This window comes from Microbacterium ureisolvens, assembly GCF_015278315.1.
GTDB lineage: Bacteria > Actinomycetota > Actinomycetes > Actinomycetales > Microbacteriaceae > Microbacterium > Microbacterium ureisolvens.
On record NZ_JADIJE010000009.1, the window covers coordinates 1 to 56,093 of the forward strand.

Sequence of the window (56,093 nt, forward strand, 5' to 3'; positions counted from 1 at the left end):
GTGGGCCGCCCAGACCACCGCGTCGGCGCAGCCCACGACGTCGCAGCCCGCGTCGCACGTGCCGTCGGCCGCGCCGGCGCACCCCGCGCCCCCCGTTCCCCCCGCCGGCTACCCGGTCGGCGCCCAGTACGCCCGGCCCCAGGGCTACGCCGGCCAGCCGGCCCCGTACCCGCACTCGTACGCCGGTCAGGCTCCGGGAGCGCCCGCCGCGGGAGCGGCGTTCGGCGTGAACCCCGACACGCAGCCCACCCTGCCGCTCGGCGGCGGCGCTCCGGCCGGTTCGACCGCGACGGCCACCAAGACGCCCAAGAAGCCCACCGGCGCCGGGAAGGTGGTCGGCCTCATCGTGGCCGCAGCCATCGTCGGCGGCGCAGCGGGCCTCGGCGGGGCGTATGCGGGCGTCAGCTGGTTCACGCCCGTCGCCTCGTCGCCGGCCGCCGGCCCTTCCACGGTCACGGTGAACGACACCGACGAGGTGAACCAGACCACCGCCATCGCGGCGAAGGTCGTACCGAGCGTCGTGACGATCGAGGCGGCGAGCTCGAGCGGAGCAGGCACCGGCTCGGGCGTGGTCCTCACCGAGGACGGCTACGTCGTCACCAACACCCACGTCGTCACCCTCGACGGCGCCACCGGCGACGCCGCGGTCCGTGTCACCACGTCGGACGGCCGTGTCTACGACGCCGAGGTGGTCGGCACGGACCCGACGTACGACCTGGCCGTCATCAAGCTCCAGGACGCCGAGGGCCTGACCCCGATCGACTTCGCCGACTCGAGCAAGCTCAACGTCGGCGACACCACCGTCGCGGTGGGCGCGCCGCTGGGCCTGGCCAACTCCGTCACCGAGGGCATCGTCAGCGCACTGAACCGCTCGATCCAGATCGCCTCGTCGGCCGCCCCCGAGGGCGGCGACGAGGACCAGGACCCGCAGGACGAGAACGGTCAGCAGGGACCCTTCCGCTTCGACTTCGGCCAGGGCCAGCAGCAGGGCACGGCGACCGAGAGCATCTCGATCGCGGTCATCCAGACCGACGCCGCCATCAACCCCGGCAACTCGGGCGGCGCGCTCGTCGATTCCGAGGGCAAGCTCATCGGCATCAACGTGGCGATCGCTACGGCGGGCGGCTCGTCCTCCGACGGCTCCGGCTCCATCGGCGTCGGCTTCTCCATCCCGTCGACCATCGTCCAGCGCATCACCGACGAGATCATCGAGAACGGCGAGGCGACCCACGGCCTGCTCGGCGCGAACGTCCAGCCGGCGGCATCCGTGGAAGGATCCACGATCACCGGCGCGTACATCGCGACGGCCGTCGAGGGCGGTGCGGCGGCCGCGGCAGGCCTCCAGGAGGGCGACGTCGTGACGGAGTTCAACGGCGTCCCGATCACCGATGCGACCGATCTCACGGCGCAGGTCCGCGCCGCGGCGGCCGGCAGCGAGGCGGAGGTCACGTACGTCCGCGACGGGAAGAGCCAGACGGTGACGGTCACGCTCGGCACGCTCGAGCCGTAGTCCACACCCCTCGAGGGCGCCATCGCGCGAGCAGGTAGGCTCGCGGGATGGCGTCCTTCTCGTTCGGCGCGGGGAATGCGAAGAAGCTCGCGACGATCCCGCTGTATGCCGCAGGACGCATCTTCACGCTCGTTGTTCCGCGCACCCGCGACGAGTGGGTGTTCGGCTGCGCGGTCGGCATCGGCGACGGCGCCCTCGCGCTCTGGGATGTCGCGGCCGCCGACGGTCGCCGGGCGGTGTGGCTGGTCGCCTCGAAGCGGGAGGCGACGGATGCCGCGGCCCGCGGCATCCCCACCGTCCCGAAGAACTCCCTCCGCGGGCTCTGGCGCACCGCGCGCGCACGCGTCGTCGTCGTGACGCACGGGTTCGGAGACGTGAACCGCTACGCCGTCTCAGGAGCGTTCGTCGTGCAGCTGTGGCACGGGATCCCCCTCAAGCGCATCGGGCTCGACTCCCCGGAGACCCTGCGGCTGCCGGGCGCGGTGGCGCGCACCTCGGCCGCAGCGCCGGTCAGAGGGCTCCTGCGCTCCATGTTCCGCAGCGCGGCGCGACGCATCCGCGTGCTCCCCGCCGCGTCCCACCTGGTGCGCGGGCGGCTGGAGTCCGCGTTCGCGCTGCCAGACGCGAGTGTGCCGGTCACGGGCGAGCCACGCGTCGACGTGCTCTCACGCGGGGAGGCGGACGACAGGCGGGTCGCCGCGCGCGCGGGGATCGGGCGTGCCGTGCCCCGGGCCGATCCGTCGACGCGCTTCGTGCTCTACGCGCCCACCTGGCGCGACGGCGCGGTCGACCCCGCCGTGCCGACGGAAGCCGAGTGGCGGCGCATCGTCGAGGTCCTGACGCGGTACGACGCGACCCTGCTGGTGCGCTCGCACCCGCTGGGGGCGGGGGACTACGCGCCGCCCTTCCCGACGGATCGCGTGCACTCGCTCGGCAGCGACCTCGTCGCCGATGTCACTCCGCTTCTGCCCGGCCTCGACGCGCTGGTCACCGACTACTCGTCGCTCGCCTTCGACGCGGCGCTCGTGCCCCTGCCGACGCTCTTCCTGGCGCCCGACGTCGACGACTACGGGCGTCGGCGCGGCTTCTACGGCACGTACGCCGAGGTGGCCGGAGACGCGTGGGCGCAGGACTGGACAGAGGCGGCCGCGCAGCTGGAGGCCCTCCTCGCAGACGAAGGGGAGCGCGACCGTCGCATCGAGCGGGCCCGCGCGCTCAGCGCGCGGGTGCATGCGTTCCGCGACGGCCGCAATGCCGAGAGGGTGTACCGTGCGATTCTGGCCGGCACGGACGACGCCCGCCCGAGGGAAGGAACCGGATGACCGAGGCGCGCTTCACGACGGAGGGCGGTCCCGCGCTCGTGGTGTCGGGAGATGGGGAGCGGCCCGCATCCGTCGAGATCGTGGGCGCCCGCGCGCGGGTCGCCGCCCGCGTGACCGGCCGAGGCAAGACCTGGAAGGCGACGCTGCCGCTGCGAGCCGCGCGCTGGGGTGGCGCCGAGCTGCCCCTCCCGTCGGGCACGTATCAGGTGCGGATCGCGGATGCCGAGGGCCGAGGCATCCGTCCCCCGCACGACATCCCGCTCGCGCAGCTGGGCACGTTGCGCGCGTCGCTGGACGGCTGGACGCTGCTGATCGGGCCGCCGATCGACCCCGCCTACGACTCGGGGGAGGGGCAGGACGCGCTGGAGCGCCGGTACGCGACGCGGCCGTCTGCCGGCTTCGAGAACGCGGTGTTCTTCGAGAGCTTCTACGGTCGCAACGCCAGCTGCAATCCGCTCGCGATCGATCGCGAGATCGCGCGCCGCGCCCCGGGCGTCACGCGCTACTGGAGCGTGGTCGACCTCTCGGTGGCGGTACCCGAGGGTGCCATCCCCGTCGTCGAGGGGAGCCCCGACTGGTGGCGTGCTCGAGGGGCCGCCCGGCTGCTCGTCGTCAACGACTGGCTGCGCCGCCGCTTCTCACGCCGCAAGGGGCAGGTGGTGCTGCAGACGTGGCACGGCACGCCGCTCAAGCGCCTCGCGCTGCACCGGCCCGGCTTCGATCCGCGACGCACGGCGGCGGTGATCCGCGAGTCGCGCCGGTGGAACATCCTGCTCGCGCAGAACCCGTACGCCGCCCGCATCCTCGGCAAGGCGTACGCGTTCCTCACCCGCCCGGTCTGGGTCGAGGGGTATCCGCGCAACGACGTGCTCAGCACCGGCGACGGCGCGGCCACCCGCGAGGCGCTCGGCATCCGCCCCGAAGAGCGCGTGATCCTCTATGCGCCGACGTGGCGCGACGACCGCGACCAGATCGTGGACTTCGTCGACCCGGTCGCGCTCGCCTCCGCCACGGATGCCGTGGTGCTCGTCCGCGGCCACTCCCGCACGCTGCTCCCCGGACGCGACGCCGAGGGACCCCGCGTGATCGACGTGACCGGCTTCCCCGACACGTCGCTGCTGCTGCTCGTCGCCGACGCGCTGGTGACGGACTACTCGTCGGTGATGTTCGACTACTCGGTCACCGGCAAGCCGATGTACTTCCTCGTGCCCGACATGGAGCACTACCGGGGCGAGCTGCGCGGGTTCTACTTCGATCTCGCCGCCCACGCCCCGGGGCCGATGGTGCGCTCGCAGGAGGAGCTGGTGGCCGCCCTCGCCGATCCCGACCCGTCGGCGCACGCCGCCCGCTATGCGCAGTGGCGGCAGAAGTTCAACGCCCGAGACGACGGCCGTGCCGCCGAGCGGGTCGTCTCCCGCATCCTCGACCAGGGCTTCATCGACGCCTGATCCCGTCGCGGCCCGCTCAGGGCAGCGGCGTGTTGCGGCTGCCCAGGCGGGACGTGTCGACCGTGTCGTGGGCGCCGCCGATCACTCCGAGGAGGAATCCCCAGCCCCACGACAGATGCATGGTCGGCAGCACGGCGGCCGTCCACAGCTTGTCACGCCACCCGCGCCCGCCGCCCGGGCCGATCGCGTAGCCGACGACGAGGACGGCGTACGCGAGCACGGGAAGGTAGACGACGGATGCCGCCACCGCCCACCAGCCCTGCAGCACGCCCGCGAGCTGGAGCACGCCGACGACGACGGCCAGTGCGATCGTCACGACGAGCGCCGGGGGAGCGAAGAACCGCAGCGAGTTGCCTCTGCCGAATCGACGGACGAGCTCACCGCGCCAGCGTCCGGTCGCGGCGAACTGACGTGCCAGGCGGGTCCAGCTCTCGCGCGGCCAGTAGGTGACGGCGAGTGCCGGGTCGAACCAGACCCGGTAGCCGGCGCGGCGGATGCGCAGGTTCAGCTCCCAGTCCTCGCCGCGGCGGATGCTCTCGTCGAAGCCGCCGACCTCGTCGAGCACCGCGCGTCGCATCACGCCGAGGTACGCCGACTCCGCCTCGCCCTCCTGCGTGCCGCCGTGGTAGGCGCCGCCTCCGAGGCCGATGGGGGAGTTGTAGGCGCGCGCCACGGCGCGCTGGAACGGCGTGCGGCCGTCGGCGCGCATCACGCCGCCGACGTTGGCGGCCCGCACCCGGTCGAGGGTCGCGAGGGCTCGGCGGGCGTAGGTGGGGTCGAGCTCGGAGTGCGCGTCGACCCGGACGACGGTGGGGTACCGGCCCGCGTCGATCGCGAGGTTCAGTCCGATCGGGATGTCGGCGGCGGGGTTGTCGATGAGCACGATGCGCTCGTCGTCGCGGGCGAGCTCGCGGGCGAGCTCGGTCGTGCCGTCGGTGGACGGACCGAGCGCGAGGATGATCTCGGTGGGACCCGCGATGTCCTGGCCGAGCACGGTCTCGACCGCCCGGCGGAGGTAGTCGTGCTCGTTGAGCACAGGCATGACGAAGCTCACGCCGGCACCGGGGGGAGGGACCGGAGCGTCCCTGCGCCCGTGTTGCTCGACATGCACGCGTCGATCATGCCATGGGTGCCGCTGGGTAGGCTGGATGCGTGGGTCTGGTCTCGGATGGCAAGAAGGCGGTCAAGCTCGTCAGGAAGGCGGTGCGCAACCGCTCCGCTGTGATCGACGTCCGGCGCACCCTCGCAGCCCGGCCGCAGCATCCGCCCTTCCACTACCGCGTGGCCGTGTATTTCGCCGACGGCGCGGTCAACATGTACCAGATGCGGCAGTGGTACAAGCCTCTGGCGGGCCTTGCCAAGACGTGGCCCGTCGTCGTGCTGAGCCGCGCCGCCACGGGTGCGGAGGCGCTTCTGGCCGACGGCGCACTGCCCGTCGCGTTCGTGCCGACCGTGCGCGACCTCGAGCGCTTCATCGCCAAGCAGGACATCCGCGTGGTGCTCTACGTGAACCAGAACACGCGCAACTTCCAGATGTTCCGCTACGGCCGCCGGTGGCACGTGTTCATCAACCACGGCGAGTCCGACAAGATGTACATGACCACGAACCAGTACAAGGCGTACGACTACGCGATGATCGCGGGCGCCGCCGCGCGCGAGCGCCTGTCGCGCGTGCTGTGGGACTACGACATCGACCGCCGCACGCTCGAGATCGGCCGTCCCCAAGCCGACCACTACTCGGGCACGCTTCCCTACACGCCCGACGACCGCACTGTCGTGCTCTACGCGCCGACGTGGGAGGGCGACCGGCCCTCGGCCCATTACGGCTCGATCGCCACGCACGGCGAAGCCCTCGTGACGGCACTCCTCGCGAGCGGTCGGCACAGGGTGATCTACCGGCCGCACCCCCGTTCCGGCGTCGTGGACCCCGAGTACGGTGCGGCGAACAAGCGGATCATCGCGGCGCTGGCCGCGGCGAACGCAGCCGACCGGTCCGCGCAGCACGTGTACGACCACGGACCGGACCTGGGCTGGCAGCTCGCCGCGGCAGATGTGGCCGTCGTCGACATCTCGGCGATGGTCTACGACCGCCTGGCCGCCGACAAGCCCCTCTTCATCACCCGGCCGGTGGATCCCGCGGCGGCGATCGACACCCACGGCTACCTGTCGGCGTGCGAATGGCTGGATGCCGCGGCCGCGCCCGACATCGTGGCGCAGACCGAGCGGGTGCTGGGCGATCCGGAGGCCGTCGCTCGGCTTGAGCGGTGGGTGACGCACTACTTCGGCGACACGGCCCCCGGCGCCGCGACGGCTCGATTCCACGGGGCCGTCCAGCGCCTCATGGAGGACTGGGATCGCTGGTATGCGCGCTCCGTCGACGAGGGCGAAGACGACGAGCCCGAGGACGAGGCCGAACTCGACGACGAGAGCTGACCCGAGGGCCGGATCGCGAAGCCGGAGGGCGGTGCGGTCAGGCGACGGGCGTGGGCCGCTCGACCAGACGGGCGATCGCCCGCAGCGGGATCGCCACCCACGTGGGCCGGTTTCGGGCTTCGTAGATCGCCTCGTACACCGCCTTGTCGAGCTCGAGGGCTGCCAGGAGCGGATGCCGGGGGTCCAGCCCGCCCCCCGAAGCGGCGGCGTACCCCTCGACGAACGCGCTGCGCGCGCCGCGCGCCCACGCGCGGACGGCGTCGGCGCGATCCGGGTCGCCCAGGCGCAGCGATCCTGCCACGTAGTCGAACGACCGGAGCATGCCCGCCACGTCGCGCAGCGCGAAGTCCGGCTGGGTGCGCTCGGCCATCGGGCGCAGCGGCTCGCCCTCGAAGTCCACGACGATCCAGCCGCGATCGGGCGAGTGCAGCACCTGGCCGAGGTGATAGTCGCCGTGGATGCGCTGGAGCGGCGGCCACGGCACCTCCAGCGCCCGGCGGTAGACCGCGGTGGCCGCTTCGTGCTGACCGGCGATCTCGGGAACCTCGGCGCTCGCGATGGCGAAGCGTCGCTCCCACGTCGCGGCGGTCGCGTCGCGGTCGGCCGCAGTGGGCTTGCGGGTGGGGAAGCAGCCCGCCAGCGACACGTGCACGTGGGCGGTGGCTGCCCCCAGCGCCCGCGCGGGTTCGCGGAAGTCCTCACCGCGTGCGGCGGCGCGCAGCGCGACGCGCCAGGCGTCTTCCACCCCCGGGAGGAACTCCTGCGCCGACGCGAGGGAGCCGCGCACCGTGCCGTGGGCGGTCGAGAGGTCGGGCCAGGTTCCCTCGATCGATCCGACTGGTCGCGGCACATGCGGCGAGCCGGCCGCCGCGAGCGCTTCCTGCAGCTCGATGTCGGGATTCAACCCCGCGTGGAGTTGCCGGTACACCTTGCAGATAACGGGCGTCCCGGCGCCCTCGAAGATCAGCGACGTGTTGGACTGCTCGCCGCTGACCACCCGCGCGACCGGATGCTCGGCGGTGACAGCACCGGGGGACGGTCGCCCGACGGCCGCCGCCTGCGGGCCCTGAGCGGTGCCGCCGCGCGAGATGAGCTCGAGGAGAGCCATCGCGTAGGCGGGATCGAACGGGCCGTCGATGAAGGTGGTCCCCGGGACCGGGCTGCCGATGATGTGGTCGGGGTCGGCGGTGACGGTCTCGGTCGCGCGCTCGACGACGGGGATCTGGTAGAGCACGGCGGGCAGTGCACCCTCGTCGGCGACGAGGAAGGTGCGAACCCGTGCGCGCTCGCCGGGGACGCCACTGCCTTCCAGACCGTGGTGGTCCGGGGCCGCCTCGAGGTCCCACCAGGCGAGCAGCCTCAGGCTCGGAGGCCGCCCTTTCGCGGCGTACCACCGCTGCCGCGGCATCCATGCCGCCAGGCACGCCAGGGTGCTGTCCATACCGTCGAGGGTATGCCCGCCGCTGCGGCGATGTCGAGATGGCGTGAAAGCGTTTGCACGGATCGGGCTACTCGCCCTCGCCGGACTCCTGGTGCTCGGCGATCTCCACCACGGGAGCGACCGGGATCACGATGGACTCGACGGCGCCGCCGCCCAGCCCGCTCTCGCCGAACCCGAGCCCGCCGAGATCGGAGGTGGCGGCATCCGTCAATCGCTCCGCCGCCGTCTCGCCGCGCGCGGGTTCCGACGGGAGTCCGGCCCACTCGACGGGTTCCTCGGGAAGCTTGCTGAACATGCCCATACCGCCATTCTGACCCCGCCGGCGGCGGTCGGCACCCCTCGTCGGCAAGCACTTCTCGCCGTCTTCGGCGCGGAACCGAGCGCGCGGGAAGGAGCCTCAGTCGGCGGGCGGGGCCTCGAGCTGCGGATCCGGCTTCTTCCGCCGCACCGCCTTGCCGACCGCACTCGTCCCGCGCGTGACACCGCCGACGACGATCTCGCCGGCGCGCCGGATCCCTCGCCCCGCGACGCGCTCGATGCGGTCCGAACCCGGCCGCGGCTCGAGCTCCTCGGGCAGAACCACCGGCGGCGCGCCGAAGGCGCGCCGCGAACCGACGAGCACCCTTCTGCCGAGGATGTTGTTGCCCGCGCCGCCGATCGCCGCACCGATGCCGAAGGGCAGCGCCTTGCCGATCCACGAGGCGCCGCCGCGCGCGGCGAACTGCCGGATGAATGTCGACTTCAGTCGATCCACGAGCGGGCCGACGGCCGCGCGGGGCAGCGACTTCGTGACGAGCTCACCCCAATACGATGACCGCGACGGCCCGCGGCCCGCGGCCTGCCCGGCGAGCTGGGCGACCAGGTCGACGCCCTCTTTGCCCAGCATCAGGGTGAGCACCAGAGCGCGGGCTCGGTCAGGGTCCGACACCGGGATGCCGTGCACCTCCGTCACCGACTGGGCGAAGAGCGTCGTGGCCTCGAGGAAGGCGACGGTCTCCACGCCGCTGAGCGCAAGGGTGACGCCGGTCCCGATCCCCGGCACGACGGCCGTCGCACCCACCGCGGCGCCGCCGGTGGTGACGGCTGCGAGGTAGCGGCGCTCGAGGATGCGAACGATGTCGGCGGGGGAGGCGTCCGGGTGCCTCAGCCTGATGCTGCGAAGATGCGCGAGCACGACGGGGCGCTGGATGGCGAGCACGCGGTCGAGCGCCCGGATCGTGAACGGATGCTCCTCCGAGCCCGTGGGCGGCAGCCCGCCCTGCCACGGGGAGTCCCCGGGGAGCGAGTGGATGCGGTGCACCTTGTCGGTCATCGGGGTGATCCTATGTCGCCGGAAGACGAAGACGGCCGGGGTTGACACCCCGGCCGCCATTCGCGCAGTGATCAGACGAAGAGGTTCGCCCGCTCGAGGTCTTCGGCGAAGTCCACCTCGACGGCGTACAGGTCCGAGATGTCGAGGGGCTCGAGCAGCACGCCGTCTTCGGCGATCGCGAGCTCGAGTCCGCGCTCGAAGTAGTCCTGGTCGTCGACGCGGGTCAGGTGGCGCATGAACGCCTTCTTGTCGCGGCTCGAGACGTAGTTGATGCCGACGGCCTCGCCGATGCCGCCCTTGACGGTCTTCGAGAGCTCCTTGATGTAGCCCTCGGTCGTGACGGTGTACTTGACCTCTTCGTCGCTCACCTTGGAGGTGTTGACGGTGACGAACGACTGATCGCGCTCGATGAGCTCGATCGCGCGCCCGAGAACCCGCGGGTCGAACACGACGTCGCCGTTCATCCACAGAACGCCGCCCTTGCCGGTCTTGGCGAGGGCCCGCAGCAGGCTCTTGGAGGTGTTGGTCTGGTCGTAGCGGTCGTTGTAGACGTAGTCGACGTCGGGGAACGCCTCGACGATGGTCTCGGCGCGGTAGCCCACGACGGTGGTGATCTTGGCGTCGCGACCGAAGGCGGCACGGATGTTGTCGTGCTGCTGCTGCATGATGCTGCGGCCGTCGCTGAGCTCGGTGAGGGGCTTCGGAAGGCTGCGTCCGAGACGCGAGCCCATTCCGGCTGCGAGGATGACGGTCTGAAGGGTCAAAGTCTGCTCCTGAAGTGCGTGATTCACTGCCGGTTCACCGGCGCGACACCCCTTCGTGCCTCGACCATGGTAGCGATGAGGGCTGAGAAGGTGCAGAATGATGGCCCCCCGTTGCCGATTCGTGACATAACGCGAATGCCGCGACGCGGCGACACGAACTGCCACGCCATCAGGCCCACTTGATACGTTGGATCGGTGACAGCCTCCCTCCCGGTGCCGAACGACATCGATCCGGAAGAGCCGGACCGTCACTCCAGTGCGCGTGTCGTGCGACTCGCAGACACGGTGTCACCGGCTCCCGACAAACCTCGCCGCGCCCCGCGCAAACCGCGGTCCGACAGCGGGGGCAAGAACCCGCCGCGAAAGAAACGCCCCGCCGCGGCGTCCGCTCCGAAGGCGGAAGCCGAGGCGGAGGCCCGAGGCGTGGGGACGCCGGAGGACGCTGCGACGCCCGAGGCGCCCGCGACGTCCGAGGCGCCCGCGACGTCCGACCCGCAGAAGACGGACTCCGGTTCGCCCGTGCCGGCCGAGGCCCGGACCGCGTCCCGCCCGGACGAGGAGTCCGCCCCGCAGACCTCCACGGAGCCTGCCGCGCCGGTCGACCCGCCGGTGGCGGTGCCTCCGGCACCCGGACCGCCGCCGCCCCTTCCCAGCGATCTGCAGCGAGCCGCCAGCGCCGCCGCAGACATCGTCGTCCCCCCGCGACCGCCGCTCCCGCCCGTCGCCGCGCCGGCCCCTGAACAGGAAGCCGCGTCGACGCCGGAGAACGAGCCTCTTGCCGAAAACGCGCCGGTAGTCGATGCTGAGCCCGTGATCGAGCCCGCGCCCGCGGTCGAACCCGCGCCCGTGGCCGAGCCCGTGGCAGCGTCGGTGGCCGTCGCGCCGACGACGACCGATCCCACGGTCGCGCCCGAACCGACCGCCGAGACGGATGCCGCCGAGCCGCAGGAGCTCGTCGCTCCGGTCGTCGCGCCGGAGGCATCCCGCGACACGACCACCGCGATCCTGGCACCGGCTCCCGCGGTCGCGGCCGTCATCGACGAAGCTCCTGGCGAGGCATCCGTCGCGCTCGCGCCCGCGCCCGCCCCGGCGACCGCCGGCGACGCGCTCGTGCTGCGCGGCGTGACCAAGCGGTTCGGCAGCACGCCGGCCGTCGACGGCATCGACCTCACGATCCCCGCCGGCACGTTCTACGGCCTCGTCGGACCCAACGGCGCAGGCAAGACGACGACCCTCTCGATGATCGCGGGACTGCTCGAGCCCGATCGCGGCACGATCCACGTCGGAGGAGTGGATGCCGCGGCCAAGCCGCTCGCGGCCAAGAAGCTCATGGGCGTCCTCCCCGATCGGCTGCGCACCTTCGACCGGCTCACCGGCCGCCAGCTGCTCTACTACTACGGCGTCCTGCGCGGCCTGCCGCCCGCGGTCGTCGAGAGCCGCACCGTCGATCTCGCACGCGCCTTCGACCTCGAGGATGCGCTGGGTCGCAGCGTGTCGGACTACTCGGCCGGCATGCTCAAGAAGGTGATGCTCGCGGGCGCGCTGATCCACTCGCCGCGCCTGCTGGTGCTCGACGAGCCATTCGAGGCCGTGGACCCCGTCTCCAGCGCGATCATCCTCGACATCCTCTCCACCTACGTCGCGCACGGCGGCACGGTGATCCTCTCGAGCCACGGCATGGAGCTCGTCGAGCGCGTCTGCACGCGCGTCGCCGTCATCGTCGCCGGTCAGGTGCTCGCCGAGGGCACGGTCGACGAGGTACGCGGCGAGCTGACGCTCGAGCAGCGCTTCGTCGAACTGGCCGGGGGCCTCAGCGACGTGGAGGGCCTCGAGTGGCTGCACACGTTCTCCGACTGAGGATCGCCCTGCTCCTGGGCACGTTCCGCGGCGAGGCCCGACATGTCGTGCGGGTGGTGGCGGTCCTGTTGATCGTCGTGGCAGGAACGGCGGCCGCCTGCTGGGCGTTGCTGACGCTGGGGGAGGCGCGGACCGACGAGACGCTCGCGGTCACCGTGCTGGGAGGCTCTGCGATCACTCTCGGCTTCGCCCTCGCACCCCTGTTCGGCGCGGCGGAGGATCCGCTCGACCCGCGGCGATTCGCCCTGTTCGGGCTGTCGCGCGGGAGTCTCGCCGTCGTGCTGGCCTTCGCCGGGCTCCTCAGCGTGCCGATCCTCGTGCTCCTGGCGATCGCGATCTGCTCCGCGGTCGTGTGGTCCGATCACGGCGTCCCGGTCGCCGCCGGCGTCCTGAGCGTCGTTCTCGGCGTGCTCACGTGCTCGCTGCTGGCCCGCGTCTGCATGGCGCTCGCATCGCTGTTCCTCCGCGAGAGGCGCTCCCGTGAGCTCTCCGGTGTGTTCGTGCTCGTGGTGCTGGTCGTGGTGGTTCCCGTCGGCGTCTTCCTCGCGTCGCTCGAATGGGAGGGCAGCGTCCCTCCGCAGCTCCTGGAGGCGGTGGACTGGCTGGCCATCACGCCGATCGGTGCGGCCTGGGCCATCCCGGGCATGGTCGCCGAGGGCGGCGACGTCTGGCTCTCGATCGGCGTGGCGTCGGCGACGGTCGTCGTGCTGGCTCTGCTCTGGGCCTGGGCGGTCAAGCGCCTCCTCACGACGACCGAGCGTCCGAGCACCGGTCGCGAACGCGGCGGTCTCGGCTGGTTCGGAGTCGCGCCCGGAACGCCGGGCGGCGCGATCGCGGCCCGCAGCCTCCTGTACTGGTTCGGCGACCGACGGTACGTCGTGAACGGGCTCGTCATCCCCTTCGCCGCGGTGATCACCGCGGTGCCCCTTCTGATCGCCGGTGTGCCACCCGAACTGGTCGCGCTCGTGCCGGTGCCGTTCGCGGCGCTCTTCCTCGGCTGGCTCCCGCACGACGACCTCGCGTACGACTCGACAGCCGTCTGGATGCACATCGCCAGCGGCGTGCGCGGGATCTCCGACCGCGTCGGCCGGCTCGTCCCCGTGCTGCTCGTCGGCGTCCCGCTCCTCGCCGTGGCCATTCCGGTCGCGACGGTGCTGCACGGCCGCTGGGCGATGCTGCCGGCTCTCACAGGCGTCTGCGCTTCGCTGTTCTTCGCGGGACTGGGGCTGTCCAGTATCTCCTCGGTGGTGGCGCCGTACGCGGTCTCTCGTCCGGGCGAGAGCCCGTTCCAGCAGCCGCAGCGCACGAGCTCGAGCGGCGCCGTCGCCCAGGGGCTGGTGATGCTCGGCGCGATCGTCGTCTCGGCCCCGGTGCTGTGGTGCGGCTGGCTCGCGCTGCGCGGAGACACGGATGCCGCCACCACCGCCCTGTGGGGCGGCCTGGCCATCGGACTGGGCGTGCTGGTCGTCGGCATCGGCATCGGGTCGATCGTCTTCGAGCGGCGCGGCGGTCGCCTCATGGAGTTCGCCGAGGCCACCTGAGCGTCCGTCACCGGCCCGGCGAGCGCTCGCCACGGCTACACTGGCAGACCATGAGCACCCCGCTGGACAGCCCCGACCAGGGCGGCATCGCGACCCTTGATCGCGAGCTCGAAGAGCTCCTCAAAGAAGAGAACATCGAGCCGGGTGACCACGAGCGCTTCTCGCATTACGTCAAGAAGGACAAGATCCTCGAGTCCGCTCTGACGGGCAAGCCGGTGCGCGCGCTATGCGGCAAGAAGTGGACTCCCGGTCGCGATCCCGAGAAGTTCCCGGTCTGCCCGACCTGCAAAGAGATCTACGAGTCGCTCCAGGGCTGATCGCTCGGGCAGGCGCAGCGACCGAGGCTGATCGCCTCGTCGGGCTCGGCGACCGAGGCCGGTCGCTTCGACAGGTTTTGCGCCTGAGGCTGATCGAGTAGGGCTCAGCGACCCGGCTCGGCGTCGGTGTACACCGTGGGGATCGCCGGGTCCGAGCGGCTGAGGGCGAGAGCGCGCACCGGGAGCTCCTCGCGCACGCGCGAGTGATGGACGCGAGCCGCCTCGACGCCCGCGGCGCCCTCGTACGCGGCATCCGGTTCGCCGTCGACGACGAGCGGCACCTGGAGCGGCCGGGCATCCGGGTGCGACGTGCCGGTCTCGAGGTCCTCGAAGCCGTCCGACACCACGATCAGCTCGCTGGTCGCCGTCCCCGCGTCGAGGGTGCGGAAGGCCGCCTTCCGGCCGCCCTTGGACCCCTTGTCGGTCGACGCCTTCGCGACGGCGACCCAGCCGCCATCGGCATCCTGACGGGCCACGAGCTTGTAGACCATGCCGGCGGTGGGGGTGCCCGACCCTGTCACGACCGAGGTGCCGACGCCGTAGGCGTCGACGGGCGACGCGGCGAGAGCCGCGATGGCGTACTCGTCGAGATCGCTGGTCACCGTGATGCGGGTGCCGGTCGCTCCGAGCTCGTCGAGCTGGGCGCGCACCTCGGCGGCGACCGTCGGCAGGTCGCCCGAGTCGATCCGCACCCCGCCGAGCCCGGTGCCGGCCACCCTGACGGCGGTCTCGACCCCGGTGCGGATGTCGTACGTGTCCACGAGGAGCGTCGTCTCGACCCCCAGCGCCTCGATCTGCGCGCGGAAGGCGTCCTCCTCGGTGTCGTGCAGCAGGGTCCATGAGTGTGCGGCCGTGCCCATGGTGGGGATGCCCCAGCACCGGCCGGCCTCGAGGTTCGACGTCGCGCCGAACCCGGCGATGTACGCGGCGCGGGCAGCGGCGACGGCGGAGGCCTCGGCCGCCCGCCTCGAGCCCATCTCGGCCAGCGGCCGGTCGCCCGCCGCGATGCTCATGCGTGCCGCGGCGGTCGCCACGGCGGAATCGTGGTTGAGCACGCTCAGCGCCAAGGTCTCCAGCACGACCGCCTCCGCGAACGTGCCCTCGATGGTGAGGATGGGCGAGCCGGGGAAGTACAGCTCGCCCTCGCGGTAGCCGGTGACCGAGCCCGTGAACCGGTAGCCCTCGAGGAAGTCGAGGGTCGCGGCATCCACCACGTTCTCATCGCGCAGGTAGCGCAGCTCGTCGTCGCCGAAGCGGAAGTCGCGGATCAGCGCCAGCAGACGGCCGGTGCCGCCGACGACGCCGAACCGCCGCGCGCCCGGGAGACGGCGGCCGAACAGCTCGAAGACGCATCTGCGATGTGCCGTGCCGTCGCGCAGCGCGGCGTCGACCATCGTGAGCTCGTAGCGGTCCGTCAGCAGGGCGGTCGAGGCGGTCCCGCGCGAAGCGTGCCCATGGGTCATGCGGGCCAGCCTAGTGAGCGCCTGGCGTAGGCTGGGGCATCGTGACCCTTGGACCGGCTGAGAACGGCGCCGACGCGCCGATCGGGATCTTCGACTCCGGTGTCGGCGGGCTCACCGTCGCGCGGGCGGTCTCGGCGCTCCTGCCGCAGGAGTCCATCCTGTACATCGGCGACACGGCCCGCTCCCCGTACGGCCCGAAGCCGATCGCGGACGTCCGCCGGTACGCGCTCGAGGTGCTCGACGACCTCGTGGCACAGGGCGTCAAGATGCTCGTGATCGCGTGCAACACAGCGTCTTCGGCGATGCTGCGCGACGCGCGCGAACGCTACGACGTCCCCGTGGTCGAGGTGATCAACCCCGCAGTGCGCACGGCGATGTCGACGACCCGCAACGGGCGTGTGGGCGTGATCGGCACGGCCGGCACCATCAGCTCGGGCGCCTACCAGGACATGCTCGGCGTGAACGAGCGCCTCACCGTGTTCGCGCAGGCGTGCCCCCGGTTCGTGGAGTTCGTCGAGGCCGGCGTCACCGGCTCGCCGGAAGTGCTCGCGGTCGCCGAGGAGTACCTCGCGCCGCTGCGCCACGCGGGCGTCGACACCCTCGTCCTCGGCTGCACGCACTACCCGTTCCTGGAGGGGGCGATCAGCTACGTCATGGGGCCGGACGTGAGTCTCGTCTCCAGCGACACCGAGACCGCGAAGGACGTCTACCGTCAGCTGGTCTCGCGCAACCTGCTCGCGGGGACGGATGCCGCGCCCCGCCACGTCTACGAGGCCACCGGCGCGTCCGCCGACGAGTTCCTCAACCTCGCCCACCGGCTGATGGGCCGCGAGGTGAGCTCCGTCCGGCTCGTGCAGACCGGCGCCATCGACCTGCCGACCCGCCTCGGCTGAGGCATCCGTGTCCCACTTTTCACGAAGCGTGTCCCGATTTCGCTCAGTCCGGCGGTCCCGGAGCGACCGGAATCGGGACACGCTCACCGTAGGAGGAGAGAAATGACCGACATCACCCGCGCCGACGGCCGTTCCGTCGACCAGCTGCGTCCGATCACGATCGAGCGGGGCTGGTCGAAGCAGGCCGAGGGCTCCGCGCTCATCTCGTTCGGGAACACGAAGGTGCTGTGCACGGCGTCGTTCACCAACGGCGTGCCGCGGTGGCTCACCGGCAAAGGCAAGGGCTGGGTCACCGCCGAGTACGCGATGCTGCCTCGCGCCACGAACGACCGCAACGACCGCGAGAGCGTGAAGGGCAAGATCGGCGGCCGCACCCACGAGATCTCGCGCCTCATCGGGCGCGCGCTCCGCGCCGTCGTCGACACCAAGGCCCTCGGTGAGAACACGATCGTGATCGACTGCGACGTACTCCAGGCCGACGGCGGCACCCGGACGGCGGCGATCACGGGCGCGTACGTCGCGCTCGCGGACGCAATCGAGTGGGGTCGCGGCAAGAAGTTCATCGGGCAGAAGGCGCAGGTTCTCTTCGACTCCGTCTCGGCGGTGTCGGTGGGCATCATCGACGGCGAGCCGATGCTCGACCTCGCATACGTCGAGGACGTCCGCGCCGAGACCGACATGAACGTCGTCGTGACCGGGCGCGGCCTGTTCGTCGAGGTGCAGGGCACCGCCGAGGGCGCCCCGTTCGACAAGCGCGAGCTCGACGCGCTCCTCGAGCTCGGCGTGAACGGCTGCGCCGATCTGCGCGACATCCAGCTCGCCGCGCTCTCCGCGGACGGCGCCGCGTGACCGCGCACCCCGAGGAGATGGCCGACGTCGTCGCGGCGATCGAGGCGGAGTCCGCGGCGACGGGCGGCGATCTGCCGCAGATCGTCCTCGCCACCCACAACCGGCACAAGGTCGAGGAGTTCCAGGCGATCGTCGCCGCGACCCGCCCCGACCTGATCGTCGTGGCCTATGACGGCCCCGAGCCGGTGGAGGACGGCATCACGTTCGCCGAGAACGCGCTCATCAAGGCGCGCGCGGCGGCCGAGCACACCGGGCTCCCGGCGCTCGCGGACGACTCCGGCATCTGCGTCGACGTGCTCGGGGGAGCCCCCGGCGTGTTCTCGGCGTACTGGGCGGGGCACGCGAAGGACGCCGCGGCCAACCTGAACCTGCTGCTCGACCAGCTCTCCGACATCCGCGACCCGCACCGCACCGCGCAGTTCGTCTCCACCATCGCGCTCGTCGTGCCTGGCGACGCCTCGCGGGAGAGCGTCGTGGAGGGCGTGTGGCCGGGACGTCTCGCGACCGCACCGGCGGGCGAGGGCGGCTTCGGATACGACCCGATCTTCGTGCCGGACGGGCAGCCTGAGGGTGAGCAGCGCACGGTCGGCGAGTGGACTTCGCTGCAGAAGAACGCGGAGTCCCATCGGGCCCGTGCGTTCGAGGCGCTGGGGCCGCTGCTGGCCGATCTCTGAGCACCGGTGGGAGTGAGAATCACGATCATTCCCGACTAGGCGAAGTGCGCCTTCCCCAGGCGGCGACGGGCTTAGCCTGAGGTCATGCACGACCACGCGCCGACAGGGATCCGAGCGGCGGGCAACCGCCGCCTGCTCGCGATCTCGCTGGCGATCACCGCCACCGTCATGGTGGTGCAGATCGTCGGGGCGGCGCTGTCGGGATCCCTCGCGCTCCTCGCCGACGCCGCGCACATGTTCACGGATGCCGCGGCCCTGGTCATCGCCCTCATCGCGAGCACCGTCGCAGCCAGACCCGCGAACGACCGTCGCACGTTCGGCTACCAGCGCGCCGAGGTGTTCGGTGCCCTGGTCAACGGCGTCATCCTCATCGTGCTGGCGGTGTGGGTCGCCGTCGAGGGCGTCTCGCGACTGATGAAGCCCGGCGAGACCGAGATCGCCGGCGGTCTCATGCTCGTCGTCGCGATCGTCGGACTCCTCGCCAACGCGGTCGCCCTGTGGCTGCTGAGTGCGGCGCAGCGGCGGAGCCTCAACGTGCGAGGCGCGTATCTCGAGGTCCTGGGTGATCTCATCGGTTCGGCCGCCGTGATCGTCGCGGCGGTCGTCGTCATCACCACGGGATGGGATCAGGCCGATGCCGTCGCGTCGCTGCTCATCGCGGCCATGATCGTGCCGCGCGCGTTGCGGCTGCTCGGTGAGGTGATGTCGGTGCTCGCAGAATCGGCGCCGAAGGGCACGCACGTGCGCGAGATCCGCGATCACATCCTCTCGACCCCCGGTGTCGTCGACGTGCACGACGTGCACGTCTGGCAGCTCACCCGCGGTGCTCCGGTGTTCACCGCCCACGTCGTCGTCGACGACGCCGCGCTGGCCGACGGACGGGCCGCCGGCATCCTGAGCGGTCTGCAGGACTGCCTGTCGCAGCACTTCGACGTGGAGCACTCGACGTTCCAGCTCGAGCCCGCCGGCCACGTCGAGCACGGCGCCCACACCTGAGCCGCCCTCGCCCGCGGTGCGAGCCCGGCAGTCAGTCCTCCCGTCGCACCTCGGCGGGCGATTTATCGGGACGCAGCCCGCGCCAGCGCGGGTGGCGGAGGATGCCACCGGGCGTGAACTCGCCGTACTCCACCTCGCCGACGAGCTCCGGGCGCACCCACAGCGCGTCGCGGGCGTCGAGCGGCGGCACCCCGACGAGCGGATTCCGGTCGATCCGGAGCGGGGTCAGCTTCTTCATGAGGGTGCGCAGCGTCGAGTCGCTGAACCCCGAGCCGACGCGGCCGGCGTACTGCAGGCCGTCGGTGCCGGGGATGCCCAGCAGCAGCGAGCCGAACGTGCTGCTGCGTCCGCCCTTGCCGGGGCGGATGCCGGCGATCACGACCTCCTGCGTGCGGGTGAGCTTGACCTTGAGCCACGATTCCGACCGCCCGCCGCGCACGTAGCGCGAGGAGGGATCCTTCACGACGATCCCCTCCAGCCGCAGCTGCTCGCTCGTGTCGAGGGCGGCGTCGACGTCGTCGAACGCCGGCGGGACGGCGATCGGATCGACGGATGCCTCGGCCACCGCCTCCAGCACATCCCGGCGTTCGCGGAGGGCAAGGTCGGCGAGGTCGTCGCCGTCGTGCGAGAGCACGTCGAACAGGTAGTAGCGCACCGGGGTGCGGCGCGCTTCGCGCGCGATGTCTCCGGCGCGCTCGAGGTTCATGCGCGTCTGGAGCAGCGGGAAGCTGGGTCGGCCGTCGGGCTCCAGCGCGACCAGCTCGCCGTCGACCACGCACGGCTCGGCACCCAGTCCGGCGTCGACCGCGGTGAGCTCCGGGTAGCGGTGCGTGACCTCGTTGCCGCTGCGGGCGAACAGGCGCAGCCGGGCACCGTTCCACACGCCCACCGCCCGGATGCCGTCCCACTTCATCTCGACCCACGCGTGCTCGTCCCACTGCTCCGCGTCCTGCCGCGCCCGATCCGGCGTCGCCGAGGTGGCGAGCATCGGGCGCAGCGACTCCAGGTGGAGCGGGGCATCCGTCCGGCGCTCGGCCGTGTCAACGACCTCAGGTGATTTCGCGGACGCAGGACGATCGGCCGTGGAATCTCCTGCGCCGGTGAGATCACCTGATCTCGTACCCGTCCGCGGCTGCGCGTCCCCCGCCACCGCACGTCGGCCGCGACCGGCCCGGGCGGCCGCTGCGCGCGGCTCGTCGGCCTGCGGGCTGGGCTCGACGACGACACCGTCCGGCTGCGGCCGGCCCTCGGCATCCGTCTTCATCCGATGCAGCAGCCAGCTCGACTTCTCACCCTCGCCCCCGGTGCGGATGAGGGCCAGCCGCACGCGGCCGAGCGGGCCGCCCGGCCGCCCTTCGAGCGTTGCGATGACCTCGTCGTCGCGCCACTTCTCGAGGTCGTAGCGGCCGTCGTCCCAGATGGTGACAGTCCCACCGCCGTACTCGCCGGCGGGGATCGTGCCCTCGAACGTCGCGTACTCCATCGGGTGGTCCTCGGTCATGATGGCGAGGTTGTTGCGCTTGTACGAGTGGGGAACGCCCCGCGGCACCGCCCAGCTCACCAGCACGCCGTCGTGCTCGAGGCGGAAGTCCCAGTGCAGAGCCGTCGCGTGGTGCTCCTGGATGACGAAGCGCGGGCGCTCACCAGTCGGCGTCGTGCCCAGTGGGTTCGCAGGCACGGGCTCGGGCGTGCGGTCGGCGCTCCGCTTGGAGATGTAGGCCGACAGCGGCCCCGATTCGGCTTCGCGTCCACCCGCGTGAAAGCCCAGTGCGGCCATGGGGTCGCCGCCCGTCTCGATCCGTTCGAGCACCTCGGTGAACTCCAGGTGCCGCAGCCCCGGCTCGTCGAGCTCCTCCCACGTGCGCGGCGCGGCGACGGTGGGGTGCACCCGGCCCCGCAGCGAGTACGGTGCGATCGTCGTCTTCGAGCCGTTGTTCTGGCTCCAGTCGATGAGCACCTTGCCGTGCCGCTCGGACTTCTTCATGCTGCTGACCACGAGGTCGCGATGATCCGCCTCGATCGCGCGAGCGAGCTCGTTCGCGAGCGCGGATGCCTGCTCGGTGGACTGGCCGGGCGGCAGGGCGGTGTACAGGTGGATGCCCTTGCTGCCGCTGGTGACCGGGTACGGCTCGAGGCCCATGCCGACGAGGATCGCGCGTGCCCAGCCGGCCACCACCGCGCACTCGGCGAGCCCCACGCCCGGACCCGGATCCAGGTCGAGCACCAGCCGATCGGCCGGGCCGCGGTCGCCGTCCGGCGCGAAGCGCCACTGCGGCACGTGCAGCTCGAGGCTCGCGACCTGCGCGAGGTAGACGAGCGTCGGCACGTCGCCGACCAGCGGGTACTCCTTGGTTCCCGTGGAGTGGGGCATCGGCATCCGTCTCACCCACGACGGCGCGCCGCGCTCGAGATCCTTCGCGAAGAAGACCATCCCGGGGTCGTCTGCGGTGCCGACGCCGTCGGGCCAGCGCTTGCGGGTGACCGGCCGGCCCACGACGTGCGGGATCAGCACCTCGGCGACTCGCGAGTAGTAGTCGATCACCTCGCCCTTGGTGGTGCCCGTCTCGGGATAGAGCACCTTGTCGAGGTTGGTGATGCGCAGGCGGCGCCCGCCGATGCGCACCAGCTGCTCGTCGCCCGCCATGGGCTCAGAGTATCGGCGCCGCGATGCGCAAGGGGTGGCCCGGTGTCGGCGCACTGGTGTTCACTGGTGAGGTGAGAGCGATCTGGAAGGGTGCACTGACGTTCGGGCTCGTCAACGTGCCGGTGAAGGTGTACTCGGCGACCGAAGACCACGACGTGTCGCTGCATCAGGTGCACAACAAGGACGGCGGGCGCATCCGCTACCAGCGCAAATGCGAGGTCTGCGGCGAGATCGTCGCGTTCCAAGACATCGACAAGGCCTACGACGACGGTGAGCGCACCGTGGTGCTCACCAAGGAGGACCTCGACTCGCTCCCGGCCGAGCGCAGCCGCGAGATCGACGTGGTCGAGTTCGTGCCCAGCGACCAGATCGACCTGCTCACACTCGACCGCTCGTACTATCTCGAGCCGGACTCCTCTTCGCCGAAGGCATACGTGCTGCTGCGCAAGACGCTCGAGCAGACCGATCGCACGGCGATCGTCCGATTCTCGCTGCGCCAGAAGACGCGTCTGGCGGCGCTGCGCGTGCGTGACGACGTGCTCGTGCTCCAGACGCTGCTATGGTCCGACGAGGTGCGCGAGGCGGCCTTCCCGTCGCTGGACGAGACGGTGCGGATCTCGGCGAAGGAGCTCGAGCTGTCGGCATCCCTCGTCGAGAGCTTCTCGAGCGACTTCGATCCGGAGGAGTTCAAGGACGAGTACCAGGAGGAGCTGCGCACGCTCATCGAGGCGAAGCTCGAGAAGGGCGACGCCGTCGACACGACCGAGACCTTCGATGAGCAGGAGGAAGAGGAAGCGGGCGGCGAGGTCATCGACCTGATGGCCGCGCTGCGGGCGAGCGTCGAGAAGTCGCGCGCGGCTCGCGAGGGCGGCTCGACCTCGACGAAGGCGGATGCCGAGCCCGCGGCGAAGTCGACGTCCAAGGCCCCGGCGAAGAAGCCGGCAGCCAAGAGCTCGTCGTCGAAGACGACCGCCAAGAAGCCGGCCGCCAAGAAGAAGGCGTCCTGAGCGGCTGACCCCGCCGGGGTCTCAGCCCTTGCGGGTGTCGCCCTCGTGGTGCTCGGGACCCCGGTCGAAGACCTCGGGGTCGAGGACGAGGGCCTCGGCCTCGTCGTGATCGGTCACGACGTCTTCCCCGGCGGCCGCGGCCTTCTTCGCCTTGCTGCGCTCACGGAGGTAGTGCCACAGCGTCACGACCGCCGTACCGCCGACCGCCGCGAGCAGGATGAGGTCGATGTAGTTCTCGACGAACTCGGCCACCGGCGGGATGAACCCGATGAGATAGCCGAACATCGTGAGCCCGAAGCCCCAGATCACCGCCCCGATGAAGTTGTAGAGCGTGTACTTCCACTTGTTCATGTGGCCGATGCCGGCGGCGACGGGGGCGAACGTGCGCACAATGGGCACGAAGCGGGCGAGGATGATCGTGAGCCCGCCGAAGCGCTCGAAGAAGGCGTTCGTGCGCTCGACGTTCTTGACGCTGAACAGCCCCGACTCCTTCTTCTCGAAGACCGCCGGGCCGCCCTTGTGGCCGATGTAGTAGCCGACTTCACCGCCGATGAACGCTGCGAGGCCGATGAGGAGCGCGACCCACCACACGCTCAGGCCGAAGACGCCGTTGGGTGCGTACGGCTGCGGGTGCGAGAGCAGTCCCGAGATGACCAGGAGCGTGTCGCCCGGCAGCAGGAACCCGACCAGCAGACCTGTCTCGGCGAAGACGATGAAGCAGACGACGACGAGCGCCCAGGGGCCCGCCCATCCGATGATCGCGGCAGGATCGAGCCAGGGGATCAGGGCGGTGGGAACTGCGTGCACGATGGTCGTCCCGTCGTCAGTCGGCGGAGGATGCGCGGATTCGCGTGCGGAAGGTGGGACTTGAACCCACACGCCCGGAGGCACAGGAACCTAAATCCTGCGTGTCTGCCAATTCCACCACTCCCGCGAGTGGACTCAGTCTACTGAGCAGACCGGACGTCCGCGGTGGGGTTGACCCCCGTTTCGGCGCGGTCAGCGGCGGATGCCGAACAGGAAGTAGCTCGCCGGGCCGATCCAGTTGACGAGGATCGCCGGGATCCACGCGGCCTTCGGCCCGCGCACCTCGTCGGCGTCGCGGTGGGCGAGGTCCCAGAACGCCAGGAAGGCGAACGCGACCTGCACGATCCCCAGGACCCCGAGGCCTGCCTTCGCGCTGGGGGAGATCTCGGTCTTCGTCATCGTGATCCTTTCGTCCGTCATTCCATCCTGCCGCGCGGGAACGGATGCCGCACCCCTCTGCGACGCATCAGCGGGCCAGCACGTCGAGGCGCTGTCCGCCCTCGATCGTGACGGCGCCGACGGCGGTGTAACCGAGCGCGGCGTAGAAGCGGTGGGCCTGCACGGCCTGCTCGTAGACCCCGAGCACGACTCGCGATTCGGGGCGCGCTCCGAGCAGGCGGGCGAGACAGAGCCTCGCGATGCCACGTCGCCGCGCCGCGGCCGCCGTGGCGAGCTCCTGGATGACGAAGACGTCGTGCGGGTCGCCTGTCAGGGCCGTCGCCTCGGCAGTGCTGCAACGCCCCAGCAGCCGCTGCCACCCGGGATCGGACGCCAGTGTGCGCCCGAGGGCGAAGCCCAGAGTGTCGCCATCCTGCGTCCCGGTGACGAGCGCCGCCCCCGGAGTGGCGAGGAACGCGGGTCCCCAGACCGCGATCTCGCCGAGCTGTCCCGGCTCCTCGCCGTAGGGCGGCGCCGCGAAGGCTTCGACATACAGCCGGGTCACGGCGTCCCACACCGACGGGTCGGCCGTGCCGGACCACAGGACGACGTCTGCCGGCGAAGGAGAGGTCACCTCGCCATCCTGGCCGATCCAGCGGACGACGGCGGGACGGAGCATCGGCTGCGCGCCTCTGTGGATAACTTTCGGCTGGCTCGGCGCCGAATTGCCAAGATGCTGACGTGACCGCTCCCGCCGCCCCCGTCGCGACCGTCGTGGCGGAGCGGGTCCGCGAGCGGTTGCGGGCGGAACGCTCAGACCCCGCGCGCGATCCCGAGTTCGCCGCTCAGATCGCGCGGGCGGAGGTGCGGCGCCACAACGACTTCGCCCTCGCCCGGGGCCTCGCGCCGGTCGACGACGAGAGCGCGTGCGTACGCGAGGTGCTGGCGGCGGTCGCCGGCTTCGGCCCGCTGCAGGCGTACCTCGACGATCCGACCGTCGAGGAGCTCTGGATCAACGCCCCGGATCGGATCTTCGTCGCGCGGGGCGGCGTCGCCGAGCGGACGCCCCTCACGCTCACCGACACGGCCGTCCGCGACCTGGTGGAGCGGATGCTGCAGTCCAGCGGCCGTCGCGTCGACCTGAGCCAGCCCTTCGTCGACGCCTCGCTGCCCGACGGCAGCCGGCTACATGTCGTGATCCCCGACATCACACGGCGTCATTGGGCTGTGAACATCCGCAAGTTCCTGCCCGCATACCGGGATCTGGGCAGGCTCGTGGCCGCCGGATCGATCGCCCCGGCGGCTGCCACGCTCCTGCGCGACGCCATGATCGGCGGGCGGTCGGTGCTCGTATCGGGCGCGACCCACGCCGGCAAGACGACGCTGCTCGGCGCTCTCATCGCGGCCTGCCCGCCCGATCAGCGCATCGTCACGGTGGAGGAGACCTTCGAGCTGGCCGTGGCCGCTCCCGACCTCGTGGCACTGCAAGGCCGTCAGCCGAGTCTCGAAGGCACCGGCGAAGTGACGCTGCGCCGGCTCGTCAAGGAGGCGCTGCGGATGCGCCCCGACCGCCTCGTCGTCGGCGAGGTGCGGGACGCCGAGGCCCTCGACCTGCTGCTCGCACTGAACACGGGCGTGCCGGGCGCCGCGACGATTCACGCCAACTCGGCGCGCGAGGCGCTGAGCAAACTCGCGGCGCTGCCGCTCCTGGCCGGGCGCAACATCGACGCCGCGTTCGTGCAGCCGGCGGTTGCGGCATCCGTCCATCTCGTCGCACATTGTGAAAGAGACGCCGCCGGCGCGCGCCGCGTCGTCGAGATCGTCGCGCCGGCCGGAATCGCGGACGGCGTCATCACCGCGCGGACCCTGTACCGGGCGGAGGCGGCGTGACGTTCGTGTGGGGCGCCGTGCTGGCAGCCGGACTGCTGCTGACGGTGTCGCCGTGGCTGTGGCCTGCGGGCTCGCATCCTCGGTCGACGGTGTCTCGCCGGGGTCGCGTCGGGCGACTTCTCGAGGACGCCGGCATGTCGCGGCTCTCCGTCGCCTCGCTGGTGGTGGTGGCGGTGGTCTGCGCCGTCGTGGCGGCGGCGATCGCGTGGCTGGTCGCTCCGGTCGCGGCGCTGGCGCTCGTCGCCGCAGCCGCCGGCGCCATCGCACCGTTCGCCTGGCTGCGCGCGCGACGTTCGAAGCTGCTGCGCGCCAGGCGCGGACTGTGGCCCGATGTCTGCGACCTGCTCATCGCCTCGGTGCGGGCGGGGATGTCGCTTCCCGACGCAGTCGGAAGCCTCGCGGACTCCGCCCCGGCCGAGCTGCGGCCGCCGTTCGCGGCGTTCGCGCGCGACATGGCCGCGTCGGGGCACTTCGACTCCAGCATCCTCAGGCTGAAGAAGAGCCTTGCCGACCCCGTCGCCGATCGGATCGTCGAGACGCTGAGGATGGCGCGGCAGGTCGGTGGCACGGAGCTCACGCCGGTTCTGCGGGCGCTGGCCGCCTCCGTTCGCGCCGATGCGTCTCTGCGCGCGGAGGTCGAATCGCGGCAGTCGTGGATCCGCGGCGCGGCGATTCTCGGAGTGGTCGCTCCGTGGGTGATCCTGGCGATGCTCGCGATGCGTCCGGAAGGCGCGCGGGCCTACGGCAGCCCGGGCGGCATCGCCCTCATCCTCGTCGGCGCGGCGGTGTCTTTCGTCGCGTACCGGCTCATGCTGCGGCTCGGCCGCCTTCCCGAGCCGCGGCGGTGGTTCGGGTGATCGGGGCGGCCGTGGGCGACGTGGCTTACGCGGTGGTGCTCGGCACCGCGCTCGGGATCGGCGCGTGCCTGCTCATCTCGCTCGCCCCGCGCTGGGGCGCGCCCAGCCTCGCGCGCCGCATCGCGCCGTACATCCGCGACATCACCGACGCGCGAGGGCTCGACGTGTCGGCGGCGGGGCTCGGGGCCACCGCGCTCACCTGGTCGGCCTTCGCCGAACGGCGTCTCGCGCGCCTCGCCGGCGGCGACGCGGCCCTCGAGCGGCGCCTGCACCGTGCGGCCTGGAGCATCGACCCGGCTCGCTTCCGCGGCCGCCAGCTCGCCTGGGCGATCGCCGGCCTCGCCGCGGGGGGAGTGGCCGTGATCGCGCTGGTGCTCGCGGGGAGAGGCTCACCGGCGCTCGGGCTGCTCCCGCCCGTCGCGTCCGTCACCGCAGCGCTCGCCTACGACACCTGGCTGACGCGCGCGGGGCGCGCTCGCGCCGCCCGCATCGAAGAGGAGCTGCCGACGGTGCTGGAGTTCCTCGCGCTCTGCCTGTCGGCAGGGGAGGGGATCCTCGACTCGCTGCGCCGGGTCAGCGAGGTCGGCGCCGGCGAGTTGACGGGCGAGCTGCGCGGCGTGGTCGTCGCCGTCGGCACGGGCTCGCCGCTGTCGGAGTCGCTCACCCGCCTGGCCGCCGGCCTGGAGATCCCGGCACTCACGCGCGCGGTCGATCAGCTCGTCGCCGCGATCGAGCGCGGTGCACCGCTCGCCCACGTCCTGCAGGCGCAGGCGCTGGATGCGCGCGAGGACGCCAAACGGGCGCTCATCGAGCGCGCGGGCCGGAAGGAGATCTTCATGCTCTTTCCGTTGGTCTTCCTGATCCTGCCGCTGAGCGTGCTGTTCGCGGTGTTCCCGGGGATCTTCATGCTTCGACTCGGACTCGGCTGACGGCCGGAAGGAGAAATGATGAACGCACGGATGCGGCGGCTGGTGTCGCGGATTCGAACCGCAGGTCGCGATCTCGCGGACGACGACCGGGGCGACGTGCCGGGCTGGGTGCTGATCACGCTCATGACCGCTGGGCTCGTGGTGCTGATCTGGGCGATGGCCGGGCCGGCGCTCGCCGACCTGTTCGAGCAGGCGATCAGCCGCGTCTCCGGACTGTGAACCCGTGGCCGGCGTCGTGATCCGCGCGATCGGGCGCGCCCGCGCGCGGCTGGCGACGGTGGTCCACGACGATACAGGCGCGAGCCCGGTGGAGTTCGTGCTCGTCGGCGCCCTCCTGACCGTCCTGACGCTCGGTGTCCTTCAGTTCGGGCTGGCGGTGTACGTGCGCAACGTCGTCCACGACGCTGCGGTCGAGGGGGCGTATCACGCCGCGCTCGCCGACACCACGCTCGACGACGGTGCACGGCGAACGCGCGACATCGTGACCCAAACTGTCGGAGCCGGATACGCGACCGACGTGACGGTCCGGCAGACGGGGGCCGTCGGCCAGGAGGCGGTCGAGGTGCGGGTGGCTACCACCCTGCCACTTGTCGGGCTGCTCGGTGCGCCTCGCTCGATGGAGGTGACGGCCCATGCTCCGGTCGAGTCCTTCGACTGAGAACGCCGGTGCGGGTTGCGATTCGTCAGATGACCCCGCAGACCGCGGATCGGCCGCGCTCGAGTTCATCCTCGTGGGGTTGCTCCTGCTCGTGCCCCTCGTCTACCTGGTGGTGGCCCTGGGCCTCATCCAGGGGCAGAGCCTCGGCGCCGAGGCGGCATCTCGGCACATCGCGCGCGCGGTCTCGACGGCCACCGACGCCGAGGATGCTCGCTTACGCGCCGACGCCGTGCTGGCGGCCGTCTCGAAGGAGTACGGGCTCGATGAGGTCGACCTGTCTATCGACTGCACCCCAGCCGGTGCCACCTGCCCGCGGGCCGGCGCCACGCTGCACGTGAGCGTCCGCACGACCGTCCCCCTTCCACTCGTGCCACCGGTTCTCGAACTCGACCGCATCGCCGCCATCCCCGTCGAGGCGTCGGCCGCGCACAAGGTGTCGCGATTCTGGAGCGAGCGATGATCCGCCGCCTTCGGGCGCTCCTGCGACGGAGCGGGGTGACGGGCGATGACGAGGGCAGCGTCCTCATCCTCACGCTCGGCTACGGCGTCCTGGCGATCGCCGTGATCCTGGTGTGCACGGCGGCGACGAGCCTGTACCTGGCGCAGAAGCAGCTGGACGCGGTGGCGGATGCCGCAGCCCTGGCCGCGGCCGACGGCTTCGAGCTCTCGGTGATCGACGGTGAACCGGTCGCGACGCTGACGGATGCGGGCGTCCGCCGCGAGGCCGAGGCGATGATCGGCGTCATCGCCACCGACGCGCGGCTGATCTCGGCGACGACCCCCGACAGCGTCTCAGCGCGGGTGACGGTGGCCGGGTCGTGGCATCCGCCGGTCGTCACGGTGTTCGTGCCGGAGGGCGTCGCACTGGAGGCGACGGCCACCAGCCGCACGGCGCTGCACTGACGAGACCGGAACGGGTCAGCCCGAGCGGTCACATGCCGGCCGAAGCCGCCCGCGCGGCGAGCGCGACCGCTTCCATGCGGGAGTGCACGCCGAGCTTGCCCAGCAGGTTCTGCATGTGCGCGCCGACGGTCTTGATGCTGATGCCCATCGCCGTCGCCACCTGCTTCTGCGTCATCCCCTCGGTCGTCATCGTGAGCACCTCTCGCTCGCGCTGGGTGAGCGAGGACAGGCGCCGGAGGTCGGCGGTCTCACCGCGGGCGGGCTTCGTCCGGTCCACCAGGCGGCGCACGCGCGCGAGGAACTCCTCGGCGTCCATCGACTCGGCGGCGTAGTCGTCAGCGCCGACGAGCAGCCCCGCCACCACATCCGCGGGCGTCGTGCGGTCGGCGGAGACCAGTACAGCGGGCATGTCGGGTCCGTAGCGATCTCGCAGTTCGCGGAGGAACCCGCAGCCGCCGTCCTCGACCTCGAGGATCGCCACCGCCGGCGCGCTGCCGTTCAGCCAGGCGGCGGCATCCGTTGCTCTTCCGAAATCCGCGGCGCGCAAGCCGAGCCGACCTACGAGTGCCACGTATGCGGATCTGACGTGGTCGCCCGCGACCACCAATGCGTATTCATCTTCCGTGCTCACGATTCCTCCCCGAATCGCGCGCCTCCCGCCCTGGAACTGCACCGGAGGATGATCCAGCTGGGATCTCAGGTTCACCCGGCGACCGCGTTCCCACGCGGCTCTCAGCTTAAGCCCAGGAATGGCGTGGCGAAAGGGCAGCGCTTGGCGAGCAACGCGACGGCCATAGCTCCGGAGGGGTGTGGTGAGCGGTCGCCTCGGCTACAGTTGTCGCGAATCGGTGCTCTGCACCCCGACCGGAAGGAGGAGAACGATGGCTGTCTTCACCATGACCCGTGCCCATTCCCCTTCCCTCGAGGTCGCCCGCACCCACTGAGATCGGCGGCCTCCCACCCTGGAGTGCCCATCCGATGTCATCCGCACGCTTCGACGCGTCCGCATCCCTCCTCCCGCCCGAGCTCGAGCCGGGCGCCGACCAGCGCTGGTCCACCTGGCCGGCTTCGTCGCCGACGCAGCGCGGTCCGCTCCCTCATCCCGATTGGCTCGTGACCTCCGCCGGGGCGTGGGACACCGAACTCGGCGTCGTCAAGACCGGCAAGGAGGCCGACGTCCACCTCATCGAGCGCGCGGTGCCGGGAACGGCCGGCGTGCTCCTCGCCTCCAAGCGCTACCGCAGCACCCACCACAGCGACTTCCATCGCTCCGGCAGCTACGAGGAGGGGCGCACCATGCGCAACACCCGCGACGCCCGTGCCGTCGGCCGGAAGTCCTCGTACGGCCGGTCGGTGGCGGCGGGCCACTGGGCGGTGAGCGAGTTCGACGCCCTCTGCCGCGCCTGGCGCGCAGGCGTGCCCGTGCCCTACCCCGTCCAGGTGAGCGAGACCGAGGTGCTCATGGAGTTCATCGGCGACGGGAGGACCGCGGCGCCGCGTCTGGCGCAGAGCCGGCTGCACGGGGAGGACCTGACGGATGCTTTCATCCAGGTGGTGGCGATCCTCGAGGCGTTCGCCCGCGCGGGCTTCGCCCACGGCGACCTCTCGCCGTACAACCTGCTCGATCACGACGGCCGGATCGTCGTGATCGACTTGCCGCAGATCGTGGATGTCGCCGCCAACCCGCAGGGACTCGACTTCCTCTACCGTGACGTCATGAACGTCTCGACGTGGTTCGCGAGGCGTGGCTGCGACAACGACCCCGAGGACGTGTTCGCCCACCTGGTCGGCGTGATGTGGTGAGCGCCCACCGACGCTCTTCGGTTGCCGAGCGCACGAGGTGCCCCGGCGCTCACCCGCCGGGGCACCTCGTGCTGCGACCTAGCGGGCGCCCTTCGCCTTCGCCGCCTGGAAGGCCTTCTCGATCTCCTGCGTGAAGGTGTTGCCCGCGGCATCCGTCGCCGTCACCCGCAGGTCGACCCAGCCGCCCTGGTCGGGCACCGGGATCCGGGCCGAGTACCCGCTGACCCAGGCGCGCGACACCGCGAAGATGTACCCGTCGCCCTCGACGGCGCCGGTGGGGGCGTCCGTCTTCGCCGACTTCAGCGAGACCGGCACCCACTCGCCGCCGGCGGCGCGCGCCTCCAGGGTCGCGCCGGTGATCGCGCCGGCGGGCGCCGTGCCCGCGACGTGGCCGAGCTCGAGCCCCAGGGTGACGGCCGAGCCCTTGCGCCGGCCTTCTCCCGCGAGGTTCTCGTCGTCGACGTCGACGTCGTAGTACGCCTGGATCATCGGCATGAGCCGGTACTCCCAGTCGCCCGCCTGACCGGCCGAGCGGAAGGTCCACTCGCTGACCGTCTTCGTGGAGCCGGCCAGGTGGGAGCCGTCCTGCGTCGCGGTGCTCACCACGCGCCAATCCTGTTCGCCGTCGGGCAGGTCGAACACGTTGGCGCCCTGGTGCTCCCGCTGCGCGATCAGCTCGCCGTCCAGATAGACGTCGGTGAGCTGCTGGACGACCGAGTCCTCCCGCCATGTGTCGAATGCTCCGGTGTGGTCGGGATCGCCGCCGTCCGCCCAGCTCGGGATGTTGATCTGGGCGGAGTCGGACTGGCGGAACGGCGCCCAGTACCCGGTGGCGACGTAGGGACGCACGATGCCGCCGTAGTACTCGGCCTCGGCGCGCTCGCCCGGCTCGTAGGTGCGCTGGATGTCGCGCATCTCCCAGCCGACGGACGTGATCATCGTGCCCTGGTACCAGCGCAGCTGATCCGTGTTGACCCACTCGGCGCGCTCGGTGCCCCGCTGAGTGCGCATCGGGAACCCGTTGCCGTACTCCGCGCCCGGCACGAAGTCGTAGCGGAACTCGCCGATCTCCTCCGGCTGGCCGATGTAACGCGTGTCGATGCGTGCGAGGTCCTTCGCCGTGTGCACGAACGAGAGATCGGACGGGATCTCACCGTCGCCGAACTCGGCGATGTCGTACACGACGTCCGAGGTCGGCACGCCGACAGCCGACAGCGTGACCCTCTTCGTGGCCAGCTGCGCCAGCAGCGCCCGACCCTCGACGCCGCTGACACCGGCGACCGGGATGCCGACGTTCGTCGTGAAGTCCTCCGACCCGACCCACTCGTTGAACTCGCCGTCTGCGTCGTTCACGACCACCAGCAGCTTCGCGCCGGCGGCTGCCGCATTCGCGGCGCGGACGGATGCCGACACCTCGGCGGACCGGGTCACGACGGCGATCTTCCCCGCGACGTCGACCGCGGCGAATTCCTCCGCGCTGCCCTTCCCGGCGTCCACGGCGGCCGCCTTGAACGACCCGTCGAGGAACGTGGAACCGATCTGCACGATGAGGTCGAGTGGCCTCTTGCCCGCCGATACGGTCAGCAGCGGCTTCTGGAGGCGCCACCGCGTGGTGAAGCCGAAGTCGGCGTCGTCGACCGTCATGGGCTGGGCCCACATCTCGTCGGTCCACACCGGCATCATCGCGCTCGCCGCGAAGCCGTCGACCGTGACGTCCATGCGGCGGAAGACGGGGTCGAGTCCGGACTGGCCCACGTCGGCCGTCACCTGCTCGGCCGTGCGCGCGTCGAGCGCGACGGTCCGGTTCTGGTCGAGCTCGAGAGTCGGCTCGCCGACCAGGACGCTCGCGATCGTGTCGGGCGTGCGCTCGAGCTCCATGAACGACATGACCGTGTAGTCGCCCTTCATGAGGCGCAGCGTGGTCTCGCCGTCGACGAGCACGGGCTCTGCCCACTCGGTCGCCGGATCCCACAGCATCGCGTACGCGGCGGCGGGGCTGCCCTCGAAGTCCGTCGCGGTGATCGTGAGGTCGTACCGCTCGGCCTCGGCGATGGTCCCGAGTGCGGTGCGGGTGACCGGCTCGTCGTCGATCGATCCGACGAGCACGCCTGACAGCTGCGTGCCGGCCGGGACCTTGGCCGGGTCCACCGTCAACGTCGCCGTCCGGGTCTCGCCCGCCGGAATGGTGAGTGCGTCGGCATCGAGGGTCAGGGCGTCGAAGGCGATCCCCGCCGACATCGGCGCGGGTCCGCTGTCGGAGCCGGGCGTCGTGTCGGTGAGCGTCGCGGTCAGTGCGACCGTGATCTCGGCATCCGTCCGGTTCGTGTACTCGACCACGCGCTCGACCGGAGTGGGCTGTTCTCCCCACATCAGCATGCCGAAGTCGCCGGAACCCGAGGCCACGACCGGTGCCTCGAGTGCCGCGTCGACGTCGATCACGCCCGTGCCGCCCTGGTACGGGGTGTGGCCCAGATCCCGCGCGGTGCTCGCGAGCGCGGCCTTGAGCTGCGCGGTGGTGTAGTCGGGGTTCGCACCGAGGAGGATCGCGGCCGCACCGGCGACGTGCGGGGTCGCCATCGAGGTGCCGCTCATGGCGATGTAGGGGCCGTCGCCGGCGCTGTCGGCCGAGCGTGCGGCGGTGACATCGTTGCCGGGGCCGGTGACGTCTGGCTTGAGAGCGCCCGAGCGCGACAGCGGTCCCTGGCTGGTGAACCACGAGAGGGCGCCCGACGGGTCGTCGACGGAGCCGACCGTGAATGCCTGGGCGGCCGAGCCGGGAGCGCCGATCGTCTCGGGGGCGCCGGAGTTGCCGGCGGCGACGACGAAGAGCGCGCCGGTCTCTTCGGCGATGCGGTTCAGAGACTCCGCCATCAGGTCCTTGCCGTCCGACGGCGACGGCGATCCGAGGCTCATCGACACGATCGGGGCGTTCTGGCCGGCCCACTCCATCGCCTCGATGATCCAGGAGTCCTGACCCCAGCCGCTGGCGTCCAGCACCTTGCCGACCAGCAGATCCGCGCCGTCGGCGACGCCGCGGTGGGTGCCGCCGTCAGACGCGCCCGTGCCCGCGATCGTGGAGGCGACATGGGTGCCGTGGCCGTTGGGGTCCCAGGCCACCTCCTCGCCCGGGACGAAGCTCTTCGAGTCGGCCAGCACGCGGCCCTCGAGATCGGGGTGGGTGTCGTCGTAGCCCGTGTCGAGCACCGCGACGGTCACGCCCTCGCCGGTGTGGCCGGCGGCCCACGCCTCGGGGGCGTCGATGTAGCCGACGCTCCCGTCGAGCGTCGCCTGCACCTTGCCGTCGAGGTGGATCGCCTCGATGCCGCCGGCGAGCGCCGGCGCCGACGAGAACGCACGGGCGGTGGGAGCGGTGAGCGCCTGCCACGCCGCTGACGCGTCGCGGTGGCCGAGTGTGGCGCCGGCGGCTCCGATGCTCTCGAGCTGGTTGTGCACCTCGAGGCCGGGGACGGGAGCGGTGTAGCCGCGGGGTGAGGCGGCGTCCTGCTCGACGATGACCGGTGTCGCGTCGACGGACGCGTCGTCGTAGCCGAACTCGATGAGCAGCGAGACGTTGAACAGGTCCTGGTCGAGCGCGCCGGAAGCCAGATACGGCATCGCGACGTCGGGCACCACGTGCAGGTCGCCGGCTGCCTCGTAGGTGCGGGCGCCGGCGCCCTCCACGGCCGTGTCGATCGACACCGCGTGGGTGCCGTCCGACAGGTCGGTGACCGTCACGCGATCGCCGGTGATGAGCGTGACGGTGTGGGCGCTGCCGGCGACCGCGGGGGCGGCGGGGGCATCCTCGGGGGCGGATGTGGCGGTCGCCGGCAGAGTTGTCAGGCCGATGCCTGCGATTCCGATCGCCAGACCGCTTGTGGCGGCGACGATCGGACGCAGGCGGCGGCCGATGGGCTGGGGTCGTGACATGCGCGAGCCTCTCGGTGTGGGGATTCCGTATCCCCACCTTCGTGGCCCGGGTGCATAAAGTGGTTGGCGGAGAAATGCCATGGCCGGCATCCGCCAGCTCCGGTGGGTGACGATGGACGGCGTGGAGAAGGTGACCGTGCTCGATGCGCTCGGCCTCGATGAGGCGCACACCGCGGTGTACCGGTGCGTGCTGCAGCAGCCGTCCGCGTCGACGGCCGAGATCGCGTCGGCCATGAGCATGTCGCTGCCGCGCACGCGCCCGATCGTCGCCGAGCTGGAGCGGCTGGGTCTGCTCGCGCGTCAGGCGTCGAGCAGCGACCGGTTCGTGGCGTCGCCGCCCTCCATCTCGCTGCGCCCGCTGCTCTTGGAGCGTGAGCGCGGGCTCACTCGCGCCCACGAGGCCCTGGTGGAGCTCAGTGATCTCTACCGCCGGTCGGCCGAGCAGCGCAGCGTCGCCGACGTGGTGGACGTCGTCATCGGAGACGATGCCGTCCGGCAGCGGGTGGCGCAGCTGCAGGCCGCATCGATCGAGCAGGTGCGCGTGCTCGTGCTGCACGAGATCGCGCTGCTCAGCGGCGAGGACAACATCGAGGAGGACCGCGCTCTCGCCCGCGGCGTGAGGTACCGCGTGATCGTCGAGAGCGCGGTGCTGGCGCGCCCAGGGTTCCTCGCCGCGGCCCGCGAGATGGCCCAGATCGGCGAGGAGATCCGGGTGCTCCCCACCCTGCCGACGCGTATGTTCATCGCCGACGACCAGATGGCGCTGGTGCCCATGCACTCGCAGGACGAGGATCGCGGCTTCGGAGCGCTGCTCATCCACCCGAGCGGCCTGCTCGACCTCGTCTCGTCGATCTTCGAGGAGTACTGGCGGGCCGCGACCGAGTTCCTCCCCATCGCGGCCGTGCCGACGACCGAGGAGGTCGACCGCGATCTCCTCCGCCTGCTGCTTCTGGGAGTGACGGATGCCGCAGCCGCCGCACAGCTCGGCATCTCGCTGCGGACGGTCCAACGCCGCGTGGCCGAGCTGATGGAGACCGCCGGCGTCACCACACGCATGCAGCTCGGCGCCGAGGCCGTGCGCCGCAGCTGGGTCTGAGTCGTCACCAGCCGTGGGCGTTCAACCACCCCCGCCGGCTGTGCGCCTCCGCGGCCGTCTCGGCGGGGTCCGAAGTGTCGTGCTCGACGAGCCGAGAGGAGTCGTCCAGCTCCACGAAGCGCAGGCAGACCGGGCAGAGGGCGCGTCCGTGCGGGAAGCCGTCGGCCTGCGGCTCCGCCGGGGCGCCGGGCGTCGCGGAGCCGGGGCAGCGAGCGGGGTCGGCTCCGGCATCCGACCACATGATCGTGCGGTGGCGATGAAGCCCCGCGTGATCGAGCGGACGCGTGCAGCGACGCCCGTCGTTGCGGCTGCGGCAGAACTGCAGCACCTCGCTCACGGCTTCACCCGCGGCACATAGCGCGGCACCCACCGCACGAACGCGAGGGCGCCGACGAGCCCGATCGCCCCCATGACGCCCGTGGCGACAGCGAGTGAGGCCGCGGCAGCGATGCCCGAGACCAGCAGCGGCGCGACCGCGCCGCCGGCGTCGGTGAGCGTGCGCCACGAGCCCAGGAACGGCGCCGGATCCGCCTTCGGCGCGACATCGGCGCCGAGCGTGAGCAGGATGCCGCTGGACAGCCCGTTGCCGACGCCGAGCACGGCGGCGAACATCGCGAACCACATCGCCGCCTCCGGCAGGTCGTGGGTGAAGGCGAGCGCGACGAAGCCCGCCCCCATCAGCAGCATCGCGGGAAGGGCGGCCCAGAGGCGACCGAACCGGTCCATCACCTGGCCGCTGGCGTAGAAGAGGGCGAAGTCTATCGCGCCGGAGATGCCGACGACGAGCGCGATGGTCTGCGCGTCGAGTCCGATCGACACGCCCCACAGCGGCAGCACCACCTGCCGCGCAGACCGGACGGCGGAGAGGGATGCCGCGGCCAGGCCCAGCGTCGACAGCACGCGGCGGTGGCGCCACATCGTGCGGATGACGCCGGTGCCCGCTCCCGAGCCCGCGTCGGATCCGGCTTGCGGCCGCTGCGCCCGCGGCACGGGGATCGAGCCCGTGACCGGCTCGCCGGTGTCTTCGGTCTCCATCGCCTCCGTGCGTCCGCGTGCCGTGGGGGCCAGGAACTGCTTCTCGGGATCCGGTCCCAGAAGCACGAGCAGGACCGTGGCCACGAGGCATCCGCCGAAGAACCACACAGTGGCGTGCTCGTCGCCGAAGATCGCAAGGAGCGCCGCTGCGACGAACGGCCCGATGAACATGCCGAGCCGGAACGTGCCGCCCAGCATCGAGAGCGCGCGCGCCCGGAACGACAGCGGAACGCGCGTCGTCATGAAGGAGTGGCGCGCGAGGCCGAAGGCGGCGGCGCAGAAGCCGATGAGGAACACGGCGATCGCGAAGATCCCGAGCGAGGGAGCCAGCGCCATCCCGACGATGCCGGCCAGCGAGACGAGGCCGGCGATCGCCATGGTGAGCCGCTCGCCGATGCGCGCCACCGCCCAGCCCGCGGGGATGTTGCCGCACAGCTGTCCGACGACCAGGGCCGAGGCGACGAGGGCGGCGGTGGCGACATCCGCTCCCAGCTGCGCGGCGATGACGGGGATCAGCGGGATGACGGCACCCTCGCCGAGTGCGAACAGCACCGTCGGGCCGTAGACCATCGGGCCGAACCGCCACAGGACGTCGCGAGCGGTGGGGGCATCGGCGTGATCGGACATCGCTTCCACGTTAGTCTGGAGTGTCATGCTCGACTTCGATCCCTCCGCCGACATCCAGGCCCTGCGCTCCACGTTCGCCGACATCAAGGCCGTGGTCGACGTCGAGGCACTCAACGCCGACATCGCCCGACTCAGCGAGGAGGCCGGCGCCCCCGACCTCTGGGATGACGTCGAGAAGGCACAGAAGGTCACCAGCGCCCTCAGCCACCGCCAGGCGGAGCTCAAGCGGGTCACCGACGTCGAGCGGCGCCTGGACGACCTCGACGTCCTCGTCGAGCTCGCGAACGAGATGGACGACGAGGACTCCGCCGAGGAGGCCCGCCACGAGATCGCCGAGCTCGAGGACATCATCAGCCAGCTCGAGGTGCAGACGCTGCTGGACGGCGAGTACGACGAGCGCTCCGCGGTCGTGACCATCCGCTCGGGTGCGGGCGGCGACGACGCCACCGACTTCGCCGAGATGCTGCTGCGCATGTACCTGCGGTGGGCCGAGCGTCACAAGTACCCGGTGAAGGTCATGGACACCTCGTACGCCGAAGGCGCCGGCATCAAGTCGGCCACCTTCGAGGTCGACGCCCCCTACGCCTACGGCACCCTCTCGGTCGAGGCCGGCACGCACCGCCTCGCCCGCATCAGCCCCTTCGGCTCGGCCGACAAGCGCCAGACCTCCTTCGCCGCGGTCGAGGTCATCCCGGTGATGGAGGAGGCCCAGGAGGTCGACATCCCCGAGGGCGACATCCGCGTCGACGTCTTCCGCTCGTCGGGCCCCGGCGGCCAGTCGGTCAACACGACCGACTCCGCGGTGCGTCTGACCCACATCCCGACCGGCATCGTCGTGTCGATGCAGAACGAGAAGTCGCAGATCCAGAACCGCGCCGCCGCCATGCGCGTGCTGCAGACGCGCCTGATGCTGCTGCAGCGCGAGGAGGAGGCCGCGAAGAAGAAAGAGCTCGCCGGCGTCATCACCGCGAGCTGGGGCGACCAGATGCGCTCGTACTTCCTCTACGGCCAGCAGCTGGTCAAGGACCTGCGCACCGGGCACGAGGTCGGCAACCCGGCGGTCGTCTTCGACGGCGACCTCGACGGGTTCATCTCGGCCGGCATCCGGTGGCGCAAGCGCAAGGACGACGAGTAGAACAGGGCGGATGCGTCGGGGCGAGTGTCGCTGGACACCCAGGCGGGGCATCCGCATAGGCTCGTTAGGCCATGATCCGGTTCGAGAACGTCACGAAGCGCTTTCGCGGCACTTCCCACCCCGCGCTGAGCGATGTCGACTTCGAGGTGCAACGCGGGGAGTTCGTCTTCCTCGTCGGCGCCTCCGGGTCGGGGAAGTCGTCGTGTCTGCGGCTCATCCTCCGCGAGGAGACGCCGTCCGAAGGCCGCGTGGTCGTGCTCGGTCGCGACCTGCGCAGCCTGTCGAATCGCAAGGTGCCGTACTTCCGGCGCCATGTCGGCGCGGTCTTCCAGGACTTCCGGCTGCTGCCGACGAAGACCGTCTTCCAGAACGTGGCGTTCACCCTGCAGGTCATCGGGTCCTCGCGCGGCTTCATCCAGCAGGCGGTCCCCGAAGCACTCGCCCTCGTCGGTCTCGCCGGCAAGGAGAAGAGGTTTCCGCACGAGCTGTCGGGCGGTGAGCAGCAGCGCGTCGCGATCGCGCGCGCGCTGGTGAACCGGCCGCAGATCCTGCTGGCCGACGAGCCGACCGGAAACCTCGACCCCGCGACCTCCGTCGACATCATGCAGCTCCTGGCGCGCATCAACGCCGGCGGCACCACCGTCGTCATGGCCACGCACGAGGCCGGCTTCGTCGACCAGATGCAGCGCCGTGTGATCGAGTTGAGCCACGGTGAGATCGTGCGCGACGAGCGGCACGGCGGCTACGGCGACCGCTCGGGCCTGCCGAGCCTGGCCCCTGAGCCGGAGCGCGGCGCCGCAGCCGTGGCTGCGCTCACCGCCGTCCTCGAGGTGCAGCGGGAGGCGGCCATCGCCGCCGCGGCGGGCCTGGATCCGACCGCGGTGGACGACGACGAGTCCACGCCGGCGGATGCCGCGTCCCCGGCTGCTGCTGCCGCCGCTGCGGCCGCCGCAGCAGCCGCGGCGGTGGCGGTCACCGCAGCTGAGGCCAGCCAGGCCGCGGCTCTCGCCCAGGCCGTCGAACCTGCGCCGGACGGCGATGACGAGGTGGAGGCATCCGTTCCCCCGAAGCCGGCGCCCCCGCACACCCAGTCGATCCCCGTCGTCGACGCACGCGAGCTCGCCGTCGAGGAGCTCGGACTCGCCGACCGGCTCGGCCTCGGCGAAGTCGACCCCGATGACGAAGTGGGGCCCACCTCATGAGGTTCGGACTCATCATGTCGGAGGCGTTCACGGGCCTGCGACGCAACCTCTCGATGGTCGTGTCGGTGGTGCTCGTGACGTTCGTCTCGCTGACCTTCGTCGGCGCGGCGATCCTCATCCAGATGCAGATCGGCACGATGCGCGACTTCTGGGTCGAGCGCGCGCAGGTCGCGGTCTACATGTGCACGAACATCTCGACCCCCGCGACGTGCTCGAACGGCGAGGCGAGCCCGGAGCAGGTCGAGGAGGTGCGTGCGAAACTCGAGGGCAGCGCGCTGGCACCGCTCATCCGCGAGCTGCAGTTCCTCGACCACCAGCAGGCCTACGACGAGCTGCTGCAGATCGCGGGGGAGGAGAACGCCAGCGTCATCACCCCGGATCAGGTGAACGAGACGTTCCGGATCACGCTCGTCGATCCGTCGCAGTCCGACGTGATCATCGAGGCCTTCAGCGGCATCCAGGGCATCGAGCAGGTCCAGGACCAGATGCAGTACCTCGATCCGCTCTTCTCGGCACTCACGATCGCGACGTACATCGCCGTCGGCATCGCCGTGCTCATGCTGATCGCAGCCGTGCTGCTGATCGCGACGACGATCCGGCTCTCCGCGTTCGCGCGGAGGCGCGAACTCGGGATCATGCGTCTGGTCGGGGCATCCAACCGCTTCATCCAGACCCCGTTCATCCTCGAGGGCGTCTTCGCCGCGCTGCTGGGCTCGCTGCTGGCCTGTGTGGCCGTCATCGCGGGCGTCCACTTCGGCGTCGACACCTATCTGCGCAACCGCGTGGACTTCGTGACGACGTGGGTGGACGTGGGCGATGCGTGGTTGGTGGTGCCGGTGCTGATCCTCGTGGGCGTCGTGCTCGCCGCGCTGTCGGCGGGCTTCGCGATCCGGCGCTGGCTGCGCGCGTGACCGTCATCCCTGGCCGACGACCCACGCCTGGTCGCTGAGCTCGTCGAAGCGCGGGTACACTGAAAGGCTGCCGTGGGCGCCTTCACCCGTCGAGGGACCGCCGGGCGGCAAGCTTTCACAAGCCCAGCAACCGGAATGGAGCGGCGATGCCCAGGGAACGCGGTGAGAAGGTCGTGGCGACCAATCGTCGCGCGCGCCACGAGTACGCGATCGAGAAGACGTACGAGGCCGGCCTCGTGCTGACCGGCACCGAGGTGAAGTCGCTGCGCGAGGGGCGCGCGAACCTCTCGGACGGCTACGCGTACATCGACAACGGCGAGGCGTTCCTCGACGCCGTGCACATCCCGGAGTACTCGCAGGGCCACTGGACGAACCACTCGTCCAAGCGCACTCGCAAGCTGCTGCTGCACAAGGACGAGATCATCAAGCTCTCGCACGCCGTCGCCGCGGGCGGCTACACGCTCGTGCCGCTGAAGCTCTACTTCTCGGACGGCCGGGCCAAGGTCGAGATCGCCGTCGCGAAGGGCAAGCGCGAGTTCGAGAAGCGCCAGACGATCCGCGAACGCGAAGACAAGCGCGAGGCCGAGCGCGCGATGCGCACGCGCAACCGCCTCGGCGAGTGACAGCCGCGGGCTACCGCACCACCGTGCCGGCGGCATCCGGCGCCGCGTGCGCCGCACTGTCGCTGAAGGCTGCCTTCGGCACGAAGCAGAGCAGCACCGCGGCGACGAGCGCTGTCGCGCCGCACACGACCCACACCGTGACGTAGCCCGAGAACGAGCCCGCCGTGCCCTCGGCGACCGCGCCGGTTGCGCCGTGCAGCAGTGCGATGCCGAACACGCAGGAGGCGATCGCGCCGCCGACGGTCTTCACCGAGTTCGTGAGGCCGGTGGCGACACCCGTCTGCGACGGGGGAGCAGCGGATGCCGCGGCCGCCGGCAGCGCCGCGACCAGGGCTCCCGAGCCGAGGCCGACGACGATCATGTTGACGATGACCTGGGTGTACGTGTGGTGCAACGGCAGGAACATCAGAAACCCGACGCCGACGAGCGTCGCCGCGCCGATGAGGGTGACCCGTGGCGCGGTCAGGCGGGCGATGAGGGGATAGAGCAAGGCGCCGGTGATCATCGCGATGAGGTACACGCCGATGATGAGCGAGGTCTGGAAGCCGGTCGTGCCCAGCCCGTAACCGTAGGTCTCGGGGTCCGTGCGCGCGAAGGTCGACAGCGGCGCCTGCGCGCCGAGCACGCTCACGCCGAAGAGGCCCGCCGTCAGGAACACCGGCCCGAGCGCGGGGGATCGGAACATGCGCACGTCGATCAGCGGATCGTCGTGGCGCAGCTCCCAGAGGGCGAACGGCACCACGAGCAGAACGCCCAGGGCGGTCACGAGCCACGCGACGGGATCGGCGGGGCCGTTCAGGCGCAGCAGGCTCAACCCGCCGGTGAAGGCCACGAGCGCGAGCGAGATCAGCACGAGCCCCACATTGTCGAGGCGGCCACCCGTCGGCTCGGGCGACTCCTTCACCCCGAACAGGATGACGAAGAAGCATGCGACGACGAGCAGCGCGGGAACCAGCAGCACGATCCACAGCGGCAGGCTGTCGATCAGCATGCCGCCGACGAGCGCACCGATGATGGCCCCGCTCTCCAGGGCGGCGACGAGGAAGCCGGCGGCGCGCGCCGTGATGGTCGAGCGGCCCTCCATGCGGCGGGAGCGCGACCAGATGAGCGCGATCTCGAGCGGAAGCCAGACGACGTAGAAGCCCTGGATCGCCCAGGCGGCGAGGAAGACCGCGAAGGAGTCGGTGAAGGGGAGCACGAGCGAAGCCGCCGCGGTGATCGCGGTCGAGATGACGAGCATCCGCTTGTGCCCGACCATGTCGCCGAGCTTGGCGAAGGCGGGGACCACCAGAGCCGACAGCATCAGCTGGGTGCCCTCGAGCCAGTTGACGTCGGCGTCGTGGACGCCCAGGTGCCGTGCGATGTCGGTGAGCATCGGCGTGTAGTAGCCCTGGATCACACCGCTGGTGAACTCCACGAACGCGAGGAAGCCGACCACGCCGGCGAGCGCGCCGATCGTCACACGTGAGGACATGGCGCGGCGCGTCATCCTTGCTCCTTCGGCGGTGGACCCCAGCCCCGCGCTCGAGCTTCCGACGTCGGGTCGCCGGGGGATGGTGCGGGTGCTGTCACTCTAAGCGCTGCAGGAGCGTGCGATGGAACAGCTCACCCCGCTCGAGTGCGGTGATCTCGACCCGCTCGTCGACGCCGTGTATCGACCCGCGCTGCGCCTTGCTCATCTCCAGCGGCGCGAAACGGTAGACCGCCGGCGAGAATCGGTGGAAATGGCGCGAGTCGGTCGCGGCCATCATCACGTAGGGCACGGTGGCGGCGTCGGGGTGCGAAACGCGCACCGCATCGCTGATCAGCGCGAACTGCGCGTTCTCGGTCGATGACTCGGGCGACGGGCCGTCGCCCTCGAGCACTTCCACCGTCACGTGCCGGTCTGCGACCCGGCGTCGTACGCGCCGCACGGTGCTGTCCACCGACTCGCCGAGCGCGATGCGCAGGTTGAGCGTCGCGGATGCCTGCGAGGGGAGCACGTTCGCCGCGGTCCCGCCCGACTGCATCGTCGCCGCGACGGTGGTGCGCACGAGCGCGGCGGGTTCGCCGCCCAGGGCGGTGAAGACCCGCGCGGTCAGCCACGGGGTCGCTGCGAGCAGTCGATAGAGCGCCCGCGGGACGGTGCCGGACCGGCCCGCGAAGAGTTCGAGCATGCGCGAGACGGCGGTCGGCGTGCGAGGGCGGAACGTCGAGGGCGACAGGCGCTCGACGGCCCGCGCGATGCGGCGGACTGCGGTGCGCGCGGGTGGGGCGGAGGCGTGACCGCCCTCTCCTCGCGCGCTGAGCCGGAGCGTCAGGACGCCCTTCTCGCCGACGCCCACCATCGCCGCGCTGCCGCGGACGAACGGCAGCGGGGCGTCGACGACCGCGCCGCCCTCATCGAGGACGAGCCACGGCGATACACCCCGTTCGCGCAAGGTCTCGGCGACGAGGCGGGCGGCACCGCCGAAGGTCTCCTCATCGCCGCCGAACGACAGGTACACGTCGCGCGCGGGCGTGAACCCGGTCGCGAGCAGGTTCTCGACGGCCTCGAGCACGACGACCAGCGGACCCTTGTCGTCGAGCGCACCGCGCCCGTACACCCATCCGCGCTCGATGCGCCCTTCGAAGGGCGGGTGAGTCCAGGGGTCGCTCTCATCGACGGGGACCACGTCGTAGTGGGCCATCAGGATGACCGGGTCCGCGCTTCGGCGGCCCGCCCACCGGTAGAGGATGCCGAGATCGCCGATGAGCTCGCGTTCGAGGTGCTCGTGCACGAGCGGGTACAGCTCGACGAGCAGATCCGCGAAGGCGTCGAACGGCCGCTGTCCGCGCTCCCCGCGTTCGGCCGACACGGTCGGCAGCTGGATCATGCGCGACAGGCGCTCCGCGATCCCCTCGCGGACTGCGATCTTCATCGGGCGGCGAAGCGGGCCTCGACGGCCGCCGAGACCACGATGTCCTCCGGCTGCAGCTGCACCGCCGGCGCCCCGCCGGCATCGGCGGCGAACGACGCCTTCGCCATGAGCATGCGGGGTGCCGGCGCCGACTCGGTGCGGCTCTGCTCGGTGAGCAGACCGACGTCGGCGAGCTCCAGCGCGGTGACCTTCTCGAGGCCGAGCGCGCTCGCGTAGGCGGTCGCACGCGCCACCGCGACGCGGACCGCCTCGGTCGCTACGTCGCGCTCGACCGCCGCGCGCGTCTCGGGCGTGAGCTTCCACTCGATCCAGCCGAGCTGCACGCCTTCGCGCTCGGCGACCTCGCCGGCCCACCATGACAGCACGGCGAAGTCGGTGAACGTCACCGAGAAGTCGACCGTGGCGTAATGCACCGGCGCGAGTCGCTTGCCCTCGTTGTTCCAGGGGCGCTCCGACCAGACCGAAACCCGCTGACTCGTCCACTCGGCGACGGTGCCGGCGGTCTTCCGCGAGATCAGGTCGTCGCGCACCGGCTCGGTGAGGCCTGCCATGCGCTCGACGACCGCGCCGCGCTCGGGGCCCTCGGCACGGATGGTGAGGTGCGCGATCGCGCGCTCCGGGGCGATGCGGGTCTCGTGTTCCCCGCGGACCGTGATGACGACGTCGCTCATGACGCCGACTCTACGCACCCCGCGCGCGAGTTCCGAGAAATCTTCATTCAGCTGCATCCAAACGCCCACCCGCCTGGGAATCACTCTTCGATGGGCGGCGCAACAGCCGCCCCGACCAAGGAGGACCACCGTGCGAAACAAGATTCTCGCGGGCATCGCCGCAGGGGCGGTCGCCGCCCTCGGCCTGATGGTCGCACCCGCCGGCGCCGCCACTGCCGGCAACGCCCAGCTGTCAGTGCTTCACGGCATCCCCGACACTCCCGTCGATGTGTACGTCAACGGCGAGCTGACCATCGACGACTTCCAGCCCGGCGATCTGGCCGGACCGCTGGAGCTGCCCGCCGGCGACTACGAGGTCGCCCTGACCGAGACCGACGCCGCCGACGACAGCTCGCCCGTCCTCGGCCCCGTGACCCTCACCCTCGCGCCCGACATGAACTACACCGCCGTCGCTCACCTCAACGCCGACGGCACCACCCCGACAGCGACCCTGTTCACCAACGACACATCGGCGACCGCGGCCGGCGAGGGCCGGCTCACCGTCCGGCACGTCGCGGCGGCACCGGCCGTCGATGTGCTCGCCGGAGGATCGCCGGTCATCGAAGACCTGTCGAACCCCGACGAGGCCACGCTCGATCTCGCGGCGGGAACCGTCTCGGCGTCCGTCGCTGCGGCTGGAACCACTGACCCCGTGCTCGGCCCCACCGACGTCGACGTCCAGGAAGGGGTCCTCACGATCGTGTACGCGTGGGGCAGCCTCGAGGACGAGAACCTGGCCGTCGCTGTCCAGACGATCTCGGGTCTGCACTCGGCTCCTGACGGGGTTCCGTCGGGCAGCGGCGGCCAGCTCGCCGAGCGTGACGCGATGATGCAGGCGCTCCTCGTCCTCGGTGGTCTCGCCGTCGCAGCGGCGATCGCAGCGTCGGCAGTGGTCGTCGCAAGCGCGCGGTCCCGCCGCTGAGCGGGCGCGACATGGCCAGGACGATCGCGGGGGCGCTCACCGCTCTCGCGGTCGTCCTCGTGCTGGCGGGGTGCGGCTCGTCCGCCACCGAGACCACCCCGCCACCGGCGGCATCGACGGCCACGGCGATCCCCACGCCGCTCCCCACACCGGTCGTCGAAGTGCCGGTCGCGGCGGCCACTCCGACACCCCCGCGGACATCGCAGCCGCCGGTGCGAGTGGTCGCCGCCTCGGTCGGCGTCGACGTCCCCGTGGTTCCGGTCGGAGTGGAGACGGGCGGCTTCATGGAGCTTCCCGTCGACCCCGCGATCGCCGGGTGGTACCGGTTCGGCGCCGACCCGGCGAGCCCCGACGGCAACGTGGTCATCTCCGCACACGTGGACGCGCCGGCGTACCCCATCGGCCCCTTCAGCCGGCTCCGGGATCTCTCGGGAGGCGACGCCGTGGAGGTGACGGATGCCGGAGGCACCACGCACCGATATTCCGTCGAGTCCGTGACCTACTACCCGAAGGCGGCACTGCCGGTGGATGAACTGTTCGCCCGCGCCGGGGCGCGTTCGCTGGTGCTGATCACCTGCGGCGGAGCGTTCGACTCCACGACGGGCCGATACGCGGATAACGTGGTCGCCATCGCGACCCCGATCGGATGAGGCGGCGACGTGGCCGGCCCGAGGAGAGGAAGCAGCGTGGACGAGGCGCACGAACGGGAGCTGAGCGATCGCTTCCGCGGCGGCGACGAGCGCGCGCTCGAGGAGATCTACCGCCGGTGGTCGCCCGTCGTGTTCACGATGGCGCTGCGATTCGTCGGCGATCGCGGCGACGCCGAGGACGTGACGCAGAAGACGTTCGTCTCGGCGTGGACCTCGCGGGAGTCGTACGACTCGTCGAAGGCGAAGCTGTCGACCTGGCTGATCGCGATCACGCGCCGCCGGATCGCCGACACGCTCGAGGCGCGGGCGAGGGTGCGCGCCTTGCAGGAGGAACTGCAGCGGTTCACGACGCCGGACGCCGTCGTCGGCGCCGAGATCGACCTCGGCGACCGGCTGCTGCTGGCCGACGAGATCGATCGACTCGAACCGGACGCCCGTCGCGTGGTGCGCTTGGCGTTCTACGACGACCTCACCCACGAGCAGATCTCCGAGAGGCTGGGCATGCCGCTCGGTACCGTGAAGAGCCACATCAGGCGAAGTCTCACCCGCCTGCGCAGCCGATTGGAGGTGGGCCATGCAGCATCTTGATCCCGACCGTCTGTCGCTGATCGCGCTCGGAGAGCCCTCCACCGATGCGGAGCGTGCGCACCTCGACGTGTGCGACACGTGTGCGCTCGAGCTCGCGGAATTGGAGTACACGGTCGTCGTCGGCCGGTCCACGGTCGCCGTCGGCGACCTCGAAGCGCCGCCGGAGCGCGTGTGGGAGCGGATCGCGGGCGAACTGCAGCTGACCGGCGCCGCAGCCACATCGATCCCGCCGGCCGAGGGCCCAGCCGCGGCGGAGGGCGCGGCATCCGTTCCCGCCGCTGACCGTGCAGGCAGGACGCCCGCCCGCCGGACGTCGCGCTTCCGGCTGCTGTTCGCGCTGGCGGCGAGCATCGCCCTGGTGGTCGGCGTCGTGGGGACGGTCGCGCTCGTCAGGCAGAGCCAGCCGGTGGAGATCGCGGCGGCGACGCTCGACGCGTTCCCCGCCCACCCCGACGCGTCGGGCACGGCGGTGGTCGTCGAGACGGCCGACGGCGAACGCCAGGTGGAGGTCGATCTCGACGACGCCGAGGCCGACGACGGATTCCGCGAGGTGTGGCTCATCACGGCCGATGCGACGGCGCTGGTGAGCCTCGGCGTGCTGGAGGGCAGCACCGGAGTGTTCCCCGTGCCCGAGAACATCGATCTGCGGGAGTACGTGCTCGTCGACATCTCGCAGGAGCCGAGTGACGGCAATCCCGATCACTCCGGCGACTCGATCGTGCGCGGCGAGCTCGGTTTCGCATGACCGAGCCGTCATAGCCCGCCGGCACCTTCGGATGTCTGCCACAGGCGCCGCCTGCCGCGCAACCCGCTCCTCGCGCCGCCGGTGCCGGTCTAGCGTCGACAGCAGGTGACCGACGACAGGAGCGACGCCATGTCCCGCAACGTGAGGCTGCTGCACTGTGCACCCGACGACGTGTTCGAGGTGCTGAGCGACGGATGGCTCTACCCGTCGTGGGTGGTGGGGGCCTCGCGCATGCGCGAGGTGGACGAGACATGGCCGATGGCGGGCGCGCAGCTGCATCACTCGTTCGGCGTGTGGCCGGCGCTCATCAACGACAAGACCGTCGTCGAGGAGTTCGTGCCGGGTCGCATGATGGTGATGCGGGCGCGCGGGTGGCCGATCGGGGAGGCGCGCGTGACCATCGACGTCAAGGCGCGCGGCGACGAGTGCGTCGTGCGCATCCAGGAGGAGGCGATCGCGGGACCTGGGCGGTTCGTGCCGGCGCCGCTGATGGACATCCCCCTGCACTGGCGCAACAACGAGACGCTGCATCGGCTGGCGTACCTCGCAGAGGGGCGGGCGGCGCGCCGCACAGCCGCCACGACGGCCGAGAAGGAGATGGCCGCGTCCGGTGAGGAGCCGTCGGCCGCGCTCGGCGGGAGCGAGGGGACGGATGCCGCCCCGGAAGCCGGCGGGCCGGCCGAGCGAGAGGATGGAGCGATGACGCGGGACGAAGAGCAGGAGTCCGCGGGGCGGAGCGGCCAGAGCGACTGGGTGGATGCCGCGACCTCGATCGATGCGGTCGAGGCGGGTCCCGCGGACGAGCCGGGCGAGAGCGAGTCGCTGCCGCCGCTCGGTTCCGCCTCGCAGAGCTCCGACGCGCGGGACGCGGATCCGGTGTTATCCGACGCGGAGAGCCCCGTCGCTGATGACTCCCCGATGGATGACACCGGATCCGCGGGCCTCGACGAGCGCGTCGCCCGTGGCGACGAGGCGGGCGCCTCGGCGGGCACCCCCGAGGACTCGTGGAATCCGATGTCGGGAGCAGGGGAATCCGAGCCGATCGCACCGGAGGCGGACGCGGGGTCCGTCGCGCCACAGGCGGAGGCCGGCGCCGAGGATCAGTCAGGCGACTCATCGGCCGAGCCGGCGGCGCGCCAGGCAGCCGCCGCCGTGAAGAAGCCGGCTCCGAAGCCGAAGCGCGCGACACCGGGCACGGAGGAGGCGCCGTCACCGTGAGCACCCGACCCCGGCGCGGCGGCACCGAGCTCGATGCCGTGGTGGTGGGATCCGGACCCAACGGTCTCGCCGCCGCCGTCACTCTCGCCCGCGCGGGCCTGCGCGTGCGCGTGTTCGAGCGCGCCGACCGGCCGGGTGGCGGCGCGGCCACGCGGGAGCTGACGCTTCCCGGTTTCCAGCACGATGTGTGCTCGGCAGTGCACCCGATGGCGTTCGAATCGCGGTTCTTCCGCGAGTTCGGCCTTCGCGAGCGCGTCGAGTTCGTCACGCCCGAGGTCTCTTTCGCACACCCCCTCGACGAACGCCACGCCGGCGTCGCCTATCGCGACCTCGGCCGCACGATCGAGGCACTGGGTCCTGACGCCCTCGCCTACGCCCAGCTGCTGGAGCCGCTCGTCAGGCGATCGACCGCCGTCGCAGACTTCACCGGGTCGCCGCTCGTGCGCGTGCCCGACGACATCCCCACCGCGCTCGCATTCGGGCTCCGTGCGCTCGAGCAGGGGAGCCCGGCCTGGAACGCCCGCTTCCGCGAAGACGCTGCGCCGGCGATGCTCACCGGTGTCGCCGCGCACACCATCCTGTCGCAGCCGAGCATCGCCGCCGCGGGTGCGGGACTCGCGCTCGCCGCCTACGCGCACGCACGCGGTTGGCCCATCCCGATCGGCGGCAGCCAGGCCATCATCGATGCGATGATCGACGATCTCCGCGACCACGGCGGGGAGGTGGTGGTCGACCACGAGGTCACCTCGCTCGCCGCGCTGCCGGACGCGACCGTCACCCTGCTCGACGTCACTCCCAAAGCCCTCGTCCGCATCGCGGGCGACGCGATGCCCTCGCGCTATCGGCGTCGCCTGCAGCGCTTCCGCTACGGCGACGGCGTCGCGAAGGTCGACTTCGCTCTGAGCGAGCCCGTGCCCTGGACGCACCCCGAACTCCGCCGCGCCGGCACGGTGCACGTCGGGGGGACGCGCGCGGAGGTGGCGGATGCCGAGAACCAGGTGAATCGCGGGCGGCTGCCCGAGCGGCCGTACGTGCTGGTCTCGCAGCCGTCGCTCTTCGACGCGACCCGGGCACCGGCCGGCAGACACACGCTCTGGACGTATACGCACGTCCCGGCGGGCAGCGCCGTGGACCGCCGGGAGGCGGTGACACGTCAGATCGAGCGCTTCGCCCCCGGCTTCCGCGACACGATCCTCGCGACGAGCTCCCGCACCGCGCGCGAGGTCGAACGGCACAATCCGAACTATCCGGGCGGCGACATCGCCGCGGGCGCGCCGAGCTTCTGGCAGCTGTTCAGCCGCCCCGTGCTGAGCCCCGACCCGTGGCGCACGCCGATACCGCGCGTCTACCTTGCGGGTGCGTCGGCCGCGCCGGGACCGGGCGTGACAGGACTTCCCGGCTGGTTCGCGGCGCTGAGCGCGCTGCGCCACGAGTTCGGGACGCGGACGCGCCCCGATCTCTCGCCGCGACCCACGGCGGGCAGTAGCATCTCCGACTAGCACGTCGGTGATCACGCGTCGAGCCCCTTCATCGCGCGCGCGGCAGGCAGGATCTTTCGCGTGTGTCCAGCCGCCGCGACCCACACGCCGGGAGGCGCCCGTCTGCGGCGCTGTGGCGTGCTCACACCGACAGGCCGGCTCGCAACGTGTGGTCGGGGGTCCTGTTCGGCATCGGGCTGATCGCCTTCGTCGATGAGGCGGTGTTCCACCAGCTGCTGCACTGGCACCACTTCTACGATCTCGCCTCGTCCGATGTCGGTCTCGTCTCGGATGGCGTGTTCCACGCGCTCAGCTGGTTCGCGACGATCGGCGGGCTGTTCCTGCTGGCCGACCTGCGACGGCGCGACGCCCTCGTGTGGTCTCTCTGGGTCGGCGGGGTGCTCACGGGCGCGGGAGTCTTCCAGCTCTACGACGGCATCGTGCAGCACAAGCTGTGGGGCATCCACCAGATCCGCTATGTCGACGACCTGATCGTGTACGACGTGATCTGGAATGTGGTGGCGTTCGTGATGATCGGCCTCGGGGTCGTCCTCCTCGCGGCGGGCCGGGCGCCGCGGGTGCGGAGGCGCTCGCGGTGAACCGCGTCTCCGACATCGCTGTCGTCCACGAGCCCCACGCCGGGGGCGGATCCCTGGTCGTCATCCCGCTCGTCTTCATCGGCATCCCCCTGATCGCGTACGTGTCGGCTGTCGTGGCCTCACGCGCACGCGGTCGGCCGTGGCCGCCCCACCGACTTGGGCTGTGGCTGGCGGGGCTCGCGCTGGCCGCCGTGTCGGCGACGGGACCGCTCGCCGAGGCGGCGCACGTCAGCTTCCTCGCGCACGTGTGGGCGCATGTTCTCGGCGGCATGCTGGCCCCCGTCTGTCTCGTGCTCGCCGCGCCCTTCACGCTCGCGCTGCGCACGATGCACGTCACGCCGGCGCGACGGCTCGCGCGCCTGCTGCGAAGTCGGCCGGCGGCTGTGCTCGCCCATCCCGTCACGGCGGCGCTGCTCAGCGCGGGCGGGCTGTGGGCCATCTATCTCTCGCCGGTCTTCGATGCGATGCGCACCGATGCCCTGGTCCACGCCCTGGTACAGGTGCATCTCGTGGGCGCGGGCTACCTGTTCGCTGCCTCCGTGATCGGGCTCGATCCCGCACCCCATCGTCCGCGGCGTCTCGTCGGAGCGGTCGTGCTCGTGATGACAGCGGCCTCCCACGCGATCCTGGCCAAGCACCTGTACGCGCACCCGCCCGGATCGCTGTCTCTCGCCGAGGCGCAGGCCGGCGCGCAGCTGATGTACTACGTCGGCGGGTTGGTCGAGGCATCCGTCATCGTCATCTTCTGCGCGCAGTGGTACGCCGAAGCAGGGCGCCGCCTGGCACGAACCGGGCGACCGACCCCGGTGCCATGACACCTGCGCAGGCCGTTGCGAGCTCGTGTCAAGGGGGACGACCGTGCGACGGCGCGGCGCCTAGCGTCGCCGACATGGACTCCCCGCATGAGAACCCCGACGCAGCGGCGACGACGGACGCCGCGTCGCACCTCCGGCCGCTGACCGAGCAGCAATCGCTGCGGAAGGACATGAGCTACAGCCCGGCGAGCGAGACCGAGACCCAGCGGAAGCAGGACGACCCCCTGCCCGACACCATCGACGCCGACATCGATGCCGACGACGTAAGAGTCGTGCCGGGCACCGGCGGTCCCGACGACGTGGGCGATGTCGATGTCGACCCCGACGATCTCAACCTTCCCGGCAGGCCGTCACAGGCGGCGTCATGAAGGGCGCGCCGCCCCACGCGCCCGTCGTCGTCATCACCGGTGCCTCCAGCGGCATCGGTCGTGCGACGGCACGTCGGTATGCCCGACACGGCGCACGGCTCGTGCTGGCCTCGCGCAGCCGCGCTGCGCTGGAGACGGTCGCGGCGGAATGCCGGGAGCTCGGTGCCCAGGCGGTGGCGGTGCCCACCGACGTCTCGCACGAGGGCGAGGTGCGATCGCTGGCGGCTGCGGCGGTGCTCGAGTTCGGCCGGATCGACGTGTGGGTGGGCAACGCCGGGGTGTTCGCCTACGGTGCGTTCGAGCACCTGCCGCCGACGGTCTTCCGGCAGGTGCTCGAGACGAACCTGATGGGGCAGGTGCACGGTGCGCGGGCGGTGCTGCCCTATTTGCGGCGTCAGGGCTCCGGAACCCTCGTGATGGTGGGCTCCCTGTACTCGCGCGTCGGGTCTCCGATCATCTCGCCGTACGTGACCAGCAAGTGGGGTCTGCTCGGTTTCGCCGAATGCCTGCGCCAGGAACTCAGGGGAAGCGGCATCCGCGTGCGCGTGGTCCTCCCCGGCACGGTCGACACGCCGATCTACCAGCACGCGGCGAACGTCACGACCCGCCACGTGCGGCCGCTGCCTCCCGCGGCATCGCCGGAAAGAGTCGCCCGGGCGATCGAGCGGGCGCCTCGCCGACGGCGCTTCTCGGCCTACGTGGGCCGCGTCCAGAAGTCCACCGTCGTCGTGCACGACCTCGCGCCGGCGGCGTACGACGCGGCGTCATCGCTGATGGTCGAGCGCGTCGAGCTTCACGGCGAGGGTGCCGAGGTCACCGTCGGCACAGTGCTCGAGGCTCCGGCTGCCGCGAGCCCGGTGACCGGCGGCTGGCGCTCGCGCGGCGTCCGTCTGCTGTGGGCCGCGGCCGCGGCAGCCGCGCTGTCGACGCTTCTCGTGCGCCGTCGCCCGCCGGCCGCCGGGTAGGAGACCGCACGAGACGGATCAGCGGAAGCCCTCCATCTGAGTGCGCTCGTCGGCGACGCGCACGCCGAAGCGATACGCGAGCTTGCCGCCCAGCCAGCCCGACAGGCCGAGGGCGCCGAGCCCGATGATGCTGAGGATGAACCCCCAGATGCTGACCTCGTCGACGTCGTCGGCCGACAGCCGCACGAGCAGGTTGATGACGTACAGCGCGGTCACCCCGAGGTTGAGCGCCATGTGGAGCGTCGCGGTGCGTCGCGCGGCCGTGCTCCGCCCGAGCTGCAGGTAGTCCAGGAAGCCCCAGATCGCCGCGAGCACCGCTCCGATCAGACCGATGACTATGAGGATCCACGCGCCGTGGACGTAGGGCGCCGCGTCGGCAGTGGCGAGCCCGATGATGTCGAAGATCAGACTCGCCACCCACGCGCCGATCGGGATGGTCACGAGGATGGGGTGGAACGGGTGGCCATAGGGTCCGGCGAGGGCCGTCCGGGGCTGCTTCGCGCGCTGCTGCGGGGTGTTCTGCGACATGTCTCACTCCTTGTGTGGGTGGCCCTCAGCCGACCACCGCCGGCGATGCCCTGCACGGGCCTTGACAAGGCGGACGAACGGATGCCGCGGCCTACGCCTCTCGCCACCCGGTGTCGCGCAGATCTGAGCCGCCGACCGGGCCCATCAGGAGCATGCCGCCGTCCACGACCCAAGACGCCCCGGTCACGTACGACGCGGCGGGCGACGCGAGGAAGGCGACGACGTCGGCCACCTCGCGGGCGTCGCCCGAGCGACCGAGAGGGATGCCCGGGCGCTCGGTCTCGGTGACGTCGGCGTCCTCCTTGCCGGTCATGGGGGTGGCGATCTCACCGGGCGCGACGCTGTTGGCGGTGATGCCGTGTGCTCCGAGCTCGAGCGCGGCGCTCTTCATCACGGCGCCGAGCGCATGCTTGGCGGCGTTGTACGCGGTGAAGCCGACGCGCGGCTGATGCTCGTTGACACTAGTGACGGCGATCAGCCGTCCGCCGCGCCCGGCCTTCACCATGTGCCTGGCTGCCCGCTGCAGGATGCGGAACGCGCCGGTCAGATCGACGGCGAGCGTCTGGTCCCAGGTCTCGGTGCTCAGCTCCAGGAAGGGCGCGCTCTGGACCATTCCCGCGTTGCTGACCAGCACGTCCACGCCTCCAAGCCGGTTCGCGAGATCGTCCACGACGTCGGCTGCAGCCGGATCTGCGGTGTCGAGGTACGCGACCTCGGCACGCCGGCCGTGAGCTCGCACCTCGTCGGCGGTCTCGTCTCCGCCCGCCTCGTCGGCGTGCCACGTGATGCCCACGTCCATGCCGTCGCGCGCGAGGGCGACGGCGACCGCGCGCCCGATACCCGAGTCCGATCCGGTGACGATCGCGGTGCGATTGCGAGCTTCCATGCCGCGAGTCTCACCTGCTCGCGCGCGCCGGCGTCACCGGGTTGACATGGTCTCGACCCGAGGACGGGACGACACGACGGGTACCGGGAATGGCGGGGGAGCGGCATCCGTTGTATTCTGATGTGCTCGGATGCTTCGGCGCCCGAGCGGTGACAACTCCACAGCGTGACAGCGGCCCTTCGCAAGAAGGACACCCTCGAACGAGGGCACGGGGATGATCGGTTTCGACATCGCCTGCGAATCTGCGTGAAGCGGGCCGAGGATGCAGGGTTATCTCGTGAACGCTCCCTGCAAACCAATAACTGCCGAAAAGAAGCAGTCCGACTTCGCCCTCGCTGCCTGAGCAGCGAGCCCGAGTCCGTCAATCCGTGACTGATCCCGTCACGGGTATTGGCGTCATCTAGGGATCTTGCTGCGTGACGTCGCCTGAGCGTCACGCGGGACTCTTATCAGGATGGGCTCGTCGACTTAGGTGTCTGTGACAAAGGTCGGAGCCGAGTAGAACGCTCGCACAGACTGCGCCCGGAGAATCCGCCGTTACTCAGCGATGGACGGGGGTTCGATTCCCCCCATCTCCACAACCGCTGTCACAGGAGTTGAAGGCACCTGCCCCCGCGATCATCGCGGGGGCAGGTGCCTTTCCCCCTTCGGGCGCGATCGCGCGCCCGCGGATCAGCGTCCCACCGGCTGGAAGTAGTGGGCGGCGCCGTATTGGGCGACGTTCACGCCGAGCAGCTGCCCTGCGACGTCCGCGAACCGGTAGTGCAGCCCCGCCCAGATGCGGGCCTCGATCAGTTCCGCCAGCGGCTGCGAGAACGATGCGAACGTGCGAACCTTCTCCGCGTCGGCCGGGAGGAACGTCGAGGCGCTCGTCATCTGGAAGCCGCCCGCGATCACGTCGCCGAAGACCATCCGCAGGACGGCGACGTGCGCGCCATCGAGGCAGTTGTGCCCGGACGGCAGGTCCGGGTACGGCGCGGTGATCAGCGCGGTCCAGCCGGGCTCGGCGATCGTGTCCGCGTTGCCGTCTTCATCCGCCCGCTGGATCGCATTCCACGGCCGCCAGAAGTCGTGGTGGTACTTGTCGTTCCAGCAGTTGATCGAGGCGTCGGCCCCGCTCAGGTTCTGGAGGGCGAGCAGCCGGGCGGCGTCGGCGGCCGAGAGATCGTTCTCGTCGATCAAGGCGCGCGCCACCTCGTTCCAGGCCGTGATCGGCGCCCACTGCCACCACTGCGCGACATAGGTCTGGTGCTCCGTCCGCGTCGATCCTGTGGCCCGGCCGATCTGCTTCACCTCGTTGACCTCGGCCGCGTACTGCGCGCTGTCCAGCGCAGGCGGCGGAGCGGAGCGGAACTGCGAGGGGCTCTCGATCAGGAACGGCTCGACGCCACCGGCCCAGGGCGTGGGGTCGAGGATCTCCTGCCCCATCGCGTTGAGCAGCGGCGACCAGTGCCCGGGCGCCGGGTTGC

Annotated in this window: 54 protein-coding genes, 1 tRNA gene, 1 other RNA gene and 1 pseudogene (1 of these 57 running past the window's edge); 36 read left to right on the plus strand and 21 right to left on the minus strand. The window is 71.3% G+C overall.

Annotation, left to right across the window (positions count from 1 at the left end):
* The 3 genes from IM767_RS13845 to IM767_RS13855 all read left to right on the plus strand — a co-directional run.
* Positions 1-1,510: S1C family serine protease (locus tag IM767_RS13845; RefSeq protein ID WP_198425962.1), on the plus strand; the 1,510-nt coding region annotated here is incomplete at its 5' end.
* Positions 1,511-1,557: 47 nt separating this feature from the next.
* Positions 1,558-2,832 carry a CDP-glycerol glycerophosphotransferase family protein gene (locus IM767_RS13850; RefSeq protein WP_109210762.1) on the plus strand — a complete coding sequence of 425 codons (1,275 nt, stop codon included), beginning with the start codon at positions 1,558-1,560 and terminating at the stop codon, positions 2,830-2,832.
* Positions 2,829-4,280: a CDP-glycerol glycerophosphotransferase family protein gene (locus tag IM767_RS13855; RefSeq protein WP_109210761.1), complete on the plus strand. Its 1,452-nt coding sequence runs from the start codon at positions 2,829-2,831 to the stop codon at positions 4,278-4,280. Before IM767_RS13850 ends, IM767_RS13855 begins: the two co-directional genes overlap by 4 nt.
* Before the next feature lie 16 nt (positions 4,281-4,296).
* On the opposite strand, the gene IM767_RS13860 is transcribed toward IM767_RS13855, so the two are convergent.
* The gene (locus tag IM767_RS13860; RefSeq protein ID WP_109210787.1) at positions 4,297-5,322 is read right to left on the minus strand and encodes a glycosyltransferase family 2 protein; all 1,026 of its coding nucleotides are present in this window, start codon (positions 5,320-5,322) and stop codon (positions 4,297-4,299) included.
* Between the two features lie 110 nt (positions 5,323-5,432).
* Between IM767_RS13860 and IM767_RS13865 the strand changes: the two genes are divergently transcribed.
* The gene (locus IM767_RS13865) at positions 5,433-6,713 is read left to right on the plus strand and encodes a CDP-glycerol glycerophosphotransferase family protein (RefSeq protein ID WP_109210760.1); all 1,281 of its coding nucleotides are present in this window, start codon (positions 5,433-5,435) and stop codon (positions 6,711-6,713) included.
* 37 nt (positions 6,714-6,750) lie between these two features.
* Here the strand turns inward: IM767_RS13865 and IM767_RS13870 are convergent, their stop codons facing one another.
* The 4 genes from IM767_RS13870 to IM767_RS13885 all read right to left on the minus strand — a co-directional run bounded on the left by IM767_RS13870 (position 6,751) and on the right by IM767_RS13885 (position 10,230).
* Positions 6,751-8,154: a phosphotransferase gene (locus IM767_RS13870; RefSeq protein WP_109210759.1), complete on the minus strand. Its 1,404-nt coding sequence runs from the start codon at positions 8,152-8,154 to the stop codon at positions 6,751-6,753.
* Positions 8,155-8,221: 67 nt separating this feature from the next.
* Positions 8,222-8,455, minus strand: coding sequence for a hypothetical protein (locus IM767_RS13875; RefSeq protein ID WP_109210758.1), 234 nt, complete (start codon positions 8,453-8,455; stop codon positions 8,222-8,224).
* A 96-nt stretch (positions 8,456-8,551) separates the two neighbouring features.
* Positions 8,552-9,466 (minus strand): hypothetical protein, encoded by a 915-nt coding sequence (locus tag IM767_RS13880; protein WP_109210757.1) that lies wholly within the window; start codon positions 9,464-9,466, stop codon positions 8,552-8,554.
* A gap of 71 nt (positions 9,467-9,537) precedes the next feature.
* Positions 9,538-10,230, minus strand: a complete 693-nt coding sequence (locus tag IM767_RS13885; RefSeq protein WP_109210756.1) for a phosphocholine cytidylyltransferase family protein — start codon at positions 10,228-10,230, stop codon at positions 9,538-9,540.
* 810 nt (positions 10,231-11,040) lie between these two features.
* Here IM767_RS13885 and IM767_RS13890 point away from each other — a divergent pair.
* From IM767_RS13890 to IM767_RS13900, 3 genes are read left to right on the plus strand one after another with little or no spacing between them, the layout of a single operon-like run.
* A complete protein-coding gene (locus IM767_RS13890) occupies positions 11,041-12,087 on the plus strand; it encodes an ABC transporter ATP-binding protein (protein ID WP_239453324.1) in 1,047 nt (348 codons plus the stop codon).
* On the plus strand, positions 12,063-13,628 hold the full coding sequence (locus IM767_RS13895) for a hypothetical protein (RefSeq protein ID WP_109210755.1): 1,566 nt from the start codon (positions 12,063-12,065) through the stop codon (positions 13,626-13,628). Before IM767_RS13890 ends, IM767_RS13895 begins: the two co-directional genes overlap by 25 nt.
* A 50-nt stretch (positions 13,629-13,678) precedes the next feature.
* Positions 13,679-13,945 (plus strand): DUF3039 domain-containing protein, encoded by a 267-nt coding sequence (locus IM767_RS13900; protein ID WP_109210754.1) that lies wholly within the window; start codon positions 13,679-13,681, stop codon positions 13,943-13,945.
* A 104-nt stretch (positions 13,946-14,049) separates the two neighbouring features.
* Here IM767_RS13900 and IM767_RS13905 read toward each other — a convergent pair whose 3' ends face one another.
* Complete coding sequence (locus tag IM767_RS13905) at positions 14,050-15,408, minus strand: nicotinate phosphoribosyltransferase (protein ID WP_109210753.1); 1,359 nt, start codon at positions 15,406-15,408, stop codon at positions 14,050-14,052.
* A gap of 41 nt (positions 15,409-15,449) precedes the next feature.
* Here IM767_RS13905 and murI point away from each other — a divergent pair, with 41 nt between their 5' ends.
* The 4 genes from murI to IM767_RS13925 all read left to right on the plus strand — a co-directional run bounded on the left by murI (position 15,450) and on the right by IM767_RS13925 (position 18,820).
* Positions 15,450-16,301, plus strand: a complete 852-nt coding sequence (gene murI / locus IM767_RS13910; RefSeq protein ID WP_109210752.1) for a glutamate racemase — start codon at positions 15,450-15,452, stop codon at positions 16,299-16,301.
* Positions 16,302-16,403: 102 nt separating this feature from the next.
* Positions 16,404-17,150: a ribonuclease PH gene (gene rph, locus IM767_RS13915; protein WP_109210751.1), complete on the plus strand. Its 747-nt coding sequence runs from the start codon at positions 16,404-16,406 to the stop codon at positions 17,148-17,150.
* Between the two features lie 17 nt (positions 17,151-17,167).
* Positions 17,168-17,824: an RdgB/HAM1 family non-canonical purine NTP pyrophosphatase gene (rdgB, locus tag IM767_RS13920; protein WP_109210785.1), complete on the plus strand. Its 657-nt coding sequence runs from the start codon at positions 17,168-17,170 to the stop codon at positions 17,822-17,824.
* Positions 17,825-17,908: 84 nt separating this feature from the next.
* Positions 17,909-18,820, plus strand: a complete 912-nt coding sequence (locus IM767_RS13925) for a cation diffusion facilitator family transporter (RefSeq protein ID WP_109210750.1) — start codon at positions 17,909-17,911, stop codon at positions 18,818-18,820.
* 31 nt (positions 18,821-18,851) lie between these two features.
* Here IM767_RS13925 and IM767_RS13930 read toward each other — a convergent pair whose 3' ends face one another.
* A complete protein-coding gene (locus tag IM767_RS13930; protein ID WP_109210749.1) occupies positions 18,852-21,464 on the minus strand; it encodes an ATP-dependent DNA ligase in 2,613 nt (870 codons plus the stop codon).
* A gap of 71 nt (positions 21,465-21,535) precedes the next feature.
* Between IM767_RS13930 and ku the strand changes: the two genes are divergently transcribed.
* Positions 21,536-22,471, plus strand: a complete 936-nt coding sequence (gene ku / locus IM767_RS13935; RefSeq protein WP_109210784.1) for a non-homologous end joining protein Ku — start codon at positions 21,536-21,538, stop codon at positions 22,469-22,471.
* 21 nt (positions 22,472-22,492) lie between these two features.
* Here the strand turns inward: ku and IM767_RS13940 are convergent, their stop codons facing one another.
* The 4 genes from IM767_RS13940 to IM767_RS13955 all read right to left on the minus strand — a co-directional run bounded on the left by IM767_RS13940 (position 22,493) and on the right by IM767_RS13955 (position 24,290).
* Entirely contained in the window at positions 22,493-23,278 is a 786-nt protein-coding gene (locus tag IM767_RS13940) for a DedA family protein (protein WP_109210783.1), read from the minus strand.
* A gap of 45 nt (positions 23,279-23,323) precedes the next feature.
* Positions 23,324-23,405 (minus strand) — tRNA-Leu (locus IM767_RS13945).
* Between the two features lie 65 nt (positions 23,406-23,470).
* Positions 23,471-23,677: a PLDc N-terminal domain-containing protein gene (locus IM767_RS13950; protein WP_239453322.1), complete on the minus strand. Its 207-nt coding sequence runs from the start codon at positions 23,675-23,677 to the stop codon at positions 23,471-23,473.
* Between the two features lie 67 nt (positions 23,678-23,744).
* Positions 23,745-24,290, minus strand: a complete 546-nt coding sequence (locus IM767_RS13955; protein ID WP_162564302.1) for a GNAT family N-acetyltransferase — start codon at positions 24,288-24,290, stop codon at positions 23,745-23,747.
* A gap of 107 nt (positions 24,291-24,397) precedes the next feature.
* Between IM767_RS13955 and IM767_RS13960 the strand changes: the two genes are divergently transcribed.
* The 7 genes from IM767_RS13960 (at position 24,398) to IM767_RS13990 (ending at position 28,893) form a co-directional block, all read left to right on the plus strand.
* Positions 24,398-25,546, plus strand: a complete 1,149-nt coding sequence (locus tag IM767_RS13960) for a TadA family conjugal transfer-associated ATPase (RefSeq protein WP_109210746.1) — start codon at positions 24,398-24,400, stop codon at positions 25,544-25,546.
* Positions 25,543-26,403, plus strand: a complete 861-nt coding sequence (locus IM767_RS13965; protein WP_109210745.1) for a type II secretion system F family protein — start codon at positions 25,543-25,545, stop codon at positions 26,401-26,403. Before IM767_RS13960 ends, IM767_RS13965 begins: the two co-directional genes overlap by 4 nt.
* Positions 26,391-27,332 carry a type II secretion system F family protein gene (locus IM767_RS21175; protein WP_239453321.1) on the plus strand — a complete coding sequence of 314 codons (942 nt, stop codon included), beginning with the start codon at positions 26,391-26,393 and terminating at the stop codon, positions 27,330-27,332. The genes IM767_RS13965 and IM767_RS21175 overlap by 13 nt, the downstream gene beginning before the upstream one ends.
* 30 nt (positions 27,333-27,362) lie before the next feature.
* Entirely contained in the window at positions 27,363-27,551 is a 189-nt protein-coding gene (locus IM767_RS13975; RefSeq protein WP_109210781.1) for a hypothetical protein, read from the plus strand.
* 4 nt (positions 27,552-27,555) lie between these two features.
* On the plus strand, positions 27,556-27,990 hold the full coding sequence (locus IM767_RS13980) for a TadE/TadG family type IV pilus assembly protein (protein WP_239453320.1): 435 nt from the start codon (positions 27,556-27,558) through the stop codon (positions 27,988-27,990).
* A 73-nt stretch (positions 27,991-28,063) separates the two neighbouring features.
* Positions 28,064-28,450, plus strand: coding sequence for a TadE family protein (locus tag IM767_RS13985; RefSeq protein ID WP_239453319.1), 387 nt, complete (start codon positions 28,064-28,066; stop codon positions 28,448-28,450).
* Positions 28,447-28,893 (plus strand): pilus assembly protein TadG-related protein, encoded by a 447-nt coding sequence (locus tag IM767_RS13990; RefSeq protein ID WP_109210743.1) that lies wholly within the window; start codon positions 28,447-28,449, stop codon positions 28,891-28,893. The genes IM767_RS13985 and IM767_RS13990 overlap by 4 nt, the downstream gene beginning before the upstream one ends.
* A gap of 28 nt (positions 28,894-28,921) precedes the next feature.
* Here IM767_RS13990 and IM767_RS21180 read toward each other — a convergent pair whose 3' ends face one another.
* Positions 28,922-29,524, minus strand: a complete 603-nt coding sequence (locus tag IM767_RS21180; protein ID WP_162564301.1) for a response regulator transcription factor — start codon at positions 29,522-29,524, stop codon at positions 28,922-28,924.
* 347 nt (positions 29,525-29,871) lie between these two features.
* On the opposite strand from IM767_RS21180, the gene IM767_RS14000 reads away from it, so the two are divergent.
* Positions 29,872-30,696 (plus strand): serine protein kinase RIO, encoded by an 825-nt coding sequence (locus IM767_RS14000; protein ID WP_109210741.1) that lies wholly within the window; start codon positions 29,872-29,874, stop codon positions 30,694-30,696.
* A 78-nt stretch (positions 30,697-30,774) separates the two neighbouring features.
* On the opposite strand, the gene IM767_RS14005 is transcribed toward IM767_RS14000, so the two are convergent.
* Positions 30,775-34,623: a S8 family serine peptidase gene (locus IM767_RS14005; protein WP_109210740.1), complete on the minus strand. Its 3,849-nt coding sequence runs from the start codon at positions 34,621-34,623 to the stop codon at positions 30,775-30,777.
* Positions 34,624-34,702: 79 nt separating this feature from the next.
* Between IM767_RS14005 and IM767_RS14010 the strand changes: the two genes are divergently transcribed.
* Positions 34,703-35,719: a MarR family transcriptional regulator gene (locus IM767_RS14010; protein ID WP_239453318.1), complete on the plus strand. Its 1,017-nt coding sequence runs from the start codon at positions 34,703-34,705 to the stop codon at positions 35,717-35,719.
* A 4-nt stretch (positions 35,720-35,723) separates the two neighbouring features.
* Here the strand turns inward: IM767_RS14010 and IM767_RS14015 are convergent, their stop codons facing one another.
* A complete protein-coding gene (locus tag IM767_RS14015) occupies positions 35,724-36,056 on the minus strand; it encodes a hypothetical protein (protein WP_109210739.1) in 333 nt (110 codons plus the stop codon).
* Positions 36,053-37,381: an MFS transporter gene (locus IM767_RS14020; RefSeq protein ID WP_109210738.1), complete on the minus strand. Its 1,329-nt coding sequence runs from the start codon at positions 37,379-37,381 to the stop codon at positions 36,053-36,055. Before IM767_RS14020 ends, IM767_RS14015 begins: the two co-directional genes overlap by 4 nt.
* A gap of 25 nt (positions 37,382-37,406) precedes the next feature.
* On the opposite strand from IM767_RS14020, the gene prfB reads away from it, so the two are divergent.
* From prfB to smpB, 4 genes are all read left to right on the plus strand, one after another.
* Entirely contained in the window at positions 37,407-38,516 is a 1,110-nt protein-coding gene (prfB, locus tag IM767_RS14025) for a peptide chain release factor 2 (protein ID WP_109210737.1), read from the plus strand.
* Between the two features lie 71 nt (positions 38,517-38,587).
* On the plus strand, positions 38,588-39,718 hold the full coding sequence (gene ftsE, locus IM767_RS14030) for a cell division ATP-binding protein FtsE (RefSeq protein WP_109210736.1): 1,131 nt from the start codon (positions 38,588-38,590) through the stop codon (positions 39,716-39,718).
* A complete protein-coding gene (gene ftsX / locus IM767_RS14035; RefSeq protein ID WP_109210735.1) occupies positions 39,715-40,629 on the plus strand; it encodes a permease-like cell division protein FtsX in 915 nt (304 codons plus the stop codon). The genes ftsE and ftsX overlap by 4 nt, the downstream gene beginning before the upstream one ends.
* A gap of 146 nt (positions 40,630-40,775) precedes the next feature.
* Positions 40,776-41,252 (plus strand): SsrA-binding protein SmpB, encoded by a 477-nt coding sequence (gene smpB, locus IM767_RS14040; protein ID WP_109210734.1) that lies wholly within the window; start codon positions 40,776-40,778, stop codon positions 41,250-41,252.
* A 10-nt stretch (positions 41,253-41,262) separates the two neighbouring features.
* On the opposite strand, the gene IM767_RS14045 is transcribed toward smpB, so the two are convergent.
* From IM767_RS14045 to IM767_RS14055, 3 genes are all read right to left on the minus strand, one after another.
* Positions 41,263-42,726 (minus strand): MFS transporter, encoded by a 1,464-nt coding sequence (locus tag IM767_RS14045; RefSeq protein ID WP_109210778.1) that lies wholly within the window; start codon positions 42,724-42,726, stop codon positions 41,263-41,265.
* Between the two features lie 94 nt (positions 42,727-42,820).
* Positions 42,821-44,152 (minus strand): M20/M25/M40 family metallo-hydrolase, encoded by a 1,332-nt coding sequence (locus IM767_RS14050; RefSeq protein ID WP_109210733.1) that lies wholly within the window; start codon positions 44,150-44,152, stop codon positions 42,821-42,823.
* Positions 44,149-44,823, minus strand: a complete 675-nt coding sequence (locus tag IM767_RS14055) for an SIMPL domain-containing protein (RefSeq protein WP_109210732.1) — start codon at positions 44,821-44,823, stop codon at positions 44,149-44,151. Before IM767_RS14055 ends, IM767_RS14050 begins: the two co-directional genes overlap by 4 nt.
* Positions 44,824-44,953: 130 nt before the next feature.
* On the opposite strand from IM767_RS14055, the gene IM767_RS14060 reads away from it, so the two are divergent.
* The 10 genes and pseudogenes from IM767_RS14060 to IM767_RS14105 all read left to right on the plus strand — a co-directional run bounded on the left by IM767_RS14060 (position 44,954) and on the right by IM767_RS14105 (position 53,210).
* Positions 44,954-45,784: a DUF4397 domain-containing protein gene (locus IM767_RS14060; protein WP_109210731.1), complete on the plus strand. Its 831-nt coding sequence runs from the start codon at positions 44,954-44,956 to the stop codon at positions 45,782-45,784.
* Positions 45,785-45,795: 11 nt separating this feature from the next.
* Entirely contained in the window at positions 45,796-46,434 is a 639-nt protein-coding gene (locus IM767_RS14065) for a class F sortase (RefSeq protein ID WP_109210730.1), read from the plus strand.
* A 36-nt stretch (positions 46,435-46,470) separates the two neighbouring features.
* Positions 46,471-47,022: an RNA polymerase sigma factor gene (locus IM767_RS14070; RefSeq protein ID WP_109210729.1), complete on the plus strand. Its 552-nt coding sequence runs from the start codon at positions 46,471-46,473 to the stop codon at positions 47,020-47,022.
* Positions 47,009-47,767: an anti-sigma factor gene (locus IM767_RS14075; RefSeq protein ID WP_109210728.1), complete on the plus strand. Its 759-nt coding sequence runs from the start codon at positions 47,009-47,011 to the stop codon at positions 47,765-47,767. Before IM767_RS14070 ends, IM767_RS14075 begins: the two co-directional genes overlap by 14 nt.
* A 129-nt stretch (positions 47,768-47,896) precedes the next feature.
* Positions 47,897-48,364 (plus strand): annotated as a pseudogene (locus IM767_RS14080) (SRPBCC family protein); the annotation flags it as partial.
* Positions 48,365-48,981: 617 nt separating this feature from the next.
* The gene (locus tag IM767_RS14085) at positions 48,982-50,484 is read left to right on the plus strand and encodes a phytoene desaturase family protein (protein ID WP_109210727.1); all 1,503 of its coding nucleotides are present in this window, start codon (positions 48,982-48,984) and stop codon (positions 50,482-50,484) included.
* Between the two features lie 146 nt (positions 50,485-50,630).
* Positions 50,631-51,062 carry a DUF2243 domain-containing protein gene (locus tag IM767_RS14090; protein WP_239453316.1) on the plus strand — a complete coding sequence of 144 codons (432 nt, stop codon included), beginning with the start codon at positions 50,631-50,633 and terminating at the stop codon, positions 51,060-51,062.
* A complete protein-coding gene (locus IM767_RS14095) occupies positions 51,059-51,877 on the plus strand; it encodes a cytochrome c oxidase assembly protein (protein ID WP_162564300.1) in 819 nt (272 codons plus the stop codon). Before IM767_RS14090 ends, IM767_RS14095 begins: the two co-directional genes overlap by 4 nt.
* Positions 51,878-51,951: 74 nt before the next feature.
* The gene (locus IM767_RS14100) at positions 51,952-52,245 is read left to right on the plus strand and encodes a hypothetical protein (protein WP_239453315.1); all 294 of its coding nucleotides are present in this window, start codon (positions 51,952-51,954) and stop codon (positions 52,243-52,245) included.
* Positions 52,242-53,210, plus strand: a complete 969-nt coding sequence (locus tag IM767_RS14105; RefSeq protein ID WP_109210725.1) for an SDR family NAD(P)-dependent oxidoreductase — start codon at positions 52,242-52,244, stop codon at positions 53,208-53,210. The genes IM767_RS14100 and IM767_RS14105 overlap by 4 nt, the downstream gene beginning before the upstream one ends.
* A gap of 18 nt (positions 53,211-53,228) precedes the next feature.
* Here IM767_RS14105 and IM767_RS14110 read toward each other — a convergent pair whose 3' ends face one another.
* Both IM767_RS14110 and IM767_RS14115 read right to left on the minus strand, forming a co-directional pair.
* The gene (locus tag IM767_RS14110; RefSeq protein ID WP_109210724.1) at positions 53,229-53,738 is read right to left on the minus strand and encodes a DUF2231 domain-containing protein; all 510 of its coding nucleotides are present in this window, start codon (positions 53,736-53,738) and stop codon (positions 53,229-53,231) included.
* A gap of 91 nt (positions 53,739-53,829) precedes the next feature.
* Entirely contained in the window at positions 53,830-54,624 is a 795-nt protein-coding gene (locus IM767_RS14115) for an SDR family oxidoreductase (protein WP_109210723.1), read from the minus strand.
* A gap of 210 nt (positions 54,625-54,834) precedes the next feature.
* On the opposite strand from IM767_RS14115, the gene ssrA reads away from it, so the two are divergent.
* Positions 54,835-55,205, plus strand: a transfer-messenger RNA (tmRNA) gene (gene ssrA, locus IM767_RS14120).
* Positions 55,206-55,296: 91 nt separating this feature from the next.
* On the opposite strand, the gene IM767_RS14125 is transcribed toward ssrA, so the two are convergent.
* A protein-coding gene (locus IM767_RS14125) for a vanadium-dependent haloperoxidase (RefSeq protein WP_109210722.1) crosses the window boundary here: on the minus strand, positions 55,297-56,093 show its 3' portion. It continues 550 nt past the right edge of the window; only the last 797 of its 1,347 coding nucleotides appear in the window; the start codon falls outside the window, past its right edge; its stop codon occupies positions 55,297-55,299.

Excerpts from the sequence above, each read along its gene's own strand:
- IM767_RS14020 (WP_109210738.1), bottom strand. The coding sequence starts at position 37,381 with ATGTCCGATCACGCCGATGCCCCCACCGCTCGCGACGTCCTGTGGCGG.
- prfB (WP_109210737.1), top strand. The coding sequence starts at position 37,407 with ATGCTCGACTTCGATCCCTCCGCCGACATCCAGGCCCTGCGCTCCACG.
- IM767_RS14010 (WP_239453318.1), top strand. The coding sequence starts at position 34,703 with ATGGCCGGCATCCGCCAGCTCCGGTGGGTGACGATGGACGGCGTGGAG.
- ftsE (WP_109210736.1), top strand. The coding sequence starts at position 38,588 with ATGATCCGGTTCGAGAACGTCACGAAGCGCTTTCGCGGCACTTCCCAC.
- IM767_RS14045 (WP_109210778.1), bottom strand. The coding sequence starts at position 42,726 with ATGTCCTCACGTGTGACGATCGGCGCGCTCGCCGGCGTGGTCGGCTTC.
- IM767_RS13855 (WP_109210761.1), top strand. The coding sequence starts at position 2,829 with ATGACCGAGGCGCGCTTCACGACGGAGGGCGGTCCCGCGCTCGTGGTG.
- ftsX (WP_109210735.1), top strand. The coding sequence starts at position 39,715 with ATGAGGTTCGGACTCATCATGTCGGAGGCGTTCACGGGCCTGCGACGC.
- IM767_RS13850 (WP_109210762.1), top strand. The coding sequence starts at position 1,558 with ATGGCGTCCTTCTCGTTCGGCGCGGGGAATGCGAAGAAGCTCGCGACG.
- IM767_RS13925 (WP_109210750.1), top strand. The coding sequence starts at position 17,909 with ATGCACGACCACGCGCCGACAGGGATCCGAGCGGCGGGCAACCGCCGC.
- IM767_RS14055 (WP_109210732.1), bottom strand. The coding sequence starts at position 44,823 with ATGAGCGACGTCGTCATCACGGTCCGCGGGGAACACGAGACCCGCATC.
- IM767_RS13930 (WP_109210749.1), bottom strand. The coding sequence starts at position 21,464 with ATGGCGGGCGACGAGCAGCTGGTGCGCATCGGCGGGCGCCGCCTGCGC.
- IM767_RS13880 (WP_109210757.1), bottom strand. The coding sequence starts at position 9,466 with ATGACCGACAAGGTGCACCGCATCCACTCGCTCCCCGGGGACTCCCCG.
- rdgB (WP_109210785.1), top strand. The coding sequence starts at position 17,168 with ATGGCCGACGTCGTCGCGGCGATCGAGGCGGAGTCCGCGGCGACGGGC.
- IM767_RS13905 (WP_109210753.1), bottom strand. The coding sequence starts at position 15,408 with ATGACCCATGGGCACGCTTCGCGCGGGACCGCCTCGACCGCCCTGCTG.
- IM767_RS13975 (WP_109210781.1), top strand. The coding sequence starts at position 27,363 with ATGCGGCGGCTGGTGTCGCGGATTCGAACCGCAGGTCGCGATCTCGCG.
- IM767_RS14000 (WP_109210741.1), top strand. The coding sequence starts at position 29,872 with ATGTCATCCGCACGCTTCGACGCGTCCGCATCCCTCCTCCCGCCCGAG.
- IM767_RS14110 (WP_109210724.1), bottom strand. The coding sequence starts at position 53,738 with ATGTCGCAGAACACCCCGCAGCAGCGCGCGAAGCAGCCCCGGACGGCC.
- IM767_RS13870 (WP_109210759.1), bottom strand. The coding sequence starts at position 8,154 with ATGGACAGCACCCTGGCGTGCCTGGCGGCATGGATGCCGCGGCAGCGG.
- IM767_RS14005 (WP_109210740.1), bottom strand. The coding sequence starts at position 34,623 with ATGTCACGACCCCAGCCCATCGGCCGCCGCCTGCGTCCGATCGTCGCC.
- rph (WP_109210751.1), top strand. The coding sequence starts at position 16,404 with ATGACCGACATCACCCGCGCCGACGGCCGTTCCGTCGACCAGCTGCGT.
- smpB (WP_109210734.1), top strand. The coding sequence starts at position 40,776 with ATGCCCAGGGAACGCGGTGAGAAGGTCGTGGCGACCAATCGTCGCGCG.
- IM767_RS14065 (WP_109210730.1), top strand. The coding sequence starts at position 45,796 with ATGGCCAGGACGATCGCGGGGGCGCTCACCGCTCTCGCGGTCGTCCTC.
- IM767_RS13860 (WP_109210787.1), bottom strand. The coding sequence starts at position 5,322 with ATGCCTGTGCTCAACGAGCACGACTACCTCCGCCGGGCGGTCGAGACC.
- IM767_RS14105 (WP_109210725.1), top strand. The coding sequence starts at position 52,242 with ATGAAGGGCGCGCCGCCCCACGCGCCCGTCGTCGTCATCACCGGTGCC.
- IM767_RS14050 (WP_109210733.1), bottom strand. The coding sequence starts at position 44,152 with ATGAAGATCGCAGTCCGCGAGGGGATCGCGGAGCGCCTGTCGCGCATG.
- IM767_RS13950 (WP_239453322.1), bottom strand. The coding sequence starts at position 23,677 with ATGACGAAGACCGAGATCTCCCCCAGCGCGAAGGCAGGCCTCGGGGTC.
- IM767_RS13900 (WP_109210754.1), top strand. The coding sequence starts at position 13,679 with ATGAGCACCCCGCTGGACAGCCCCGACCAGGGCGGCATCGCGACCCTT.
- IM767_RS13875 (WP_109210758.1), bottom strand. The coding sequence starts at position 8,455 with ATGGGCATGTTCAGCAAGCTTCCCGAGGAACCCGTCGAGTGGGCCGGA.
- IM767_RS13990 (WP_109210743.1), top strand. The coding sequence starts at position 28,447 with ATGATCCGCCGCCTTCGGGCGCTCCTGCGACGGAGCGGGGTGACGGGC.
- IM767_RS14115 (WP_109210723.1), bottom strand. The coding sequence starts at position 54,624 with ATGGAAGCTCGCAATCGCACCGCGATCGTCACCGGATCGGACTCGGGT.
- IM767_RS14075 (WP_109210728.1), top strand. The coding sequence starts at position 47,009 with ATGCAGCATCTTGATCCCGACCGTCTGTCGCTGATCGCGCTCGGAGAG.
- IM767_RS14100 (WP_239453315.1), top strand. The coding sequence starts at position 51,952 with ATGGACTCCCCGCATGAGAACCCCGACGCAGCGGCGACGACGGACGCC.